Source organism: Gemmatimonas groenlandica (assembly GCF_013004105.1).
GTDB lineage: Bacteria > Gemmatimonadota > Gemmatimonadetes > Gemmatimonadales > Gemmatimonadaceae > Gemmatimonas > Gemmatimonas groenlandica.
Genome location: NZ_CP053085.1, coordinates 2,881,461 through 2,939,131, shown reverse-complemented (window position 1 = coordinate 2,939,131; position 57,671 = coordinate 2,881,461). Strand labels below are relative to the sequence as shown.

The window sequence follows — 57,671 nt, the reverse complement described above, 5'->3', positions numbered from 1 at the left end:
CGCAGCACTCCCAACGCGAACTCGACCGACAGCGGTATGCATCGGGCGGTGCCCGACGGCCGTTCGTCCCGCGCGGTGCTTCGGGCCCTGGCGCTGCTGATCGACCGGGTGGTCACGGTACAGGCCCTGCGCCCGCCCGAGAAGACGGGTGAAATCGACGCTGAGCTCGTCATGCAGCCGTTGGTGCGCGATGCCCTGCGCCAGCTGACGGCGCGCTCTCGTGACGGTGCACTGCTGTGCCGAATTGTCGACGGGCAGCTCGTGCTCGAGGGCGTGCCCATCGAGCGCCGCCTCGCCGCCGACGACCCATTACTTGGCGGACTGCTGCGGCGTTCGCTCACCCTCGGCATCGGGTCGATCACCGTACGGCAGGGTGCCGCGCCCGGTGAGCTACTCACGCTCGCCTCGCTGTTCGCGCAACCGTTTCGTACCGGCGAGGAGGCCCGTCCGCTCTCGGGAGACACGCCCACGACGATCACGCGCGCGGTCATGAGCGATGAACCACCGCGCGAATTGCTGCGCTCGTGGAGCGTGCTCGTCACACCGCTGCAGCAGGGCGCCGACCCGATGCCGCGCTTCACGCCTTCCAGCTCCGCCGTTATCGACGACAGCGGAATCGGAACGAGCACGGCCGGCGGCAGCGCGGTCGCCAACGCCCTCACCCGACTCGCCGCCGCACGCACCGACGAGGCCGCGCTGGCCGCCGGTGACCTGCTCGTCGAACTGATCGACGGCGCCGAATTCCGCGGTGACGCACTCACGATCGAATCGATCGCGCGCGCCACGATGCAACACGTGCACACCGTCGGCGGCAGCGGTGGACGCCTCGGTGGCGAACGCATCATGCGACGACTGCTGCATCGCGCGTCGCTCAAACTGCTCGCCACCCGCGTGCCCTACACCCCCGAGCGCACGATCACGCTCGAACTCATGGCCCGCGCCGGTGATGCCGCCGTCGAGGTGCTGGTGCAGGAGCTCATGAGTTCGCAGGAGAGCCAGGCCCGACGCGCCTACTTCGACAGCATCGTGGCACTCGATCTGAACGCCACACTGCTGTTCGATCTCGTGCGCGACAACCGTTGGTTCGTGGTGCGCAACGCCGTCGCGCTGCTGGGCGAAATGGGCGTCGAACAGGCCGACGTGGCCATGCTGCCGTTGCTCACGCACGACGACGATCGCATCCGCATCGCCGCCGCCCGCGCCCTCATGCGACTCGGCACCGCCAAGGCGATGCACGGGTTGCACGGCGTGATCGAAGACCAGCATCCCGAAGTTCGACGCATCGCCGCCGCTGCGTACGGCCTGCCCGGCCTCGGCGGCGGTGGTGTGCGTCCGCCCGCCGCCCGACTGGCCGCCGCGCTCGACAAGGAACGCGATGAAGACGTCGCGCTCGAAATGCTCGCCTCGCTCGGCAAGCTTGGCAGCGCTGACGCAATCCAGCGCCTGCTGCGTATCGCGCAGCCGGCCGCCGCGGCCGAGCCGGGCGAACGTCAGATCAATCGCGACGCGTGGATTCGCATTGCGGCTCTGGAAGCCCTCGTTCGCGCGCGCGGTTACGCCGTGATGGGCGCCATCGATTCGCTCGCCGGTGACGCTGATCCTGAAGTGGCGGCGGCTGTCGTACGGTTGCGGGCTACTATCGCTTGAGGTTGTAACAGCGCTTCGGTCGGCGCGGGCTTCGGGTCGGCCGAGGAGATCCCCGGCCGCCGAGCATTTTCTCTCGGCCGGCGCGTTGCGCCGACCTTCGAGAAAACGAGTCGTCGGCCGGGGACTCTCGGCCTCCCCTCGCAGCCGGCACCGCACCAAGCGCTGTTTGCGGTTGGCGATTACCGCCCCCAACGCGAACGACAGTCGCCCGGCGACCGTCTCCCGCGCCACCGGCGATCGCCCCGCGCGAGGCCCGCACGGCTCACACACCGCCTCACTCCATCTTTTCGCGAGCCACACGCTTGGGTCGCGCGGGTCTAGTTCGCGCCGCTGGCCCCGCAGCCGAGAGAGTCCGAAAGCCGACTCGTTTTTCGAGACTCGGCGCTTCAGCGCCGGGTCGAGAAAAATGCTCGGCGACTCGGATCTCTACTCGGCTAAGGGGCTAGCGACGCGGACGGCTCCGCCAGCACCCCAGCGCAGTTACTACCTCGCCGTAAAGTCCGTCTCGGACGTGACCGCACGACAAGCTTCCGCGATCAAATCCGCCGCACGATCCAGGTCGTCGAGCGACACGAGTTCGTTGGGCGAATGCATGTAGCGGTTGGGGATCGAGAGCAGCGCTGTCGCTACGCCATCGCGCGTGAGGTGAATGCCGTCGGCATCCGTGCTCGTGAAGCGACCGGCCGCGTGCACCGAGTACGGGATCTCGAGCTTCTTGGCCGTGTCGGCCAGCAGGCGGAACACCACCGGGTGCACGATCGACCCGCGGGTGAGTACCGGTCCACCACCGACATTGTGTTCACCGAGCTCCTTCTTCTCCACGCCCGGATGATCGGTGGCGAAGGTGACGTCGACTGCGATCGCCATCTTGGCGTCGAGCTGCTGCGCGGCCACGCGGGCACCACCGCCGGCGTAGCCGATTTCTTCCTGTGCCGTCGCGGCCGCGATGACGCGGGCGGCGCCGGGCTTGGCGGCGTAGCGACGCAGCGCTTCGAGCACCACGAAGGCACCGATACGGTCATCGATGGCGCGCGACACGATGCGATTGTTTGGCATCTCCATCACGCGCGCGTCGATCACGCCGGCGTCGCCGATTTCCAGATGCTCCATCGCTTCGGCCTTGTTCTTCACGCCGATGTCGACCCATAGGTCGGTGATCTTCGACGCCTTCTCGCGCTCTTCCGGCTTCATCAGGTGAATCGGCTTCTTGCCGATCACGCCGAACACGTCACCGTTGCGACCCAGGAAGCGCATGCGCTGACCGACGAGCACCTGCGGGTCCCAGCCACCGATCGGCTCGAAGTAGATGTAGCCGTTCTCGTCGATATAGGTCACGATCACGCCGATCTCGTCGATATGACCGGCCAGCAGGATCGTTGGGCCACCGCTGCCCTCGACCGTGGCGAGGCTATTGCCGACGACGTCGGCCTTCACGGTGGAGAACGTGGCGGCTTCGGCACGCCAGACGCGCGCCGGTGCGCCTTCGAAGCCCGACGGACCGGGCGTGTCGAGCAGGCGCTTCAGGAAGGCTACGGAGGATTCAGAAAGCATAGCCCAAATATAGGTGCTATTCTTGGTGCATGATCCTCCTTCTGATCGCCATCGGCGTCGGTGCCGGCATCCTCTCCGGCATCTTCGGGATCGGCGGCGGCATCGTGATTGTGCCCGCGCTGATCTACCTCGCCAAGATGCCGCCGCAGCAGGCCGCCGGCACATCACTCGCGGCCCTCGTGCTTCCCTTAGGCGCCGCCGTCGGCGCCATGGCGTACTACAAGGCCGGACACCTGCAGCCCAAGGACGCGCTGTTCATCGCCGTCGGCATGGCCGTCGGTGCCTACTTCGGCGCCCAGATCGCCACGCATGTGGACGCGTCCGTGCTGCGGAAGATGTTTGCGGCGTTGATGGTGGCGATGGCGGTGAAGATGTGGGTGGGGTAAAACTGCCAAAAGCTTAGGGAGCAGGGTGGAGGGTGTCAGGAAGGAGGAGGCAGGAGCACGACGCAGCTGTCCTGCGTTCTCCACCCTGATATCCTCCTTCCTGCCTCCTAAGCAGTTGGCAGTTAGCAGTCGTCAGCGCACCCTCTCCCCATGCCTCGCATCAATCGCCGTGAACAGCAACGGGTTGAAGATGCGCGCCATCGCCTCGATGCCGTCTACGATGCGCGGGCCTGGGCGGCTCACTAACCCGTTCGCGTCCAGCGCCCAGACCTGACGTCCGGCCAGCCACGACCACTGCGGGAGCGCGAGGCAACGCTTCGCTTCGGCCACAGACGCGGCGAGTGAGTAACCGCACGGCGCGAACAGCACGAACTGCGGGTCGGCTTGCGCTAACTGCTCCATGGGTACCGTGGTGGAGTGCATCCCGGCCGTGCCGAGCACGTCGAAGCCACCGGCGCGCTTGATCTGTTCCGGGCCCCAATGACCGGCGATGTACACCGGGTCGGTCCACTCGATCAGCGCGGCGCGCGGTCGCGGCGCCTTTTCGGCTTTGAGAATGTCGTGCACATGCTTCACGCGATCGTGCAGCCCCGCGAGCAGTTCCTCCGCTTCATCGCTGGCGTTCATCGCCTGCGCGACGGCCTGGATATCGGCGTACACGCCATCGAGCGTCGTGCCGCCCAGTGTGACGATGTTAGGCACTGGCGACAACTTCGCGGCGAGCGCGCGCACGTCGGTTTCGGTGATCGCGCACACGTCGCACAACGCCTGCGTGAGCAGCACATCGGGATGCAGCGCCCGAATGCGCGCTTCGTCCATCGAATACAACGCATGCCCTGCGCCGTGCAGCTCGCGCACCGCCGCGTCGATCTCCGCCGGGTCGGTGGTGTGCGGCAAGCTGCTCTTCGTCACCCGCGCGCGTGACACCACGATCTCGGGGTAATCACACTCGTGCGTCACGCCCACGAGATGATCCGTGGCGCCGAGAAACGCCATGATTTCGGTCGCGGCGGGGAGCAGGGAGACAGTGCGCATTCGGGAGATCGCCTGTGAGTTTCGAGTAGTGAGTAAAAGTTTCGCGTTCTGTGTTAAGCGCTGTTTGTCGGCAACCCACAACTCCACACTTCAACTCACAACCCCAAACTCACACGATCTACTTGGCCGCCTCGTACACCGCCTTCCCACCGACATACGTGGACACCACTCTCGCCTTCATGACCATCTCCGCGGGAACCCGCATGATGTCCGTATCGAGAATCACGAAGTCGGCGAACTTGCCCGCCGTGAGCGATCCCATCGACGCTTCCTGAAAGCCCGCGTACGCCGGCCAGATCGTCATGCTGCGCAGCGCGTCTTCGCGCGACATCTTCTGCTCGGGGAACCACCCGCCAGCCGGCCAGTCGCGCGCATCCTGACGCGCGATCGACGCGTGGAACGAGATCAGCGGATTCACCTGCTCCACCGGGAAGTCACTGCCGTTCGGAATCACCACGCCCGTCTGCAACAGCGACTGCCACGCATATGCACCGTACAAGCGTGTGGGGCCCAGTCGCTTGCCGATCCAGTACATGTCGCTGGTTTGATGACTCGCCTGCATGCTGGGGATCACGCCCAGCTGCGCGAAGCGCGGGATGTCGTCGTAGTGCAGAATCTGCGCGTGCTCCACGCGAAAGCGATGATCGGCCGTGGGCACCGTTTTCAGCGCCTGCTCGTAGGCGTCGAGCACCACGCGATTGCCGCGGTCGCCAATGGCGTGCGTGTTCACCTGGAAGCCCGCCTTCAAACCACGCTCGGCCACCTCGCGAATGTGCTCCTGCGTGCTTTTCAACAACCCCGAGTTGTTGGGGTCGTCGCTATAGGGCTCCAACAGCGCCGCCCCGCGCGATCCCATCGCGCCGTCGGCGTACAACTTCACCGCGCGCACCCAGAGTTGCCCGTCGTACATCGCCGACTGCGGTCCCTTCGCGAAGTAGTGATCGAGCGCCGCTTTGTCGTCGCCGATCATCACGTACAAGCGGAGATTCAGCTCCTTCGCCTTCGCCAGCTCCTCGTAGGTATCGATCGCCGCGCGCGTGGCGCCGGCGTCGTGCATGCCCGTGAGACCCCAGCTGTGCATCAGCGCAATCGCGTCCTTGAGCGCGCTCTTGTACTCGGCCGCCGTCGGCGCGGGCACCTGTTTCTCGAGCACGTCGCTGGCGTTATCCACGAATACACCCGTGGGATTGCCCTTCGCGTCCTTGATGATCTGCCCGCCCACCGGCGCCTTCGATGCCGCTGTCACGCCTGCCGCTTTCATGGCCGCCATGTTGGCGTACTGCGCGTGCCCATCCACGCGCTCCAGCAACACCGGATGATCCGGCAGCGCCGCCGTGAGCGCGTCGTGGGTGGGGAAGTCCGTCACGCCCCAGTCGTTTTGATCCCAGCCACGGCCGGTGATCCACGTGCCCTTGGGCACCGACTTCGACTTCGCCACCACCCGCGCGATCACCTCGGCCAGGCTGTTGGTGCCCGTGAGGTCTACCGAGCGCAGCGTCTGGGCCAACCCACTGAAGTGCGCATGGGCATCGACCATGCCCGGGATCACCGTGCGCCCACCGGCATCTACCACGCGGGTGTTCGGCCCGCGCAACACCGCTGCCTCGCGCTGCGAACCCACGAAAGCAATGCGCCCATCGCGCACCGCGAACGCTTCCACGAGCGGACGCGCATCGTCGGCGGTGTACACGCGTGCATAGGTGACGATGAGATCAGCCGGCGCCTTGGGGGCAGCGGCTTGGGCGAAGAGACCGAACGGCGCCGCGAGTACAGCAGCGCCGAGGAGAGTACGGAAGGCGATCATGAAGCCAGGGTAGGAGGGTCGGCTCAGTTTGCGCCTTACGGGAGCGTGGGGCAAGGTTTGGCCTAATCCGACACGAGGCGGTTAAATGGTATTGAAAAGATTGGTTGGGCGGTATTGGAAAAGCTGGTCAAATGGTATATAATATTGTGGTCAATCAGTCTTATTCGGCACCTGACCGGGGGTCGGTTGCACGATACCGATGCAGGGTACGTTCCAAGGATCGTCGACGCCGAGCTCGACGAACTTTTCGCCGAGCTTCCCGCGCTGGCCCTTGAGGGACCCAAGGGCGTCGGCAAAACGGCCACGGGCCGTCGCCGCGTGAGAACGGTGATCTCGCTCGACGATGCACAGCAGCGGGCGCTTGCTGAGGCATCGCCGGAGCAGGCACTTCGGGTGCCGACGCCGGTGCTGATTGACGAATGGCAGCGAGTGCCTGGCATTTGGGATGCGGTGCGACGTGCGGTCGATGCGTCCTATGTGCCAGCGCAGTTTCTGCTCGCGGGGTCCGCTGTTCCCCGGGAGTTACCTGTGCATTCCGGCGCCGGCCGTATCGTGCAGGTCCGTATGCGACCGCTTGCGTTAGCTGAGCGAGGCATTGCGACGCCGACGGTAAGTCTTCGAGCGCTGCTTAGCGGAACTCGACCGGATATCGGCGGGTCCACGTCGATTGCGCTCGCCGACTATGCTAGGGAGATCGTGTCGTCCGGATTTCCTGCCATACGGCGACTGTCTTCACGAACCGCGCGACGTCAGATCGCATCGTATCTCCGCCTCGCCGTCGACCGCGATGTTCGGGAGTACGGCGTCAACTTCCGCCGGCCTGAGCAAGTGCTCCACTGGATGACCGCCTACGCGGCGGCCACATCGACCACGACATCGTTGGAGAAGATCAGGACGGTGGTGTCGGTGCGTGGAGGCGACGAACCGTCGAAGTTGACGACGCTCGCCTACCGCGAGGTGCTCGAGCGTCTGTGGCTCCTGGATGCCGTACCTGGTTGGACGCCAACCAAGAACTCGTTGGCCCGACTGACGCAGGCGCCCAAGCATCATCTCGTCGATCCGGCGTTGGCGGCACATCTCCTTGGGGCCGATGCCGCGGCGCTGGTGCAGGGCACCGTCTCGGGAGCCTTCGTTCCGCGTCACGCCACGCTCCTCGGCCAACTGTTCGAGTCACTCGTCACACAGTCCGTTCGCGTTTACGCGCAGGCCGCTGAAGCAGACACGTATCATTTGCGGACTCGGGAAGGCAGGCAGGAGATCGATTTGATCATCCAACGGCACGATCAGCGAGTGCTCGCACTGGAGGTCAAGCTCAACCCCGTGGTGACCGACGACGATGTGCGCCATCTGCGATGGCTGCAGAAGGAACTCGGCGACGACGTCGTTGATGCCGCCGTGATCACCACCGGCCGACAGGCATACCGTCGCGAGGACGGCATCGCCGTGATGCCCGCCGCGCTGCTCGGGCCGTGACGAAAAGCGCGGGGCAACCGTGATGGTCACCCCGCGCTTCTCGTCGTGCTACTCCCTACTCCCTACTTCGCAGCTAGCGAATTACTTGGCCGGCGGCAGGATCACCGCGTCGATCACGTGGATCACGCCGTTCTTGGCGACGATGTCCGTCTTGACGATGTGCGCCTGGTTGATCATCGGCACGCCACCCATCACGGTGATCTTGGCTTCCTGGCCTTCCACCGTCTTGGCACCCTTGCCGGCGAGCTTGAGCGCGTCGGCGGCCATCACCTTACCGGCGACGACATGGTACAGCAGCACGTTCTTGAGCGCGGCCTTGTCCTTGCCAAGCGCGGCGAGCGTCGCGGCCGGGACCTTCGCGAAGGCCTCGTCGGTCGGGGCGAACACCGTGAACGGGCCCGGGCCCTTGAGCGTCTCGATCAGGCCAGCGTCCGTGAGGAGCTTGGCCAGGGTCTTGAACGAACCAGCGGCCACCGCCGTCTCGACGATGTCCTTATCCTGCGCCTGCGCGATCGACGGGGCAGCGACGGCGAGCATCGCACCAGCAACGAGCATGGACAGCTTACGCATCAGAAAAGCTCCGAGATGTCTATGTGGTTTTAGGACCAACCGGTCCTAACATCAGCTTGAACACGGGTCCGGCAGGCGCTGTTCCGGAGTCTTGAGACTGTGACAGTCCGATCGAGTGGGTCCGAATTGGGGGTCACGTGTAGGTGGTACACCATAGGGTCGGGAACAGCCGAACACCCTAGTAGCGGTGTTAAAGGTCAAGGGGTGGAAAGGGTCGGCACCGTCCAGTGCCGGCCCGTTTTCATCATGGTGTTCAAGATGACGAGCAGGCGACGCATGCAGGCCATCAGGGCAAGCTTGGGTGGTTTGCCGGCGGCGAGCAGCCTCTGGTAGCAGTCGCGCAGGACCGGGTTGTGGCGGGCCCCCGTGAGCGCCGCCATGTACAGCATGTGGCGGACCTCCGCGCGCCCGCCCCAGCAGCTCCGCTGGCCGCGGAAGCGCCCTGAATCGTTCGCCAGCGGGGCGATGCCGACGAGCTTGGCGATGGCGCGCCGCGAGAGCGTCCCGAGCTCCGGCAGATGCGCGAGCAGCAGATGCGCGGTCTGCGCGCCGACGCCGGGGACACTTTGCAAGAGCGCGTCCTGGGCCTGCCACACCGGACTCTGTTCGATCCACTGATCCAGATCCGTGTTCGCGTCGGCCAGCGCCTGTTCAAGAAAGCGGATGTGCTGCGTGAGACTGCCGCGCACACTCGCCCGCGCGTGCTCAAGGCGTTGGCGCTCCGCTTTCAGCATGTCGACGAGCTGGCGGCGACGATCCACCAGGGCGGCCAGTTCTCGCGTCGCCTCGTCCGGCAGCGCCCGCGGCACCGGCTGCACGCGCGCGGCATACCGCGCGCAGCAGCAGCGCGGCGTCGAGGCGATCTGTTTTCGCAAGCTGCCCCATGCTGCGCGCGAAGTCGCGCACCTGCCGCGGATTCACCACGGCGACGGGCAGCCCCGCTTGGATGCATGTCGTGGCCAGCAGCTGGTGATACCGCCCCGTGGGCTCGACGACGATGAGGTCCGGCGCGAGCGGCCCCAGCTGCGCGAGCAGCGTGGCCAGTCCGGCCGCATCATTCGTCACTTGCCACGTGGCGCCGCCCTCGACCGCCACGTCCAACGTCTTCGCGCTGACATCAATGCCGATGAAGCTCATGGTCTCCTCACGCGGTCGTGATCGCGCGCGCCCGGCCTTGTGAGATACGGGGTCGAACCCCAAGTAGCGGTTCGGGCTGGTGGCGATCAGTGACGCGGCGCTCACACTAGGCTTCGGGCTCAACGGGCCCTGGGGAGCAACGAGCTGCCGCGACCCTGAAGATGCACGAGAAATCGTGGACCGTGGAGACATACAAGGAAGCAGGGGGGAGGGTATCAGGGAGGAAGAGGCAGGTGAGCCGCGCGCAGTTGCTCCTCCCTCTTACCTGATACCCTCCCCCCTGCTTCCTAGGGCGTTGCTGTTCCGTAGCGCCCAAGCCACACCCTGTAGGCCCAACCCGTCCCATCTATATGCGTCAACTGTGATGAACTTCATCACCATATAGTAGCATTAGAGGCTTTTCACGTAGGCACGCTTATTGAAGAGGTCGCCATCGTTCGGATGTCCCGCGATACCCTCTTTGGAGTTCTCCGTGCTTCGTAACACCCTGCTCGCCGTCGTCGCCCTCGCCTTCAGCGCCAACACCGCGTCGGCCCAGTACAGCCTCCTCACCTCGCGCGCGCAGGTCGGCGGCACGGGGTTCATCAACTGGGCGGACCTTCCCACCGGAAGCGTCTCGAACCCGTTCAACATCAACGTCACCAATACCGGGCTCACCGCCACCGTAAGCCAAGCGGTGAATTCCGGCTTCACGCGCATCGACCAGGGTGCCGGCTGGGGCGGCAACTTCACCTCCGGTGACGCGCTGTTGTGGACGAATGGCAACGGCCCGATGACGATCATGTTCAGCAGCAACACTTCGTCGGCCGGCGCCAACTTCCAGACCGATTACTTCGGCAGCTTCGTGGGCCGCATCAGCGCGCTCGACGTCGGCGGCAACGTGCTCGCGTTCTTCAATTTCAACGGCACCTCGAACAGCAACGGCGACGGCTCGGCCGTGTTCGCCGGCATCACCAGCACGAACGGCGACATTCGCGGCGTGCGCTTCGAAGGTGTGTCCGCCAGCAACCAGCCGAACGACTTCTCCATCAACAACGTGTCGGTGAACGGCGCGACGACCACCGTGCCGGAGCCGGGCACGTACGCCCTGATGGCGAGCGGGCTTGTTGCGCTGGCGGTGGTGCGTCGGCGGAAGGCGCGCGCGTAATACAACGGCCAAAAGCCTAGGAGGCAGGAAGGAGGGAATCAGGAAGGAGGAAGCAGCCAACGCGCGTCGTGCGCCTGCCACCTCCTCCCTGACACCCTCCTCCCTGCCTCCTAAGCCGTTGGCAGTTAACGAACCTCAGAAGACGCGCACCGCCCTCATAACAGCCTCAATCTCCTGTATCTCGCGCGGGCTCTTCGTGAGCCACTCCAAACTCCCGTCGCGCGCAATCAGATAATCGTCCTCGATGCGCACGCCGATGTTGCGGTACTTGCGCACGGCAGCCGCGAGTTTCGCCGCCAGCGCACCATTCCGCTCGGTCTTCGGCAGCACGTCCACTACGTTCTCGCGCACATAAATCCCCGGTTCGATCGTAAACACCGATCCCGGTTGCAGGGTGCCGTCTACTTCGTAGCGGTCGGGGTCATGCACCTCGAGCCCGATGCCATGCCCGAGTCCGTGCATGTAGAACAGGCGGTATTGCTTGCATTGGCTCTTGCCGTCAGCCGAGCAGTCGTACGTGGCGTCCGCCGACTCGATCAGGCCGAGCCTCGCCAGTCCTGCTGCGAGCACCGCATTCGACGAATCGCTCATCGACCCGGCGCGACGACCGCCGCGGGCCTGACGTTCGGCGGCGGCCTGAGCATCGCGCACCACCTGATACACCGCGCGCTGTTCCGGCGTGAACTGTCCGCCCACCGGATACGAACGCGTCATGTCGGCCGCGTAGCCATCGAAGCTCGCGCCGATATCGACGACCACCATCTCGCCGCGCTTCATCTGCCGGTCGTTGGCGTTGTAGTGCAGGGTGGTGCCATTCGGGCCCGACCCCACGATACTCGAGAAGCTCGGTCGCTCGGCGCCCTGCCGGCGCAACGCGCGCTCCAGATCGGCCTGCACTTCGTACTCGAAGCCATCCGGCTTCACCGCCTTCGCCGCATCAGCGTGCGCACCCACCGTGATCGCGGTGGCGCGCTTGATCAGCGCCAACTCGGCGTCACTCTTGTACGCGCGCAGCTTACCCACCTCGCGCGAAATGTTGCGCACCGTGAGTGTGGGCATGCGCGACTTCACCGCCGCGATGTACTGGTCGTCGAGCGTGAGACGGTTCGCGAATCCCAGATCCGCCACCACACTCAACACCGGCGCTGGCGCCGACCGCATCAGCGAGTCCACCGCCGCATCCAACTCCGCCATCGAGCGCCCCCGCACGCCCCACGTGGCCTCGGCGTTCTCGGGCCCCACGCGATTTCCCGTCCACACCTCACGCGACGGTTCCTTCGGCTGCACGAACACCGTCCACTCCACAGTCGCGCCCTGCTTCACGCCGACGAGCGCCGCATCCGGCTCACGCATGCCAGTGAGGTAGTAGAAGTTCGTCGCCTGAAAAAAGCTGACGTAGTCTTCGCGCGGCTCCCGGCCGCCGAGTGCGAGAATGACGCCGTCACCGACCAGCGCCGACGCAAGCGCCTCACGCCGCGCCGCATATTCCGCGCGCGCAACGGCCGGCGGTGCACCCAAGGGCCGCTGCCCGGCCGCGGTGACAAACGGAGCAAGGGCCAGCACCAAGGACCACGGTAGCAATCGTGACATGCCGATGCGGAAGCTGATTGGTGGCGAACGTGTGAGCGACCAGCGGAAGCGGCGCTATGGCCTAATCGTAACGGTACTTCCGGCAGCCCGTCCACGTTCCCCACCAAACAGCTTCCGGTGTGAAATCACACGGTGGCACCCGTGGCCCAGTTGAGGACATCCACGCCCTTGAATCGCGCAAAGTTCTTCACGTTCGCGGTGACGAGCACCAGGGCATTCACGAAGGCGATGGCGGCAATCTGGCCGTCCACAAAGGGGGCCGGACGCCCCAGCTTCTCGAGACGTGCGCGCTCATGCCCGTGCCATCGCGCCGCAGACTCCTCATACGGGAGCACAGGAAACGACGCCAGCACGACCTCGTGCAGGTACGTCTCCAGGGCCGCGCGCCGCTTGCCGCGCGGCAACAGCTGACAGCCGTAGCTGAGTTCGTGCCACACCGGCGCCGCGATAGCGCACTCGTGCCCATAGGCCTCGAGACGCGTGACGATGTGTTCGTTCGGCAACTTGGACATTGGCGAGGACACGATGCTGGTATCGAGCAGATATCGCAGCGTCACAGCTCGACCTTCCGACCGGCGTCCTTCGTACGAGAAGCCGCGAGAGCACCGGGCTCCAATCCGATGTCGCCGAGTGCATGCGTCGAGAGGAAATGCTTGTAAGCATCCCCGAACGGCGTGCGTACTCCGCGAAGTCGGGCGTACTCCCGTAGCGAAATGACAACGGCCACGGCGGTGCCGCGCCGGGTCAGTTCGATCTCCTGACCCGCTTCTGCCTGATCGACAATGGTCGGGAGATTCGAGCGCGCTTCAGCAATGGAGTATCGTTTTGCCATATTCACAATGTACATAAGGGTGTACATAAAGCCCAATGCGACATTCCCTTCTCACTCCTCCCTGAAACCCTCCGCCCTGCTTCCTAAGCTTTGGGCAGTTCCCAGACCACGCAGATGTATCTACTGTTATTACATGGAGCCCATTGAACTCAAAGTTGCCCGGATCGGCAACTCTCGCGGCGTCCGCCTGCCGGCCAAGACGTTGGAACGCTTCGCCATCGGCGACCGGGTCATCATGGAAGAAACGGCCGACGGCATCTTGCTCCGGCCGGATCGCACCGCGACGCCCAAGCTGTCGTGGGAGGACACCGCGCGCGCCATGGCCGCAGCGAGTGACGAGAGCTGGAGTGAATGGGACGCCGTCGCATCCGACGGCCTCGCCGACATCACGTGGGATCGCCCGCCCGTGCGCCGCGTCGCAGAGTCAAAAGCCGACTATCTCGCGCGCGCCAAGAAGAAGCCGAAGTGAAACGCTACGACGTCTGCTGGGCGCAGCTCGACCCCACGATCGGATCAGAGATCGCGAAGACTCGGCCGGTGGTGATCGTCAGCCTCGACGTCCTCAATGAACTACTGGAGACCGTGACGGTCTGTCCGCTCACTTCGGTGCTGCATCCCACTTGGCGTACCCGACTCGCGGTGCGCGTGGCGAAAAAGCCCGCCGAGGTCGCCGTCGATCAGATTCGCACGATCAGCAAGTCACGCATTGGTGCAAAGCTCGGTGCGCTGTCAGCGGCAGACGCTGCGGCGCTACGTGTACTGATCACGGCAATGTACGGGACACGGGAATGAACGACGCCTGCTGACAGGGAAGCTATTTGGTGGCGAACGTTTGGGCGACCAGCGGAAGCGGCGCGGCGAGCGAGGCCGTGCCAGAACGCCACTATCGCTCGCTCATCGAAGCGGTACTTCCGCCAGCCCATACACGTTCGCCACCAAATAGCTTCCCTAAGGAAATCACGCGGTTGCTACCGTGTCAGGTCAGCGATCATCGGGCGGTGGTCCGAGCCCACATCATCGCCCACCCAGGCGCCGCGCACGCGGAACCACTTCGGCGCGCTCAGCACGTGGTCGATGCGCAGGCGCAGCAGCGTCCCCTCGTGCTTGCTGAAGCCGAAGCCCAGTCCCTTGCTGTCGAAGGCGTTGGTGAGGCCACTCCAGTAGCGCCGGTAAATCGAACTCTCCACGGGCATGTTGAAGTCGCCGGCGACAACGATCGGGATGTCGTCCATCTTGCGCGCCGACCACACCGACGCGCGCTCGGCTTCGCCCTCACGGATGCGCGCGTTCAGCGCCACGCGATCTTCACCGCCACGGGCATTGCGCTGCTCTTCTTCCGGTGACGGCACACCGGTGGCGTTGTCGGGAATCAAGCCGTCACTGCCCATGAGCGACTCGAGTCCTTTGCGCGCCGTCTCAAGATGCAAATTCACGAACTGAAACGGGCCTGCGGGATGCGCGATGCCGTAACGGATCACGATGCCCGTGCCGCCGTATCCCAGCTGCGACACGCGCTGAAACGCCGCACGCGGCATGGTGTCGGCAAACTCAATCGGCCACCGGCTCATCGTGCACAGGCTCTCATAGCGCGCCGTGTACCATCCGCGCTGCTGTGCGGCCACCGCCGCCAACTCGTCACCACATTCCTGCATCGCCACAATACTCGGCGCATAGCTCTCCAGAATCCCCGCTAGCCGCAGCTTCACAATCGCGCCGCTCTGCGCGTTCAGCGACAACACGCGAATCCTGTCAGCACCTGGCGCTGCGGGCGGCAACAACCCCTCCGTGGGCACCGCCACCCGAAAGCCCATGATCGGCATGATGGCGATAAGCGCACCCACCGCCAGCAGCTTCACCGACGTGCGCGCGAACAGCACCGCCATCGGCAGCAACACGACCAGCGGCAACAGCACTACCCACCGCGGCCCATACGCCAGCAACGTCGCCGGCAGCCAGAACTCGGATGATGTGAACAGCGCAATCCACGTGGCCACCATCGCCACCGCATACAGCGCCGCTGCACGAAACGTCCACCGCGTGATCGCGCGCCGGGACGTCCATTCGGCGACATCGACCACCGGCCACTGAAGACGGGGCATCCGCGGCATCCGCGCGAGCAACTCGCCAAGCGAGAACCCCGCCCGCTTCCGCGACCGCCGCTCCGACTTTCGCTCCGACCGCCCACCAACCACGGTCTCCTTCTCCACCGGCCGCGCAATCACCACCGACCGCCCGCAACGGCACCTGATCGTCCGCCCAAGATGCTCGTCGCTACTGTGGATCACGGCGCCGCAGGCGCACACCACATCCAAAGACCGCTGGGGCGAACGTGTCATGCCGAGAGGGAAGCTGTTAAGTGGTGAACGTGTGAGCGACCAGCGGAAGCGGCGCTACGGCCCCATCGAAGCGGTACTTCCCCCGCCCTGTCACGTTCGCCACCAAATTGCTTCCCGTGTGAAATCAGACGGTTGCAACCGTGGCCGGCTAGAGCAACGCGCTAGTAATCACCGACTCCAGTATCCCGAGGCCGAAGTACGCAATGATCACCGTGATGTCGATCATGCCGATCGTCGGGATCACCTGACGCAGCGGGCCTAAGAACCATTCGGTGAGCACGTACGACCAGCGCCACCACTTGGAGTACGGGCTGCCGCCCACCCAGCTCGAGATCACGCGGGCGAACAGCGCAACCTTCAGCACGCTGAACGTCCAGTGCACCAGCAGCGCGGCCAGCGATGAGCCAGAGCCGCTCATGTACGCCAGCATCATCAGCTGATCTCGCACGAAGCCCACGGCCGAGAGCAGGATGAGTCCACCCACGATCACGGCGGCCAGGGCCCACCAGGGGGCGGCGTACGGCGTGCCGCCGGCGCGCATGATGCGGCGTTCCATGGGGGCGATCAGCCACGGGTCCACCTTGTCGCGGGAAAAGCGCGCGAAGGGGGAGAAGGGCGAGATCTTGCGGGTGCGCACGCTGTACGACACCGCCGCCGCCACGGCGGTAAAGGCACCGGCCACGAAGACCGCGGGGCGCAGCACACCAAGGAGCAGATCGAGAACACCGACGATGGATCCGAGCATAGTCGAATGATACTCCCGAGCGGATCAGTCGGCTCACTCCGCATCATGATGACATTGAGACGGCACCACGGAGCGGGCGGCGTATTGACCTAGCTCGCAATACGGCGATGCGGCGTTTGTTCACCGCATCGATATCGTGGTCGGCGAAGCGCCGCGTTGGGGTTGCGCGCGGCACAAAATCAACCGATAGTAGGACTGAGTCCCATTGCGGCATTTTCGTAGGCCCAAGGTCGTGCCGGGTCCCGTCTTTCCGCTGGCCGCATTCCAATCGGCCGTCGCCTCGGGTGCGTTTCATTGTTTATGCGCGGTCGGCCCGAGAACCGGTCATTCATTGAGGCGTTCGATCCCTACGACGAGTAGCTGTATGAAACGAGAACAGCTCGCGTTGACCGACCGTCCATGTGGTGCGTGTGGCGTCGGACGCTTTCAGCCTACAGATGTGAAGGGTCGCGCGTTTGCTTATCGTGACGAGCGAGCACTCGTGCTCACGACTTCCTTGCTTGTTCCCGTCTGCAATGTCTGCGGGGAGCTGCGGGAGAGAGGAGCGCATGCAGAGTCGCTAGATACGCTGCTCGAAGCGGAGTACACGACGAAGCGCATCGCGGCAACGAAGGAACTCGTCGCTACACTGCTTGATGACGGATGGCGCCAAGTGGAAATCGAACAGGTCATGGCGCTTTCAGCGGGATATTTGAGCAAAGCGCTGCGAGGGGAGAAAACGCTCGCCACCTCGACACTGCGGCACCTGATCCACTTGGCACTGCACCCCAGGCAGACGCTTCAGGACCTCACGCCTCGCTTCCCTCAGGTCCGCGAAATTGAGCTGGCGCTGGAGCGTCGCGGCGTATTCGCCGCGTAGCGCCCCGCCGCCGCTCCCGCGGCCAGTAGCGCCATCATCAACAGCCAGTCGCGCATGCCCACCGGGGCCACTCCAAAGAACCGCGGCATCGCCGCCGCACCCACCCAGAGCCACAACATCGCGATCCCCAACACGCGCCAACTCCGCGCGCCGGCCTGAATCCCCCACCATCCGATCGGCACCATAAGCGCAGCAAGCCAGCATACATGCGCCAATAGCGCAAAACTCCCACCAATCGCAAAAACCGTCTGAATCAGCGCCCACCCGATCACCGGCGTCAGCGCCACCGCCCGTGATCCCGTGAACGCCGCCGACGTGGCCGACAACCGCAGCGTATCCGGCGCGCTCCACGCCTCGAGCACCACCGGCCGCGGGTCGCTCACCGACCGCCCCGCGAACACGCCGTCCAGCCAAAGCGTGGGCATGGCCAGCCCCCAGTCCCAGGCCCGGCGCGTGACCACCAGCCGCGCCGCGAGGTCGTCCTCGCCCACGAACGCCACCGCCGACGAGTCTCCTGCGACATGCAGATAGCCGATCGGCACCAGCGCGCCGCCCTCTTCGCGCCCGCGCAGCACGACGCGCATCGCCACCACAGCCGGCTCCCGCCATACCACAGCGATCAGCGGCCCCGTCCCCCGGTGCGTCGTCGTGAAGCCGTTCACCGCCAGCGTGTCGGCAAGTCCGCCAAACCATCCATGCCCCGGCGTAAACGGCAGCGGACTCACGCCATACCTGGTAGTCGAAGCACGGTCCACTTCAGACTTCTCGCACGGCGCATCGAGATCCCCCGACCGCGGCCCCAAAGCCGCACTGGTGAGCGCGAAGAGCAGCACCCCCCCCGCCGCCCACCCCCAAGCTAGCCGCACCGCCACGCAGCCACGACGCCGGGAACAACCACCCGCGCAGCGCCAGTAGCCACACGCCCGCCAATCCACCCATCCCATTCGCCACCACATCCGCCCAAGCCGCCGAGCGCGCTGGCGGCACCCCGATCGACTGCAGGTACTCCACCCCCAGCGAGAACCCCGCCGAAAGCACCAACACAACCCACCACCGCACCCCCAAGATCGCCAGCGCCAATCCGAAGGGAGCGAACAACACCACGTTGCTGATGCCATCAGTCAGCCACAAACCACCACACGACAGACACCAGCGAGGCGGTATCTGACCTGCTGGAATCGCACCCATCGGTGCCAGCGTAGCCACCGTCACTAGGACGATGCTGGCGACGAGAAGGGCGACAGCGCTAGCCGTCGGTCTCACTCCTGTGGCGCTTGCTCAATCTGCCGCACTACAATGGCTGGATTCCCAGCGATAAGTGAATTCGCCGGATACGAACCGTTACATACGGCGGCGAATCCAACCACGCTATTCTCGCCAATGCGAGTACCCGGCAGGATTCCGGCATCTGCCGCAACCCAAACATTCCTCTCGAGGATTACCGCGGCCGTCTTCACCGGTGCATCCGGATTCCAACGATCGGCCCGGGTCGAGTGAAAGTTGCTATCCATGATCCGCGCTTCCGCCAGAATGCAATCGGCCCCGACCTGGATGCGCGTCGCACAGCCGAACCGAACGCCGTTGAGAAAGCAGTGATCGCCGACGGAGATGACTGCGTTGACGTCGTGAGTAAACGGCGTCACATGCATCGACACGTTCACGTTGTCTCCGAATTCCACCTTGCCAGGGCCGCGCACTGTAAGGCGACCGAATACGAGAAAATTTCGGCCGGCGGAGAATCGAATACCGCGGAGTGGGAGATATCGCTTGTAGAAATATCCCTTACCGAGCGCCAGCAAGACGGATGCGGCGTATCCCGGATTACGAATCGCGCGGCGCAGCTTTGATCGTTCGGCGTCGGCCATCCACTACCTCGTGCGCGCGGCGCGCACTATCTGAGCACCGCTTTAGCGATCGTCTGCAACTGCATATTGCTCGTCCCCTCGTAAATCGTGCCGATCTTCGCGTCACGATAGAACTTCTCCACCGGATACTCGCGCGTATACCCGTACCCGCCGAACAGCTCCACGCACAGCGACGTCACGCGCTCGGCCATCTGCGAGGAGTACAACTTCGCCATCGCCCCTTCACGCGCGATGTCCTGCCCCGCGTCCTTCAATCGCGCTGCGTTGTACACCATCAGTCGCGCCGCTTCGAGTTCCGTGGCCGCCTGCGCCACCTGGAACTGAATGCCCTGGAACTCCGACAGCGACTTGCCGAACTGCTTGCGCTCCTTGAGGTGCGCCACGGCTGCGGTCATCGCGCCCTGCGCCACGCCGATCATCTGGGCGCCGATGCCGATGCGCCCTTCGTTCAGCGTTTCGATCGCGATCTTGTAGCCGATCCCCACGTCGCCCAGCACATTCGCGTCGCTCACGAACGTATTCTCAAAGTGCAGCGACGTTGTGCTCGACGCGCAGATGCCGAGCTTGTGCTCCTTCTTGCCCACCGAGAAGCCGGTCGCGCCACGCTCCACGATGAACGCGGTGATCCCCTTGTAGCCCATGTCGGGACGCGTGTTCGCGAACACCACGAACACATCGGCTTCACCGCCGTTCGTGATCCACGCCTTCGATCCGTTCAGCGTCCAGCCGCCGTCGACCTTTTCGGCCCGCGTGGCCAAACCGAACGCGTCCGACCCCGATCCCGGCTCCGAAAGTGCATAGGCCCCGATCGTGCCCGCCGTCATGCGCGGCAGAATGCGTGCGCGCTGCTCAGCGTTGCCGTAGCGGTACAGCGGGTAATTCACGAGCGTGTTCTGCACGTCCACCTGAATCGCCGCCGACGCGTCTACCTTGCTGAGCTCTTCCACCGCGATCGCCACCATCATGAGCGATCCGCCGGCACCACCCACCTCTTCCGGCAATTCGATGCCCATGAGCCCGAGTTCGACGAACTTCGCGGTCAGTGCGGGGTCGATCCTACCGGCGTCCTCCATCGCGCGAACACGCGGCCGCACTTCCTGCTCGGCCAGGTCGGCCACGGCAGCGCGGAACAGCTCCTCCTCCTCGGAAAACATCGTGAGGGGCGCGCGGGTGAGGTCGGCAGAAGACGGTGCGGTCATCGACATCGGGGTATGGGGGGAGTGTACCCTTGGGATTTAAGGAGCGTGACAGCGAATGAGAAGCGGTAAAGCCCGCACGGTGATCACGGTCGCTGTGGTCGGCTACGCGCTCGGCATGGCCCTCGTTGCCGCGGCCGTGGCGACCGCCGGCGACAGCAATGCGCTCGGCATGCTCCTGCTGTTCGGCCCCCGGTGGATTCTGGTGTTCCCATGGCTGCTCCTGATCCCGCTGTCACTCGTGGCGCGCCGATGGGTGACTGCCGCCGCGATCGTGGGCAGTCTGGTCACGCTGTTCCAGGTCAGTGGCTTCGAGATTCCGAGCCTAATTTCGCTACGAAGTGCGATGGGGAGTGGAGGAGGGGCGGGGAAGACGTTGCGGATCGTTACCTACAACACCGATCGCTCGGCCACTTTGGCGCAGCGCATCGACACCGACCTGCTGGCGTGGGACGCCGACGTGATCGTGATGCAGGACTGTGCGCCGGAGGTCGCGACCGCGATGCAGGCCGCCGACCGGCGATACCAGGTGTTCCGCGAATCCGAGTTCTGCGTCGCCACGCGCTTGGCGGTGCGTTCGCCGGTGCAGCTGCACGGCACACGCAAAGAGGGGCGGGCGGTGGGGTTCAGCGTGGAGTGGCAGGGCGCCACGGTCCGTATCGGCACGGTTCATCTCCCGAGTCCACGAACCGCGCTATTTGCCGCGCGGCAGGGGAGCGGCGATCTGCTTGAGGAGAGTGTGCAGCAGCGCGCCGAGGCCTCGGGGGCGATCGCGGCCTGGATGAGGGAGAGTCACCGAGGCCCCATTGTGGTGGCCGGAGACTTCAACCTCCCTGTGGAGTCGCGAGCGCTGCGCCACGACTGGATGTGGCTGCGCAACGCCATCAGCGAAGCCGGGTGGGGCTTCGGGCACACCATGTTCGCCGGCCGGCACCGCGTGCGGATCGACCACGTGCTGGTGTCGAGCGATTTCACGGTGCGCGGTGCCCGCGTGCTGAGTGGGTTCCCGTCGGAGCATCAGCCAGTAGTGGCTGATCTCGAGCTCACGGCTTCTGGAGGCGCCAGCAAGTAGAAAGAATCATGGCTTTATGGTCGAGTCCGGCACGCCAGTTGCTCCCTTCCTTGCAGAGTGAAGGATCGGGCCCACACGGTGACTGTCGAGCATATGACCATAACTGCATCCAATTCAACGACTTCCAAGATCGGCGCCGAATTTCGGCGTGCGACGCGTGCCGCGAGTGTGATGGCATGCGCTTTGGGGGTGTTGCAGGGATGCAGCGGCGCTGACGCAGTGGCTCCTCTGTCTGTGGCAAAGCCGCCCGCCGCTCCGCCGATTTCCGGGACGAACGCCGTGCCGCTCATCCCGCGCCTTTCCCAGTTTTCGCCCGATACGCTGGTTTCCGGCGCCTCAGTGGTGATCACCGGCGAGAACCTCGCCCACGCCGTCGATTCCATCAGCCTCACCGTCGGCGGTGTGGTGCTGCAGGTGCGCAGCGCTTCCGCCACCCGCATCGATGCCATCGTGCCCGTGGGCGCGCTGCCTTGCGCCGCCACCGCCACGCAGCCGGTCACGCTCACCGTCGCCGGCACCGTGCTTAGCGCCACCGTGCCGGTGCGCGCCGCCAACCGCCTCGCCCTCAAGGCCGGCGAGTCGGCCAACCTGCTCTCGGCCGATGACGTGCGCTGCACCGAGCTGGTGGCCCCCGCCACCGGCACCGCGCGCTACATGCTGGCCGTGGTGAACACCAGCGACGTGGCCTCGGCCAGCAGCGCCTTCGAACTGCGCGGCACCGGCACTGGCGCGATGGCCGGGCAGATGTCGGCCATGAAGAACCCGCAGGCGTTCGGCAGCATGGTTGCTACGTCCAGCCCAAGCACGTTGATCAACGCGTCGCTGTTGCCGGGCATGCGCACCGAATCGCTGGTGGCCCAGCAGGCTGCGGCCGCCGAGTCGCGTCATGACAACCAGCTGGACGCGCAGCGCACGATCGCCGCGCGGGCCGGCTCGGCCACCACGCAGTGGACCGCGGCGCGGGCCGAGAAGACGAATCGCCTCGGCGTCGCGATGGCCTCGAGCGCCGCGTCACTGAACGTGGGCGACGTGGTCACCATGAAGGCGCTGTACAACAGCTGCAGCGCCGGCCGTGATGTGCAGGCCCGCGTGGTGTACGCCGGCTCGCGCGCGGTGGTGCTGGAAGACGTGGCCGCCCCGCGCGCCCGCACGATGGACGCCGACTATCGCGCCATCGGCGACGAGTTCGACCGCGTGCAGTATCCGTTGCTGCGCGACAACATCGGCGACCCGTTGGCGATGAACGGCGCCATGAACGGCGACGGCCGAGTGACGATGCTGTTCACGCGCTTCGTGAACGATTCCGTGGCCGGCACGGCGGGCTATGTGAGCGCCTGCAACTTCTACCCGAAGAGCACCTTCGCCGCGAGCAACGAGAACGAAGTGTTCTACGCTCGTGTGGCCACCGCCACTGAGACGCCGGCCGATTGGCGCCGCGCCATGCGCAGCACGGTGATCCACGAAGGGAAGCACCTGGCCAGCTTCGCCGAGCGCCTGGCCAGCAACACGCCGTTCGAAGAGTCGTGGCTGGAAGAGAGCACGGCGCGCATCGCCGAGGAGCTGTACTCGCGCACCTTCACGAGCGGCGGCAGCTGGAAGGGCAACACCGGCTTCGCCACCACGGTGCGCTGCGAAGTGTACCAGTGCGACGACCGTCCGCTGATGATGTGGAAGCACTTCTCGATGCTGCACCAGTACCTGCGCGGCGTGGACACCCTGTCGCCGTTGGGCGCGTCGACGAACAACGACGTGACCTTCTACGCGAGCGGCTGGTCGCTAGTGCGTTGGGCGGCCGATCAGTACGCGACCAGCGAAGGCGCGTGGCTCAAGGCGCTGGTGAAGGGCGGCGCCCAGACCGGTCTGGCCAACCTCGCGCAGCGCACCGGCCGTCCGGCTGGCGAGCTGCTGGCCGATTGGGCGCTGGCCAACGCGGTGGACGACGTGGCTGGCTTCACGCCGGCCCGCAAGCAGCTCACCTTCCCGAGCTGGAACGTGGCCGACGTATGGAGCGGCCTGGCCGGCACGTACCCGGGCGCGTTCTCGGCCGCTCCTCTAAGAGCGCGGTCGATGAGCTTCGGGTCGTTCACGCTGCCCGTGCAGCAGCTGCGGGCGTTCAGCAGCAGCTACTTCAGCTTTGACGGCGCGCAGGCTGGCGGGCAGTTGATTGAGCTGCGCGGCGAGGGTGGCGCGACCGCGGCGCCGGCGGGATTGCGGGTGGCGGTGGTGCGGGTGGAGTAGGGGCGGGAAATGCAAGGTGAGCGGTGGCGCGCCGTGTGAAGCGCCTGCTAATCGAAGATTCGTGGGGCCCCAACCCATGGGCCGAGGTCCCTGGCGCTTTCGTCTGGCCTTGCCAGCCACGCGACCTGTCAGTCACTGCGACGATCTTCGCTAGCTCTATTAGGCCAGAGGCAGAGCAATAATGTCTGCCAGCGCCGATTGCCTAGACTCCGGGTACGTGGCCGCGGGGAGGGCCGCTTCGTACTCAAGTCGACTGCGTTAGCCCAAGCGGGAACGATCACATCCGCTCTCGTCTAATGAAGTCAAAGAGAGCGGCCTGCGGCGCCGAACTCGCGGCTCCGCGTCGCAAAGACGCTCGCGGCCTCGGTCTTATCCGCGCAGTTGGCTTCGCGTCTCAAGCTCGCCATCATGCCGTGCGCGACGAGGAAAGTCCACGCCAATACGCACGGCATGTACATGGCTACGGTCCGCTCTTGCAGCACCTGGACAGTGTCCTACGCCCTCACCCGTCTGCCCGTATCACGATGCGCTCGGTCGGGATCTGTCCCCTGTTCCCGCCTCGACGAACGGATGCTCAATCGAGAGACAAAGCACTCAAGCAATTGACTAACTCCGACTGCCGTCGCCCCAGCAATCCAAGCTGTAGAAACAGAAAAGGCCCCCGACTCGAGTCGGAGGCCTTCTCTACCTTCACTTTCAGAGACTGCGCATTACGCGTTGTTCTTGCGGCGACGGGCGACGGCCGCGAGGCCCACGAGGCCGCTCGCCATCAGGACGTAAGTTGACGGCTCCGGCACGACAGTAGAGGCAGACGCTCCAGTGATACGGAGGAATCCGTCGTTGTAATCGAAATCGGACGGGCTCACCTTGTCTTCGGCGCCGACCCAGCATCCCGACGCGCCACAGTCAGCCGACGTAGCGCCCTTCGCGCCATTTCCAAAAACCGCAAACTGGTTCGGAGACCCTGCGCTGTACGAGAAGAAGTTCGGAGTCGGGGACGACGGCGTGTAGGTCGCGATACCGATGTCGAAGAAGCCCGGGCCCGTAAACGTGTAGCTGGTGTTCACCGAGCTGAACGTGTACAGGATCGCGTAGGTCTGGAGATCGCGGATAACGAGAGGGCGAAGCGGGTTGGATCCGGCAATTCCACCAAAATACGTCAGCTGCGCATTGCCGCCCGTGTAGAAAGCGAAGCCGACAGACGCGTTGACGTTGCCGTTGGCATGCGCAAACCACGCGTTGGCGACGGTCGTGTTGTTGTACGGAGCCGTGTAGCCCGCGGCGACCTGCCAGTTCTTGCACGAGGCGGAAGTCGCCGCACCGGTGAGCACGTAACCAATGTTGCAGCCGCGACCGTCGTCGTCAGAAACCACGTCCCAGAAGGGAGTCGCGTCGGAGGTCGGAACGGATGCGTTGCTGAAGTACTGCGCCTGTGCCGTCATCGGCATTGCCACAACAGCGGCAGCGAGGACGAGCTTTGAGATACCCATGTCTATTCTCCGAAAGAGTACGATGATTGCCCACTCGGGTCTGGTAACAGCACGGCCTGTACCAGAGACGACGGTGAGGATAACTCGCACATGAACGTTTTCTAACCTGTTGCTGGAGTATCACTTAGCCTCATTTCCGGCAACAACGTGTCTTGGGGGCGCGGGGAAAGGTGTTGCGTGAATCCTACAGGAACTGATGCTTACGTGCGGGGGTATGGACGCCCGACGCTGAGACCTCCAGCATCTACAATTGGCAATTGGGGGATCTTGTACTGCTGCCCGGTTCCGGAAAGCGGGGCGTCGAGCTCCAATGCGGGACCGCAATCAGGGAGATCCGGGCCTCGGATCGTGCGCCTGGACCATAGGCTAAATCACGTCGGTCACCGCGAACCGCTCGCTCCAGAGCTGAATGAACAGGAGCGAGTACAATCGCTCCCCAATTGGAAGGCCAGCGTCGAGACGACCTCGGTACGTCTCGAAGGCCTTCGGAGAAATCAGGCCCTGCGCCTGCGCCTGCGCGCCATCGAGTTGGTCGCGCCACTCGTGCTTCATCCATGCGTCGATTGGAATCGAGAACCCTTGCTTGCGAGTGAGGTCGAGTCGCTTCGGTAGCAGCCGTTGGCCGAGTCTTCGCAGGATCAGCTTGCGATTCATGCGGTCGGCTTTCAGCGAGTCGGGGACTCTTGAAAAGGCAAATTCGATGACGTCGACATCAAGAAGTGGGGCCCGCACTTCAAGAGAGGACATCATGCTTGCTCGGTCGACCTTCACCAGCACGTCGTCAACCATGTAGCTGCTGAAGTCGAGTGCTGTCGCTCGCTGGAGTGCGGACTCTCGGTCTTCGAACGCGTGCGAGCGGAGTATCTCCGGTGCAAGTATGTCGTTGGGATCCAGAGAGCGCAGCGCATCGGTAAGCTGCAGGCGCTCGTCCGCGCGAAAGATCCGCCCTGCATTCGCGAGCCCATCACCCGACGTACCGGCGAGAGATTTCGCAAACCCCCGCCCAGGGGTGCCAACTGGCAGAATCATCTCTGCCGAATACGCCGCAATTTGCCTAATTCCACGAGGGACGCGTGCCCGTAGCTGTTCGGCCTGTATCTGCACCGGGTATCTGTGATAGCCCCCGAACAGTTCATCACCACCATCACCTCCTATCGCTACGGTCGCGTGCTTCCGAATCTCCTGTGACACCAGAAAGGTTGGAATCATCGACGAATCAGAAATCGGATCATCGAACTGTGCAACCAGCGATTGCAGTAGCGAAGCATCAGCGGCTTTGGCCTCTAGCTCGATGTGCTCAGTGCCGAGATGATCCGCGACCATGCGGGCATATGGCCCCTCGTCGAACCCGCCGTGCCCGGGAAAACGTGCCGTGAATGTACGGATGCGACTTCCGCTAACTTCGGCCGCGATAGCGGTGACGATGCTCGAGTCTACGCCGCCACTGAGCAACACGCCGATGGGGACGTCGGCCATTAGCTGGCGACGCACCGACGCCTTAAGCAGCTCGTGGAGTTCCTCAACGAGCGCCTCCGGATCCGCCGACGATGCTGACAGCGCCGTCTGAGGCAGAGTCCAGTAGCTGTCGTGTGCGATCGCGCCGGTCGCGAGGTTGATGACGACCCGCCCAGCCGGTGCCACGCGACGGATATCGGCGAACATCGTGTTCTCGCCCGTGACGTACCCGTAGGCGAGATACTCGTTGAGGGACTGCGCGCGTACTCGACGCGGGCACGTCGGATCAGCCAACAGCGCCTTGGCCTCACTGGCAAACGTGAACTGCTCGTCGTTCACGCGATAGAAAAGCGGCTTCTCGCCTGCGCGGTCACGCGCCAGCATCACGCGCTGTTTGGATTCGTCGTACAAGGCGAACGCGAACATTCCTCCGAGTTGCGCAACGCAGTCGGTACCCCATTCCCGGTACGCCGCGAGGATGACTTCTGTATCCGAGTGCGTACGGAACACATGGCCCTTCGCGCGCAGTCGATCGCGGAGCTCGACGTAGTTGTAGATCTCACCGTTGAAGGTGATGACCGTGCCCGTCTCGCCGTCGATCATGGGCTGGTGGCCGCCCGGCGACAGATCGATGATCGCCAGTCTCCGGTGTCCGAAGCCTACGCGCCCGTCGTTCGAGAACCAAATCCCACTCGAGTCAGGCCCACGGTGTTCCATCGTGTCACGCTGGCGCCCGAGAAGCTCGCGATCCACGGTGCCGCGAAAGCGGATCGTGCCGTTTATGCCACACATCGTTCGTAGGATTAAGAGAGTACGGCCGATCCGTTATCCGAACACTTCAAGCGCCAGCTCGATCCGCCCGAACGGCGCGCTAACCTGCACACCCTGCACCGATCCTCGCACACGTTCCAACGACTCCCGCGCGATCGCGATCCCCTCTGCCAGCGCGTGTTCCTTGCTCTTGTCGTTCGCTTTGCGCATACGGTCGAGCACCTCCTTAGGCACCGTCACGCCCGGCACTTCGTTCGCCAGAAACTCCGCGTTGCGAGCCGACACCAGCGGCCAGATGCCCGCTACAATTGGAATCCGCACGTCGTCTATGCTCGTCAGGAAATACTCCAACTGCGCCGGATCGAAAACGGGCTGCGTAATTGCATACTCGGCGCCAGCCTCCACCTTCCAGTGGAACCGCTTCAACTCGTGCGCCGGATCGATCGCCGCCGGATTCACACCCACGCCCACCACAAACCGAGTGGGCTCACCAATCGGGTTGTTTCCCGGGTCGAGACCGCGATTCAGCTTGCTCACGAGATTGGTCAAACCGATCGCGTCGATGTCGAATACGGCCGTGGCATCGGGATACGGACCCATTTTTGGCGGATCGCCTGTGATCAGCAGCATGTTACGAAGGCCCAGCGCCGACGCGCCCAGCAAGTCGCTAAGCATGCCTAAGAGATTGCGATCACGACAGCAGTAGTGAGTAACCGCCTCGATGCCGTGACGCTCGATGATCAGGCTCGTGGCGATCGCGCCCATGCGGCTCTGTGCGCGCGGACCATCGGGCACGTTGATGGCATCCACACCCGCCTTGTGCAGCGCAGCGGCGTCCAGCTCCAGCTTCACCGTGTCGACACCGCGGGGCGGTACGATCTCCACCGACGTCACGAACTGCCCATTCGCGATCTTCGCACCAAACCGAGAGCGCTGATCAAGCGGTACCTGCGCGCGCCCGACCGGTTCATCGCGCACCGCGCCGGTTCCGTCGTGCGCAACAATCACGCGCGTCCGCGGCGCCAACGGCCGTACACCTTCCACCATCGCCTTGATGTGATCGGGCGTGGTACCGCAGCAGCCACCCACGATCTTCGCGCCCGCCTGAATCAGGTGGCGGGCATAGGTCGCCATGTACTCCGGGCTCGCCATGTACATGGAGCGACCACCCACATCACGCGGCATTCCAGCATTGGGCTGCGCCGACAGCTTGCGCGTGGTCACGGCAGCCATCCGCTCGATCGCTTCGAGAATCGTCTGCGGCCCCACCGAGCAGTTCAGGCCGATCACGTCCACGCCCCACCGGTCGAGCACGCGGGCGATGTCTTCCGGGCTCGCACCGAACGAAGTGCGCAAATCCGGGCCAACCGTCGCCTGCGCGATCACGGGCATGCCGGCGTCGACCTCACGAGCGGCCAAAATCGCCTGCTCCAGCTCCTCGAGATCGGTGAACGTTTCCAGTAGGAAGCAGTCGGCGCCACCGGCTTTCAACGCGAGCATCTGCTCGCGGAACAGGCCGCGCGCCTCGTCTTTGCTGGTGGGGCCGTAGGGCTCCAATCGCACACCGAGAGGTCCTACCGCACCCGACACCAAGCGGTGGTCGCCCGCCGCTTCGCGCGCGAGCTGGGCCGCTTTGGTGTTGATAGCCGTGACCTGCCCCTCGAGCCCGTACTGGGTGAGTTTCGCACGGTTCGCGCCAAACGTGTTCGTTTCGAGCACCTCGGCGCCGGCTTTCACGTACGCCGCATGGATCTCGCGCACCAAATCAGGGCTGCGCAGCACAAGTTCGTCGTAGCACTGATTGATGAACACGCCGCGCGCGTACAGCATCGTTCCCATGGCCCCGTCGAACATGATGACCTGTTCGGGGTCCAGGAGGCGGGCAAGCAGTGCGGCGCGCGGGCGCGCATCCGTGGCACCATTCGCGGTGTCAGGCGTGTTTGTCGGGTGCTCTGTGGCGCTCATCATAGATAAATTCAAGATATGTCAAAGCCAGCTTCCGGCGTACTCAATCGCGCCTCCCGTCTCGCGCTGCTCCCTGAACTCCTCGCCCGCCGCATCCTGCTGCTGGACGGCGCCATGGGGACCATGCTCCAGACCTATCGGCTGACCGAAGCCGACTACCGGGGCACGCGATTCGCCGACTGGCCGAGCGATCTCAAGGGCAACAACGACCTGCTGGCCCTGACGCAACCGCAGATCGTCGGCGCTATCCAGCGGCAGTACCTCGAGTCCGGGGCCGACATCCTCGAGACGAACACCTTCAACGCCAACACGATATCCATGGCCGACTACGGCATGGAGTCGCTGGCGTATGAGATCAATGCGGCCGCGGCCCGCATGGCCCGCGGCCTGGCCGACGAGTTTGAGGTCGCCAACCCGGCCAAGCCCCGGTTCGTGGCTGGCGTGCTTGGCCCCACCAACCGCACCGCCTCACTCTCCCCCGAGGTCGAGAATCCGGGCGCCCGCAATGTCACCTTCGACCAGTTGGTGGCCTCCTACACAGAGGCCGCCAAGGGGCTGCTCGACGGTGGCGCCGATATCCTGATGGTCGAGACGATCTTCGATACGCTGAACGCCAAGGCGGCGCTGTTCGCGATCGAGTCGTACTTCGAGCAGTCGGGCATGCGCGTACCGGTCATGATTTCGGGCACCATTACCGACGCCAGCGGCCGCACTCTATCGGGACAGACCACGGAGGCCTTCTGGACCTCCATGTCCCACATCAAGCCCATCTCCATCGGCCTCAACTGCGCGCTCGGCGCCGCCCAGCTCCGCGCCTACGTGTCGGAGCTTTCGCGCATCGCCGACACGCACGTGAGCGCCCACCCCAATGCCGGTCTCCCCAACGCCTTCGGCGGTTACGACGAGTCGCCGGAGATCATGGCCGAGCAGATCGGCGAGTGGGCCCGCAGCGGTCTGCTGAACATCGTCGGCGGCTGCTGTGGTACCACGCCGGAGCATATCGCCGCCATCGCCAAGGCGGTGGAGGGGGTCGCCCCGCGCCGTATCCCCGAGGTGGCGCCGCTGCTGCGCCTCTCGGGGCTCGAGCCAATGAACGTTGGCCCCGACACGAACTTCGTGAACGTGGGCGAGCGCACCAACGTGACCGGCTCGGCCAAGTTCGCCAAGCTCATTCTCGAAGGGAATTACAGCGATGCGCTGGTCGTAGCGCGCCAGCAGGTGGACAGCGGCGCCCAGATCATCGACATCAACATGGACGAGGGACTACTCGACGCCGAAAAGGCGATGGTCACCTTCCTCAATCTGGTGGCGTCGGAGCCCGACATCTCGCGCGTGCCGGTCATGGTGGACTCCAGCAAGTGGAGCGTGATCGAGGCCGGCCTCAAGTGCCTGCAGGGTAAGGGCATCGTGAACTCCATCTCGCTGAAGGAAGGCGAAACGGAGTTTCTGCGGCAGGCGCGCCTCGTGCGCCGCTACGGTGCCGCCGTGATCGTGATGGCGTTCGACGAGCAGGGGCAGGCCGACACCGCCGCGCGCAAAGTCGAGATCTGTACGCGGGCCTACAAGATGCTCACCGAGCAGGTAGGCTTCCCGCCGCAGGACATCATCTTCGATCCGAACATCTTCGCCATCGGCACCGGCATCGAAGAGCACGCCCGCTACGCCATCGATTATTTCGAGGCCACCAGCGAAATCAAGCGTACGTTGCCGCTCGCCAAGATCTCCGGCGGCGTGAGCAACATGTCGTTCTCGTTCCGCGGCAACAATCCGCTGCGCGAAGCGATGCACGCGGTGTTCCTCTACCACGCCATTCGTGCGGGCATGGATATGGGCATCGTGAATGCCGGTCAGCTCATTCCGTACGAAGACATTCCGCTCGATCTGCGAGAGCGCGTGGAAGACGTGGTGCTCGCGCGTAGAGCGGATTCCACCGAGCGACTTCTCGAAGTGGCCGATCAGGCCAAGGGACGGGCCAAGCAAACGGAAGATCTGGCGTGGCGCGCACTCCCTATCGAGGAGCGCATCGCGCATGCGCTGGTGCGTGGCATCGACGCCTTCGTGGTGGAAGACACCGAAGAAGCGCGTCTCGCCTCGTCGCACCCCATCGAGGTGATCGAAGGCCCGCTCATGCGCGGCATGAACGTGGTGGGTGATCTCTTCGGCGCCGGCAAGCTGTTCCTGCCTCAGGTGGTGAAGAGTGCGCGCGTGATGAAGAAGGCCGTGGCGCACCTCATCCCGTTCATCGAAGCGCTCAAGACCGTCGACAGCAAGCCGGCCGGTCGTGTGCTGATGGCCACGGTGAAGGGCGATGTGCATGACATCGGCAAGAACATCGTGGGCGTCGTGCTGCAGTGTAACGGCTACGAAGTGGTCGACATGGGCGTGATGCAATCGTGTGCCGCCATTCTGGATAAGGCGCGCGAAGTGAACGCCGACGTCATCGGCTTGTCTGGACTCATCACGCCGTCGCTGGAAGAGATGACGTTCGTGGCCAGCGAGATGGAGCGTCAGGGTTTCACGCTGCCGCTGTTGATCGGTGGTGCTACTACCAGCAAGGCGCACACGGCGCTGAAAATCGAGCCGTCGTATTCGGGGCCCGTGGTGCACGTGCTCGATGCATCGCGCGCCGTGGGTGTAACGAGCGCGTTGCTGAGCGACGAGCGGAGGGCCGACTACGCGGCGGGTATTCGCAAGGAATACGAGGAGCTGCGCGTGGCCCGTGCCGCGCGTGGCGGGGCTGAACGGTTGGTGAGCATTGCGGCTGCGCGAGCGAACCGGGCGAAGATCGATCTCACGGTGCCGGTGCCGGTGCCCACGTTTACGGGTCCGCGCACGCTGCTGGAGTACCCGCTCGAAGACCTGGTCCCGTTCATCGACTGGACGCCGTTCTTCCAGACGTGGGAGCTGGCCGGGCACTATCCCGCGATTCTCACCGATCCCATCGTGGGCGAAACGGCGCGGTCGCTGTACGCCGATGCGCGGTCGATGCTGGACCGGATCGTTCGCGAGAAGCGGCTGGAGGCGCGGGCGAGCTTCGGATTCTGGCCGGCGAACGCGGTTGGTGACGACATCGAGCTCTACAGTGGCGAAGATCGGGCCAGTGTTGCGGTAACGCTACATATGCTTCGGCAACAGCTCGACAAGAAGGGCGACGGGCGGCCGAACTTCTGCCTCTCCGATTTCGTGGCGCCGAAGGAAAGTGGCGTGCCCGACTATATGGGAGCCTTCGCGGTGACCACCGGCCACGGGTTGGAGAGCCTGGTGGCGGAGTTCGAGGCCGATCACGACGACTACAGCTCGATCATGGCCAAGGCGTTGGCCGACCGTCTCGCCGAGGCCTTTGCGGAGCGGTTGCACGAGCGGGTGCGGCGGGAGTTTTGGGGCTACGCTCCCAATGAGGCGCTAGGCAACGCCGGTCTCATCCATGAGAAGTACCAGGGCATCCGCCCGGCGCCTGGCTATCCGGCCTGCCCGGATCACCGCGAGAAAGGCACGCTCTTCGCAGTAGCAGAGGCCGAAGAGCGGGCGGGAATCGTGCTAACCGAGAGCTACGCTATGATGCCTGGGGCGAGCGTGAGCGGGTGGTACTTCTGGCGGCCCGAATCGACATACTTCGGGGTAGGGAAACTGCTGCCGGATCAGCTCGACGAGTACGCCGAGCGGGCTGGGCGGGTGGCGGATGGCGCGCGGTGGACATCGACGTTGGTGGCAGGCTAGGCTCGCGGTCGGCATGAAATCCGGTCGTCGTGCCGCGCGTGTGACAGTCGGTGCCTCCCGCGCGTCCCTGAATTGCCTCTCATCTTGAATCGACCGTGACTATTCCTGCCCCGACATCCCCAGCCTTCATGCCTCGCGATGTTCTCGCGTCGTTGAAGGAACGCGCCCCCGTGGAGCTCGCATCGTATGCGCTCACGGCGGTGATGTTCGTGCTGCTCTTCGCGAAGCCGGCCACGCTCATGTTCGACGCGTGGTGGAACGACCCCAACTCGGGTCACGGCCTGCTGTTGGCGCCGTTGTCGCTGTACTTCGCCTGGAAGAGCGGCATCGTGGAAGGCTCGAAGCCGCAACGCGTGCTCGGCGCGGCGATTCTGATCTTCGCGGTGCTGTTCCGCTATGCCGCAGATCTCGCCGCCGAGTTGTTCGTGATGCGCGGCTCGATGTTGATGGCGCTTGCCGGGCTGACGGTGTGGTACGGCGGGTTTCGTCAGCTGCTGCATTGGTGGCTGCCGTTCACGCTGACGGCGCTGTCGATCCCGATTCCGGAAGTTATTCTGAACACGGTGGCGTTGCCGCTGCAGTTTATGGCGTCGAAGATCGGCGCGGGCTTGTTGAAGTGGCGCGATATCCCGGTGATGATGAACGGCAACGTGATTCGCATTCCGGGCCAGGAGCTCTTCGTGGCGGAGGCGTGCAGTGGGCTTCGCTCCCTGACGGCGCTGCTCAGTCTCGGCGTGTTGCTCGGTGCGATGTTCCTGCAGAAATGGCCAACCCGACTTCTGTTAATCTTGGTCGCAATTCCAATTGCCATCGCCATCAACGGATTTCGCATTTTCCTGACCGGATTCTTGGTGCTGTTTGTCAGCCCAGAAATGGGGGAGGGCTTTATGCACACGAGTGAGGGCATGGTGATGTTTGGCGCTGCCTTCGTTATCACTGCATTTGTCGCCTGGATGCTCGGTTCCGTCGAGAGTAAAGTCCTTCGCGGTTCAAGGAGTGAAGCCTGATGCGTTTCATCAATTTGATTCCCGTGGCAGTCCTCGGAGCCGGCGTACTGCTGATCTCTGGGATGCGTCAACAGCACGCGGTCGAGCCACGAACGCCAATGGCAGCCATCACGGCATCTTATCTGGGGCTCGGTTCCACTGATCTGGTCGTTCCAGACGAGGAGCGAAAGGTCGCGGGAATGACTGACTACGTGATGCGGTCCTTCGGACCGGATTCCGCGGCAGCCTTCAGCGTGTACGTCGGATACTACGATCGCCAGGTGCAGGGCAAATCAATTCACTCGCCCAAGAACTGTCTACCCGGTGCCGGATGGGAGATCATGGAAACGGCGCGACTTCCAATCGGAACATCCGCGCCTGGGGCCTCAGTCAACCGCGTTGTACTCGCGAACAAGGGCGTGCGAGCGCTCGTCTACTACTGGTATCAAGGCCGCGGTCGGGTCGAGTCGAGCGAGTACAAAGTAAAGTGGAACCTCATGCGCGACGCCGCGGTGTATGGTCGCACCGAAGAGGCGCTCGTACGCATTGTGCTGCCCATTGCCGGGCGGAGCGACGCGGAGCTGAAAGCAGCCATCGCGAAGGCAGACGCAATGAGCAAGTCGCTGGTGCCGGCGCTCGTCGCCGACGTTCGTAAAGCCATGCCCGCCAGCCCATTCGAGACGTCGCTGTGAGCGAAGGACAGATCGACCTTCTTAGTTCCACTCCTCTCGGATGTGTTCTTGTTACGGGTGGCTCAGGATTCATTGGAACGCACCTCTGCCGGCGCCTTCAAGAGTCCGGACGGCGCTACGTCATTCTAGATCTGCACACGCCTGCATCATTCTTGAAGCCAGAACGCTTCGTGCGAGGGGACGTACGCAACCCGCTCGCGATTGCTTCAGCAATCGACGGTTGCTCGGAAGTGTTGCATTTGGCAGCTGCGCATCACGATAGCGGCATAGCGCGAGATACGTACTTTGACGTAAACGAAGGTTCGACTTCGCTGCTCATCGAAGCTATGTCGGCTAGGACGATTCGACGGATCTGTTTCTTCTCATCGGCCGCGGTCTATGGAGAGGCGAATCATTCTCGAAATGAAACCCATGAGCCTAATCCAATCGGTCCTTATGGAGCGAGCAAGCTCGCCGCCGAAAGATTACTGCGCGGGGCGGCTGCGGCCGGGGGTCTGGATGCACTCATCATAAGGCCGACGGTCACGTTCGGACCAGAGAACTTTGCGAACATGTTTTCGCTCATACGACAGATCGACGCTGGTTTGTATCTTCAGGTCGGCGAGGGCGCTAACGTCAAGAGCTTATCTTACGTCGACAACCTGGTGTCCTTCGCTCTGTGGGCGTGGGCGCGACACGGGGCCGGTGTCGACGAGTTCAACTGGGTCGAGACCCCCGATATGACAAGCGGCGAGATTGCCAGAGAGCTCGCTTCTGCTCTCGGCCGCCGCATCCCAATCATACATTTGCCCCTCGGACTCGCTCTAGCCTTGGCATTACCAATTGAGGGGCTCGCTGCACTAACTGGACGCACGCTGTCGGTGAGCAGGGCGCGAATTCGAAAGATGGCAGTGGATAAAACGCAGTTCAGTGCCGCAAAAGCCATTTCTTCGGGATTCGTGCCAGGAGTCATTCTGCGCGACGCACTCAGGCAGACCGTCTCGTGGTATATGACGACTGGCAAGTCGGTGCCTTACAAGCGGCTCATTCCGCCAGAAAGTATCGAGCAGTCGGTGGAGATCTTTCCGTGAGTATTGCCGTTCACGCGAATGCCGCGCAATTGCGTTCTCGCGGCCGCAGCGCGCAGCGCGCTGCGCCAGCGCTTCGTGGATACTGGCGCGGCTCGTGGATCGCATCCGTGTTGGCACTCTCATTTATCATGATTCGAGCGGGCGAGGTGCTAGGCCCGATTAGGCAGCTGAAGCCGGTATTCACCGTCACTGTGCTCCTCCTGCTATTTCATTTGTTTGGAACAGGAGCGGTGGCTTGGAAGTCGATTCGGACTAACGTGACCTTTCAGTTGGCGGTTGCGATGGGCGTCTGCATCTGTCTCTCAGTGCCATTCTCGATCTGGAAAGGGCAGTCCGTCTCAACAATGATGACGTTGCCGTGGTCGCTAAGTTTGGTCGCGCTATTGTCTCTGAACGCGCCCAGCCTGAGGAACTTCGACCGAGTCCTCATGCTGGCGACATGGGTCGCAGCCTTAACCGCCATCGCTCTGGTTTCGCAGGGGGCAGTTGTCGAAGGCAGCCGTCTTACATCGCTCGGCACTTACGACCCGAACGACCTTGGCGCTCTTTTCGTAATCATGATTCCCTTTGCACTCGGTGCATCGACGAGAGGGCCAAAGCTATCCAGATTGATCTCTGCAGTATCGGCCGCGGTCTTGTTCGCTGTGCTAATGAAGACCGGCTCGCGTGGTGGACTGATTGGTTTGGTTGTAGGCCTGTCGGTCTTTTCTTTCTCGTACCGCCCAAGGAAGATATTGATGATTCTGGGCGCAATCATCATCCTTGCGCCTTTGACTTGGCCGCTCCTGCCAACGGTGACCAAGGAAAGAGCGGTAACGTTGTTTTCTTTGGATGAGGACTACAATACCACTAGCAATTCCGGACGGCTGTACTTGTGGAAACGAGGAGTAGTCTTTGCGCTCGCGAACCCGCTCGTTGGCTTAGGTGCCGGCACCTTTGAAGTGCAGATAGGTGAAGACTTCCGCGACCAAGGTACGCGCGGTGCGTGGCACACCGCCCACAATACATACGTGCAGATCTTCGCCGAGCTCGGAATGCCTGGCGGTATTCTGCTGCTGGCACTCATTGGCAGAAGTGCACGCAATGCCGCGGCGTTCTGGAGTTGGCGAACGACGGTGCATCGGCCAGAGCTCTTGGCGTCGCTCGCTGCGTACTTATCCGCCATCGTGTTTCTCTCTCATGGGTACAGCTATATACTGTGGGGAATGTTCGGCATAGCGGCGATGACGGAGCAGTTGCTTCGTACTCGCCCTACCCGGACGTCGGTCATCAGCGGCCCGACGGGAGCAACTCGCCTGGTGTAAGGCCGTTCGGCATATGCAGAGTCGCAGTTCGACCATTTGCGCTTACAATCGGTCCACTCAGGTTCGCGTCCGAGCACCAATGATGGATCGCAGTGCGACAGTGCGACAACGCGGACGGCGGATCCGATGCCTGAAGCGTTAACCGTAGCCCGCAGTCGAATTGCGTCGAGAGCGACGCGTATAGCGGCTTGCGGAGTTTCTTCAACTAGGAACAATTCGCCACAACACATCATTCCAGCGTCGCAATTTCAATCACGTTCGAGTGGCCAAAACGAGTAGAACAATGTTCGCCGATCACCGCCTGCAAGCGTCTTAATCGGCTCACTGCATCCGCTCAAGCAACCGAGCAAGTCGCACCGCTCCTTAGGATATCGAGCGGAGAGCCGCAAGCGAACTTTATCAAGTTCGTGCCCAACGACTCGGCATTCGTACTTAGTTGGGAAGTCGCATGGTCAAGATCTCGCGCCACAGCACATGTCACGCGAAGCGGCGACATAGCTGACTAAAACGCTAATGAGTAGTCCGGCCTCGCCGGATCGTTTGGCTGGTCAAGCTCAGTGAGCGGATACTTGACGGGCTGAGTAGCGAGCTCATCCGACTTCGTCAAAAGTGAGCTCCTCAGAAAAGAAATCTCTAGCACCTCTGGTACGTTAGTGCTCGGTATTAGCGGAATGTAGTTATTGCCATGAACATGTACGACGGTGAAACACCTACAGATTTCGGCAATGATGGCCTGAAAATCGGTCCACCTAGCTCCGCAATCATGAAACTCCACGATGAGTAAAGAAACTTCGTCGGATTCTTTGAGCAGCTCGGGAAGGATCGCGTACTCTCCACCCTCGATGTCCATTTTGACGAGAATTGACTTCGTGCTGTTCCCAACGGAATGCAGACGGGCTAACGCTTCTTTCCATGTTATCCCGTCGGGAGAAGCTTCTGCACGAACCATCTTCTGAATGAACTCACGATTTCCCCTCGCGAAGAACCGCAAGAACTTGATCGCCGTAATGGCTGACCACTTAGCCTCTAACAGCGCACGTTCGAACTGGCTGATCCTTCCCTGAAGCAAGCTCTTGAGCGCAAGGGTCAATTTGCTAAGAGCGCCAACGCCAAATCGACCGGCTGACACGGTTCCGTCAAGTCCGACCAACTGCACCAAAGGATTTTGGCTTAGCACGTCCTCCTCAAAGCTCCAATCGTCGCTTATTCCCATGCCTATCAGGTGCGTGCACCTGAGAACAGCACGTGCCGGTAGGACGTAGCCACCATCGAAAGCTCGGCCAACTCGCACAAGATCGGTCACCGGATGTGGACGAACGAATGCGAGATCTGGTATTGTCACTCAACCTGGGGCTGTGCGTTCGAAGTAACGTGCGGTACGAGAGAATCTGGCGTTCGATGCACGTTGTTGCAATGAACCCTGCCGCCTCGCGAGCTATTCATTCAACTAGGCAGACTGAATAAGCCAGCAGAAGGGACGCGGGCAGCGCGTTCGTGACGTTTCCGTATCGAATGCACGTCAAATTGGGCACTTGTGCGCAATTCTAATCGGGTCATCCGGGAATTCCGGGAAACGCCGCGCGAATCTTGAGGAAGAAGTAGGCATCGTCGCGATACCGTAGGCGACGCGCTTGAGGGCTTTGATCTTATTGTTGCAGCCCTCGAGGACACCGGAGTTGATTGGATAGCGGCAGTGACTGAGGATGCCGTCGAGATGGCGCTCCAGCATCGCGGTAAACTTTCGGAGCGCCGGAATCCTGCTGCGGAGCGCGCGACGTCGCCAGGCCTTCCAGAACCGGAGGGCGGCGACGGGCGATCGATACTGCCAGAGACGTTTGAGATCGTCCTTGAGCACGTACACGATAAAGAGCGCGCGATTGGCGCGGAGCAGGTCGCGCAGGCGTACGCGCTCGCCACGCGTCTTGAGATTCGCCTTGTTTCGCAGCAGTAGCCAGCGGGCGCCTTTGATGACACGCCGCGCCTCGCGCACCTTCCCCTGCCCAGCGGCGGCGGCGAGCCGATTCGTCTCATCGACGCGCACGCGATCGATCACGTCCAGCGCGTACTTGGCGACGATGTGAAAGAGATCGTACACCAGCGCGGCCTGCGGATAATGCACGCGCAGCTCCGCCGCATACGGCTTCCACATGTCGACGGCCACGGCGTCCACGGCGGCGCACCGCGTCGGCCCCAGCGCCGTCAGAAAGCCGCGCAGCGCTTCTTGATCGCGCCCGCGCGCGATCCACACTACGCGCTTGCGGTCCACATCCAACACGACGGTCGCGTACTGGTGCCCCCGGCAAATGGCGAATTCATCAATCGCGATCCGTCGCAGCCCATCGAGGTGGTCCTCGGCCGCGCCAAGGCGCTGCGCGAGCGCGCGCTGATCGATCTGCTTGACCGTGTCCCAGCCCACGCCGAACCACGCCGCAACCTGTTTGATCGGCAGCACCTGCGCGAGCCGCGCGATCTTCTCCGCGAGCCGGGTCGTCATGCGCTGATAGCGATCGAGCCAGGGCACCGCCTCGACGGTCGGCCCACAGCGCGGGCACTGCAGGCGCGCCCGCGGAAACACGAGCCACGTGTCCCACTCGCCGAGCGGCAGGTCGCGCACGCGGCGCTCACTCACGTCGTGAATCTTCTCGACGATCGCGCCACACTGGCTGCATCGCTTCGGGGCACCGGCCTTCGCGCGCAACATCAACACCAAGCGCGGCGCGGGCGCCCCGAACACGTCATCGCCCTCTGCCTCCGTCTCGACCCGCTCGACGTCAAACCCTTCCCACTCGCCCAGCAGCTTCAGCAGGGCATCCGATACCGGCTCGGTCATGGCTCACCTCCGTGCCGTTTACGATGCCGAGCGGCGCGCCCGATGTCACGCCGCCATCCCTAAATTCCCGGAAGACCCCTTTAATCGAACGCGGTACTTTGCCTCCTTCGCCACTTTCAAGAATCTGAGACGATTGGCGAAGGGCGCGCTGCCGGCGAAAGTTAGCTGGACTCTAGGTCCTGCCGACCGGGCTACATCGAGACAGGCGGATCAAGATCTTCGGCCGACCGACCCGACAATGGACTCATTCGGCTTGGGCCGTCCGTACGACATGTGTCCGAAGCTCATTCGAGTGGGCAAGTGTGCTCAAAAAAGGCGAACTGTCTATGGCCGGCTTCACCGTGGCGCCTCGACTTTTGGAGGCTTAGAGTCATTGGACCCTATGGATCCTCCGAAATGCATAGAACGGCGGACACACTGAGTCGGAGCCCGGGATGTTTAGGGGGACGGTTTACTAGTGCTGAAGCCTAGGTGAGTTGCTGCGGGCGACCGGCGAATCGGCAAATAGGGGCAACAGTTACAGCGATCGTAATCTCCGTCACACCATTGGATTGCCTCGTTGCCTTCCTCTGTGGTATCCGTCAATCCTGTGGTTCTGGTCGGTTCAGAATTCCGCTGGTGGAAATCTGCCCAACGAGCCTGCAAAGGCAAAACCGGCGAAAGCCGGTGACGCAAAGCTACGAGGCTAACGCGACCAAGGATTCTCGTCGCCATGCTAGTCGAGCCGCTCAGTCGCCCTGGAGGGCAAGTGGTACGTTTTTGGAGTTTCAACCGGATGATCCTAGAGCTAACGGCTGTCGTCCTGCTATGTGCATGTGCCGATGGAGCGACTGTCAACGAGCCAGCGAGTGCGCAAGCCGAAGCTGTCAACATCGACGCGTCGGCAATGGTTCGTCAGCAGGCTGCGATAGCAATTGGAGAACAAAGGACACTTTGGGTTTCCCCGTCGCTGAAGAGCAAGTCACGTAGCACCGTGCAGCCATCGTGGCGCTCGTCGAATCCAGCGATTGCATCGATCGTACCTCAGGCAAACGGCGGACAGTACGCGGTCGTGACTGGCCTGGCAAATGGTGCTGTTTACGTCATTGCGCGTACGCCAGCCGCCGTCGACTCCTTCCTCGTTATTGTAGGAACCGGACCTGCGGCACTTCGCTTTGCGGCCTCGACATTCGCGCTGACGAGGGGCGACACCGCGCGTATAATTCCACTGGACACGGGAAGCACTTTATCTTACAGCTCGCTGAGTTCATCGGTCGCTACTGTTACGACGAGTGGACTGATTACAGCGCTGGCCTCGGGCGAAGCAAAGATTCGCGTCTCGAGTGAGCTGGGCGCATCGGGCGAGATCAGCGTAACAGTGTCGGCAACGGTCGTGCCTCCTCCGCCAGTAGGCGGGAATCGGATTGTGGCGGCGCTGACGCGGATCTCCGTTGGTTCTGGAAGCGCACTCGTGTCGAGCGGAGTGCCATTGGTGGCCGGCGCTTTACGGGACACTGACGTTAGCGCTGTTCGCGTGTTTGTTGGTGGAGTCGAGCAGCGGATTTTTGTCGCGGCATTGCAGGGGCGCCATCCAGATGGATCGCTCACTTCTATTTTGCTGCAGTTTCCATACGCGCTGGCCTCGGGTATACCCGTTGCAGCAGAGATAGTTCTGGGATCGAGCCGCACTTTGGGCGACCTGCCTCCACAGGTAAATAATCCGGGGATGCCTGATGCAGTGATCCTGCCGACTGATCCGAACTATCTAGTTCAGACTGACTTGGTCGGCGCGACGCGATCCGTTGAAAGTACGAGCGCAATCTCATCGTTTGCGTCAAAGTATGACGCAGACTTTCGGACATTCGCTGATCTTCATTGGGCGACTTACTCCGACCAATGGGAACAGAACTACTATGATCGCGCGCAAGTGTACTACGCGCAGTGGGTTCGAACGGGTAACCCTGAATATTGGACTCGAGGGACGCGCCAAGTGCTCGCGTATCGGAAGGGGTATCTTGAGCCGAATGCGTACGGAACCTCTCCTCACTGGTCGCAGATCGATGGCGTCGCGCTGCACTATCAGTTGACGGGGGATGAAATGTCACGATTCGCCGTCGGACGTGTCGCCGAAGTGCTTCGCTACTTTCGTGATAACGCTCGTATCGTTGGCCATCCGGATATCGACTCTAGAATCTTAGCCCGAACGCTTGCCGCGCAACTTTGGAGTTGGCGTCTGCAGGCCCGCGGAAACGAAGCAATTGCGACGGCGGCGGAGATCTCCACGTTTGTCTCAACTGTTCTAGGCCTTCAGGCAGCCGACGGCGCGTGGAGATACCCAATCATCTGCGCACCTCTAAGTGCCGGTCTGACATACATGGATGGCATGCTCAACGAATCGCTAATTCAGGCCTATATCCACCATAGTCCAAATCCCGCGATTCTTGCGAAGGTAAGGAAGTCCGCTGACTACATGTGGAGCCGGTGGAAGGTAGCCAGCCAGGCGGTGGAGTACGCGCCAGGCTGCCCGCCTAACTCAACGGATCCTGATTCCTATCCAGAGCTCAATAATCTGGTTGTCAACAGCTACGCTTGGATCTACGCGCAAACAGGTGACGTCGTGTTTCGTCAACGCGCGGACTCGCTGTTCAATGGTGGAGTTCGCGGGCAGTTTCTCTACGGGCAGAAGCAGTTTAATCAGCAGTACACAACGTCCTACCGCTACTTCTTCTGGCGTTCCGCTCGGTAGAGCGAACGCGTGAGTGAGCTTGCCCGCATTCCGTACTCACTTTTCTCCGGGATGCGACGGAGTGGGAGGTAGCCATGGCCGCTAGTTCAGCGAAGGGTTTGAGCAAGCAGCCGGCCGGCTGGTAGCGTTGAAGGGCATCTCGATGGAGCAGGCGGAGCGCGATCGCTCGATTCGCGTCACCCTGCTCCAGACATCGATTCAGATGGCGACGAGCGATGCGGCTGCGTCGGCGACTAGTCGCCAGAGTGCCAAGTTGAATCAGGTCGAGCTGAGACGGCGCCGCTACAGGGTGGCGATGTCACGGATCGAGCGCATCAACCTAACGAAGGCCGCCGACTGCTGTACCAAGGCGTCGATGAGCGTTTGTCATTGAGCCGAAGCATCGATGGACCGGGCCTGTGGAGATGCTCTGTTGTGTGCGCTGTCTGTCATTGAGCGGATTCCCACCTATAGGGAAGGCAACCCCAGAGCGCCCGATGGACGGATGACGCCGTTCTGACTCTCGCGATGAGTTGTCGTTCTCTCCTGATCTATCGGATCTACGGCGCTTGCCTCCTCTGCCGCGACGTCAGCGCGGACGACTTCGAAGTCTCAATGTGCTACTTCGAGCGCGTGGAGCGAGCGCAGAGACTGTAAGCGTGTCCGCGTCGACGCGCGTGGTCCGCGGATCACGCGCGCGCGATCGCCTCACTCGATCGCCCCCAATCTGATGGATCGTGACGTTACGGTCATGGCGTCCGACCAAGAGTGGGTCGCAGAGTTTACGTATCTGTGGACGACCGAGGGGTGGATGTATGTCGCCGTTGTGCTCGAGAGCTATTCGCGGCGCGCGGTCGACATGTCGATGTTGGAGACTCTGACCGTGCAGCTGGTGGCCGACGCACTGCTGACGGCTATGTAGTGCCCTAGCGAAGCTCCCAGTGAGCTAGCGCATGACCCGGGTAGGGCGCTATGCGCCGAGCAGTTTCACCGGGTGCTCGACGCACTGGCACTATCTGCTCCAAGAGGCGGTCCGCCAACGTGTGGTTCAACGTGGCCATGGAGAGTTTCTCCCAGTCGCTTAGGCCGGAGCGGGTCGCGCGGCAGGCGTACGCCGCGCGCGCGGGCGAAGTTGACCCGATCGAGCGCAGCTACTCCCGAATCTGAGGGCATCCACGCTGGCGTAGTTCAACTCCATCGAGATTGAGCAGGCAGCTACTTGACAGCAGGTCCAGAGGACCTGAGACAGCTCGTTCTCAAGGGCGCGGGGCCGAAGCTCCGAAAGCAAAGCTTCGCCCGTCAGATGTTGACGGGGCGTGCCAGGGCTTGCGTCCTGGTCGGCACAGCTTCGCAGAGAAAGCTGCATGCACGACCGGTAGCGATCGCTTCCCGAGAAGTCTTACGAGATCCAATGTAGCCTGTCAAATTCATTGAGCTTGTACGACTCTTCTGCATCCGTGGTACACGACCTGCCACTATCTTCGCGCCGGATCATCCGAACGTGAATAGAGTTCGTGACTTCATCTAGGGAGACGCTAACATCGTGACATGGCGTGTCGAGCCAACGGCCTCAATTTGCTTTCGGTCTCTCCTTGAGCCACCGGCGGGCTGCATTTTGAACTGGGCCTTTCACTGCCGGGAGACAAGCTTCGCTGTTCGCACTGCTGGTGATGTCATGTTGACGGTGCTTCCATCGTGACAACCGTCATGCTTCTGCATTGGGGTGGGAGTACCCTGCGTGGCTCAGAGCGCTGCTTGATAGAGAGTGCTAAAGCGCTCCGGAAAGCAGGCTATTCCGTCGTACTACTGAGGAACGACGACTGCGTCGATGTCGAGATTTCTCCATGGGTCCAAGAGATCGTACCTTTCGAGTTTCCAGAGTTCATGTTGGACGGTCGGTATATCTCATTGCCTTTTGTCGCGTTCGCTCGAGCATGGCGCTCGCTGTCAAGAATGGTGAACTCGTTCCAGCCGGCAGCGATCTACTCGAATGGAGGAAGGCCGTGTCAGCTGGCCGTACCTTTGGCGCGGAAGCATCGAATACCATTGGTGTGCCACCTCCACCATCCCGCGAACCGCCGTTACCTCTATAGCTGGCTGTATCCTTGGGTTGACGCTGCTGTTTTTCCTTCAGACTACACACGTTCGATAAGCCAACAGCTCGCCGGAGTGGATGGAGTTGTGGTGTACAATGGTGTCGACACCGATCGCTTCCGGCCGTCGGTAGCCAAAGATGAAGCACTTCGGCAGGCGTACGGAATCGCTCGTCATGATGTTGTCATTGGGCAAGTCGGCGCTTTGGTCCCACATAAGCGACCGCTCGTGCTGCTCGACGCGTTTCAGCGGCTGGCGTCCCGGGATTCACGCGTTCACTTAGTGTTTGTCGGGAGCGGACCGATGACGGCTCCGCTCTGCTCGGCAGTGGCTGCTCGAGGTCTTGGACAGAGGGTCACTGTGACGGGATTCGTGGATGACACTCTCCCGTTCTTCCAAGACGTTATCGATATTCATGTACTCGCCTCGGTTGAAGAGGGCCTCGGCATCTCGGTTATCGAAGGTGCCGCGTGTGGCCTCCCCTCTGTTGTAACTGACAGCACTGGGTTGCGTGAGGTCGTCGAACGGGACGTAACTGCACTGCTATTTGCCCCCGATGATGCAGCAGGCCTCGAAGCACATCTCGATCGCCTCGTCAAGGATTCGGCATTGAGAGATAAGCTGGGTGACGCCGGTAGGCGTCGGGTAGAGCACCTCTTCTCGCTTGAGTCTTATCAGCAAGGTATTGTGACGGCAGTTGCTTCGTTAATCCGAAGGGTACGTCCTATGACGTCTTCGCCTAGCTTTCGGTAGCGGAAGAGATGACCTTTGCCCAGAGATTGGCGAGCGCGTGGGCAGACGAATGAGTTGACCGAGCAGAGGGGCGGTCTCTCGACGCGGAAAGTGCAGTGGCACATCACGCGTAGGCGTGCGGAGGAACAGCGGTCGCGATCCGCGTGAGCTGGGAACGAACCGACTGACTCAGATGTGTCGCGGCGGCGATTCGTCGGCGCGACCACCCGATTCACCTTATTTTGATAACCTGCAACCGTTTCATTTACCCGACTCGTCTCTTTCTTAAGGATGCTTTCCTGCGAGGACGCAGCGCCTCTAGCGCTCTAGCGAGTGCGGTGACAGCCTCGGCGATTGTGGCGTAAGCGTTCTCGGCCTCTCTGCCCTAGCACAGCGCAACGATGGGGTTAAAGGGATTGGCTAGTCTCAAGCGATCGGTGCGTGCTTTCAAAGATCCGTGCGCCCTCCGAACTTAGTCTTTCGGAATTAGACAGCTCGCCGACACAGCGAAGACATTCAGCCGAAGGCTAGTTCTGGCGATGGGCGAAGTTTCGGTAGCAATGACCTGCCGAGGGATCTGCGCCTTGGAGCGTTTAGGAGAGATTGTGGGAATCGTTCGTTCTGATGCTGCGTCGCTCAGGCAGATCTTGTAAAACTCGACTCTCCATCGATAGCAAAACATGAGTATGCACTCAGCTGGGCCCGCGCCGATCCTGTTCGCACACTACGGCGAGAACTGGATTCGAGGTAGCGAGCGCACTTTGCTTGATCTCCTCACCCACATCGACCGCAATCGCTTCCTTCCCGTATTGTGGTGCAACGGCGAGATGGTGGCAGACGAGGCTCGCAAGCTTGACGTCACGGTATATCAGAGTCGCTTCACCGTACTGTATGACTGGGAGCCACCCCGATACGAGTTTGCGCGATTCGCTTCTCTAGTTCGCGAAGGTCGCAAAATTGTGCGCGCGCACGGAATCCGAGTACTTCATGCGAACAGTGCTGCGCCAAACCAGTGGCTCGTGCCAGTGTCACGAAGCCTTCGCGTCCCGCTGCTCTGCCACCTGCTTGCTCCGTATAGCGCGCGGGAGCGATTCACCCTCGGTGTTCACCTGGCGACACTCGTTGCAGGTGTGACGCGCGGCTGCACCGACGATCTGCTAGCGGATGGACTACGAAAGTCCTCGATCTCGACGATACACTGCGGTATAGACCTTGGAGCATGGCAGGGGTGGGACCAGAGCGGACTGCGGTCCCAGCTCGGGATCCGCGCCGAGGACATAGTTATAACGCAGGTGGGTTCGCTGATCCGACGAAAAGGACACGACATTCTCCTGCGAGCCGTAGCCGACCTTCGGCAGGTTCGTCCAAACATTCGCGTGCTACTTATTGGTGACGGTCCTGACCGACGAGAGATCGAAAATGTTGTGCGCGAACTTGGCCTCGTCGACATTGTTCATACTCTAGGATTCGTGGACTCGCCAGCTGGCGTGATATTTCGCGATGCAACGGACATAGCTGTTTCTCCGTCTCGAGTGGAAGGATTCGGTCTAACCGTAATCGAGGCGGGCGCAGCGGGTCGGCCGGTTATCGCAACTGCCACTACTGGGATGTCTGAGATAATTACGAGCGAGAGAACGGGGTTGATAGTCCCAATCGAGGACCAAGCTCGGCTCTATGCTGCGCTTCTCAGACTCGTCGACAACGCAAGCTTGCGCATGCAGCTCGGTACGGCTCTGCAATCGGTCGTCAACGAAAAGTTCGTCATCGGAAAGTACGTGTCCGGCTTCGAAGCGGCGTACGAGCAGTTAATGCGAATTCCGTCACAGCAACTAGGCTGGATGCGTGATGTCAGTGGCGACACTCTTGCCATGTACGCTAGGTGGGTTGGCGGCACGCTTTCTCGACGTGTGCGCCGATTAGTCGGCTAGCGTATCTCGGGACGGAATGATCTCGTCATAAACTCGGCGCACACTTGCAGCGAGGCGAACCTGGTCGAAGCGGCTCCTCGTCAGTTCTTCCGCGCTTGCAGCCAATTGCTTCCGCAAGTGAGCGTCTGAGGCGAGCCGTTCGATTGCGTTTGCCAGCTCCGTCGCGGAGCCAGGCTCAAACATCAGTCCTGTGACGCCGGACTCCACAAGTTCGTTGGCCCCACCCCCGCGCGCTGCGATAACTGGCCTGCCAGCGAGCTGTGCCTCCACTATTACTCGCCCTAAAGGTTCAGCGTGCGTCGACGCATGCACGCTTATGTCAACGCTGCTGAGCCACTCATATATGTCGCGTACGAATCCATCAAAGTGCACGATCTGTTCGACATTAAGCTCTCGTGCCCTTGAGTGAAGAAATCGCCCATACTCGTCGTCGCCGCTAAGGGGCATGCCCGCGATACGAAAAAGAAACTCGCCAGGACGCCGCGCGTTTAGTAAAGCTGCTGCTGAGAGGAATGTATCGTGGCCTTTCCAGCGATTGAGTACTCCATGCATTGCGACCCTCCAAGGGCCGGGTGCTCTGGGCGAATCCTCGAACGGTTTCAACGGAGGAATGACAACGTCGTAGATCTGAGACACGCTTTCATGGGCGATTCCAAGAGTGGACAGATCATCTGCGATTGCCTCTGATATCGCGATCACGCGGGCTCTGCCGAGGAGCGTCCGTGCAAGCGAAAAGCGTTGAGTCCGCTCTTCCCATCCACGCTGGTGCACGACTAATGGGACGCCAAGACTCCGGCACGCGATAATGGCAGCCAAGTTTAAAGCTATGCCGTTGTTTGCGTGCACGATGTCGGCGCGATGCCGACGCGCTGAACGCTTGATGGCTCGAATCCATCGCGCCGTATAGCACAAGAGATCGACGTAGGAAATAAGCCGACCGGCCGATGCATCTCGCAACCGAACTAGTGCGGGATTCACCTCAACCTCGACAGAATCGGCCTCGGTGACAAAATCCGCGATCGGAAATCCCGCGAGAATGCGGGCGTCTATGTCGGGTATCGACCGGACCAATTCCACCAGACTCTTTCCAGAGCCGCCATATCCTAGTGCGGCCTCTACATAAAGCACGCGGAGTCTCTGTCGCTTAAGCGATCGAGTTTGGATCGTTCTCATACTCTCCGTCATCAACGGAACGCGAGGCTGCCGGGCCGGCCGACACGCTGCCCAGCGCACATAGTCCAGACAACCGGTCGGCGACTAAACAGTTCGACGCCTTGGCGCCATAAGCCCAATTCGCTTAAAGCAGCCCTCTCACGACCCTAGCTATTTCGGCATTGCGCTGCCGGAGCCACGGCGCACGGAGCCTACTCTGTGGCGCTGATAAAGTTACGCTTCTGCAAGCTTTTGAGTATACCACCTGCCGAAGCAGTCCACCAGCGCATAGCGCGCGGCGACGCCGATCGAATCGCCCCAAGCATTCGCAGGAGTCGAGACAACGAGGCGACTGGCAGAATCGCGCGGACAATGCGTGGTGTAATGCTGCACTCTGATCTGCGTCAAAGGCGAGGTTGATTCGCCCCGCGAGTACAAAGGGCTCAACTTGGTTAGTACTTGGAGCTATGAAAGCATCCCGAGCGAACCGATTCAAATCTGAGGTTCGTGAACAGGCTCTCCGACTAGAATCGGTGCCGATGCCACGGAATCCGTCCAAGTTAGCAGCCATTTCGGCTATCGCGCCGACATTTGGCTGCACGAGCGCCTCGCTGCGTCGGTTGCTGCCCAAGGCTCTACAAGACGCATCTGAGCAGCGCGGTGGTGCGGGTCGCCCGGCCGCGCCCGAGCACGAATAGCGCGCGCTAGAGAGGGCCAATGACGAGCGACTGCATCCGAGTGCTGTTGCCGCAGCGGCGGTACGCTCCACTCGGGAGCCGAACCGCCTCAGCCGTCGATCTGCAAGTTCATAGAAATGGGTGGGAGGCTGCGCTGGGTCGAGCCGACGTGCCGCGCGTTGGCCATAGCACCGTCCGGATGACGCACGAGTTGTAAACGCCGGTTGTACCGGCCGCGCCTCCCAGCGCGATAGCGGCGAGTCGATGTCCCACGCGTTCAAATTCAGCGCGCGGAGTCGCGCCACATCGACGCGTATATGGCGTTCGTAAAGTGAGGCAGCTACTGTGTCAACACCAACGAGAATTGCGCACTTTCACCAACAAGAATTGCGCACTGTGGGCGGGGGATGAGCCCGGTAGGGTCAGCCCTCCTGGCGTCGGGGGGCGCGACCACGAACCGGGGCGCCGGAGGGTTCCGGCGAGGCCGGCGTGGCCAAGCGTGAGGCGAGCGCGCGATGTTCGCGCATGCGGTAGCTGTTGCCGCGGATGTTGACGATGTGGCAGTGGTGGACTAGGCGATCAATGAGCGCGGCGGCCATGACCTCGTCCCCGAAGACGTCGCCCCACTCCTCGAAGGATTTGTTGCTGGTGAGCACGGTTGACGCGTGTTCGTAGCGTCGACTCATGAGCTGGAAGAACAACTGGGCGCCCGTGCGCGAGATCGGCAGGTAGCCGATTTCGTCGACGACCATGAGGCTCGGCGACACAAGGGTGCGCAGCCGTCGCGTGAGATGGCCGGCCTGCTGCGCGTCTTCGAGCCACGTGATTAAGTCCGCCAGCGTCGCATAGTAGACGCGTCGTCCGCGCTCCGCCGCGATCACCGCCAGACTGATCGCCAAGTGCGTCTTCCCGACACCGGGCGGCCCGAGAAACACGACATTTTCTTTGCGCTCGAGGAACTGCAGCGTGTGGAGACTCTCGAGCTGATCGCGTTTCACCGACGGCTGAAACGTGAAGTCGAAATCGTCGAGCGTCTTCACCGTCGGCAATCGCGCACAGCGCATCGCCGTCTGGAGGCGGCGCTGATTGCGGAGCGCAATGTGACTGCCGAGCAGCGCTTCCATCGCGGGACCGGCGCTCAACTCGCCGGCATCAATGCGGCGCAGGATGTCATCCACCGCTTCCAGGGCGCCGGGCATCTTGCAGTCGGCCAGCTGGGTGCGAAGTCGGTCGCGCAGCGTGCCGCCGCTCATGAGGCCTCCTCGGCGAGCAACGCGCCATAGTGGGCGAGGGCCCGTCGCTCGACGGCGACGTGCGGCACCCGACGGGTCGGCGCGGGCTCGACCTGCGGGGCGACCAAGACCATCGACCGATACGGTCGCGCGGCGAGCGGCTGGAGGGTGGCCTGCTCGTCGCGAAGGAAGCGGGCGGCCGGCGACTCACCGGTCGTCCCGTGGATCCGCACATTGGCGACCTCCGCGAGCCAGCGCGTGCACTGATCGGCGAGGTCCGCATCGCCGAGAAACTCCCGGCCGTAGAGAAAGCTGGTGCGGAGGTAGCCGACCGGTCGCTCGACTTTGCCTTTGGTCTGTGCGCGATACGGGCGGCATGCGCGAATGCGAAAACCCCAGTGCGCGGCGAAGCGCCCGAACTCTGCATTTTCGAGCAGCTTCCCGCCACCCGGACGCTGATCCTCGACGATGACGGCCTTGAGCTGATCGAACAGCATCTCCGACGGCACGCCACCGAAGTCCGCGAACGCGCGCTCCAAACTCTGCATCACCGTCAGCGCCGTCTGCCGCGGCACGAACTCCACGTACAACTTGCGCGAGTAGCCAAGGACGACGAGCACCGCGTAGCGCTTGCCCCACGGCAACTTCACTTCGGCGAAATCGAACTGCCCCTGCCATCCGGGCGCCGTCTCAAAGCGAATGATCGGCTCCGGCTCCGCACGCGGCCGGACGCGGGCTACATAATCGCGGAGGCGTGTCACGCCGCCGACGTACCCGGCGGCCCGACACTCGGCGAACAGTCGCTCTGCGGACAGGGCCGGATACGACCCCAGTCGCTCGTGAATGAGCGGCTTAAACGGATCCAGTCGCTGCGGACGCGGTGCGGTCGTCCGGATCACCGGCGTCTCGACCACCCGCGTCAGCTGCCCAGTCGCGATCCAGTGATGGACCGTCCGCGAGCTCACTCCTAACTGCGTGGCGATGGCCCGCTTCCCGAGCCCCTGATCCAACAAGTGCTGTAGCAACACGAGGGTATCCCTGCTGTACACCAGTCTCCTCCCCCAAGGGAAGAGACCAAGGTCGCGTCGACACGAGGCTGGCGGAGGGCCTCGCAGGAAAGCTCCCAAGTGCGCAATTCATCTTGGTGACTCTGCGCAATTTCATACTGGTGATGACATACTGCGAGGCAGGGAGACGATCCAGAGTGCAGCGTCGCTCGGATCATGAAAGCAGCGGGCCTGCGCGGCGAACTGCGGAGGTTCGCTGCACCGAGTGTAGACGTACACCCAAATTCCCGCACCGATTGGAGTGACCCCTCTTGGTTGGACAATCAGGGGGCTGAGATTTGACCGGATGAAAGGATGAGCGCGTGAACGGCCTCGAAGGCATTCGGTGACCGATAGTTCAAGGCAGAGTGCTGCCGCTTGTTGTTGTAGGTGCTCTCCAGGAAGTGCGGAAGGTGCGCAATGACGTCGGCCATGGTGCGGTAGCCGCGCGGATAGATCTATTCGTGCTTGAGCGTCTTCATGAAGCTCTCGACGTGCGCGTTGTCGTACGGATTACCCGCCCGTGACATCGAGCCCAAGAGCCCTGCCTCGGCGAGCCGCTCTCGGTAGCGCCCGGACGAATATTGCGAGCCGCGGTCAGAGTGGTGCACGCAGCCTGGCGGTGGCTGCCGACTTTCGATCGCGGCGTCCAGGGCGGCAAGGGGGAGGCGCGCGTCGAGTGTCGGGCCAATCGCATAGCCGATTACCTTGCGCGAGAACACATCCAGTACGACCGCGAGAAAGACGAAGGCCCGCTCGAGCCGCACGTAGGTGATGTCGGATACCCAGAGTTGATTTGGGCCCGTCGGGATGATCTCTGCCCGGAGATTGGGATACCACGAACCGGATACCGAGTCCGGCTCCGCGACGACCCATGGTCGACGGCGAGCCGACGGGGGCGGAGCATCGCTTGCGTGACGCGCTGCACGCGCTTGTGATTCGCGCGGTGTGGCCCGGCGCGCAGCTCGCGGGTGATGCGCCGGTACCCGTACCCTGGGAAGTCGCGCTGCACCTGCGCGATGGCGGCTCGGAGGTCGGCATCGGCCTTGCTCGCGGACTCGTCTCCTTCGCGTGGCCGCCGGTAGTAGGTGCTCCGCGGCAGCCCGATCATGCGACATCCTCGTCGGGCGCTGAGGCCGTCGGCCCGGAGATGATCAACGACCGCCCGCTGCTCGTCGCGGGGGCGGCGATGAGCCCCCTTTTTAGCAGGTCGATCTCCATGGTGAGCTGACCCACCTTCCGCTCGAGCGCGGCGATGTGCTGCGCCGTTTCGACCGACTCTTCCTCGCGCAGCAGATCGAGCGAGAGCTCGCCGGCGTGATACTTCTTCAGCCAGTAGTGCACCAGCGAGTGATCGACGCCGGCCTTGGTGGCGAGGCCTTTGAGGCTGCCCTCACCCGCGAGGTACGCCTCCACGACCCCGAGCTTGAACTCGGTACTGAACCGTCGGTACGTCTTGGCCATAGATCCTCCGAGGGGCTGCCTCGAAGGTCAAACCGCGCCCGCCATCTGTTGAGCCGCTGGGGGTCACTCCAATCCGTGTCGGCGCGCGACCGGCAGCGATAAGGGCAAGACGGAGCGGGCGGTGCGCACCGCCCGCGTCGATGTCGCCGATCTCTTTGTGCACGACTGGCCCGACCTGCCCACGCTGCAGGCCGCGCTGGACGAGCGCAGTGCCGAGTGGCATGCGACGCGGCGCTGTCCGATCACGGGTTCGCTGATCGCGGAGGCCTTCGCGCACGAGCAGCGCCTGCTGCAGCCCGTGCCGACGCTCCATGAGCTCTTTGATTGCGTGGTAGCGCGGCGCGTGAGTCGCGACTACCTCGTGAGCTTCGAGGGACGTCGCTACACGGTGCCGTTCACCTGGGTCGGTCGCACCGTCGACGTGCGCGGCACCGCGCAGCACGTGGTCGTGTGGGGCGACGGCCGCGAGGTCGCGCGCCATGCGCGCCGCACCGCGGCGCGCCTCGTGATCGACGAGGCGCATTACGGCGGCGCGAGCACGAGCGAGGTGCTCGCGCCGACGCCGCTCGGGCGTCGCGCGCAGCAGCAGCTGGCCGCGACCGTCCTAGAGCGCTTCCCGGCGCCGTCGACCGTCGCTCGCCCGATGGCGCAGTACGTGCACCTCCTCGACGCCCTCGCGGGAGAGCCATAATGAGCACGCTCGCCAAGCGCGCCACGCCGCGCCCGACGATGTCCGCCGCCAGCGGACAGACCACACTCGATCCCGTGGTGGCCAAGCTCACCACGCTGGGGCTTGAGCATCCCGCCCTGGTGCTGCCGGAGCTCGTCGAGCAGGCGGCGCGCGACGATTTGAGTCCACTCGCCTTCCTCGATCTCCTGCTGACGAGTCAGCTCGAGCGGAAAGACGAGCGTCGGATCACGACGATGCTCAAGCTCTCGGGCTTACCACCGGGCAAGACGCTGGAAGCGTTTGATTGGGGCTTTCAGCCGAAGGCGGATCGTCGCCAGATCGAGACGCTGGCGACGTGCTCCTATCTGCGCGAGAAGACCAATGTCCTGTTTCTCGGGCCGCCGGGTGTTGGGAAACGTCACTTGGCGACGGCCCTTGGCGTCACGGCGATCAAGAACGGATTCAGTGTCGCGCACTTCGTCCTCGATGATCTGATGCACGTCCTGAAAGCCGACGCCGCGACCCCGCCCGCCCGCTTGCGGGCGCGGCGCTACTTCAACTGCGGCTTACTGATCATCGACGAAATCGGCTTCCGTCCGCTCGACCGCATCGAGGCGAATCTCTTCTTCCGACTCGTCTCGACGCGCTACGAACGCGGCTCCATGCTGCTCACGTCGAACAAACATATGCGCGACTGGCCGGAGATCTTTGCCGGTGATGAGATCCTGACGACCGCGATCCTCGACTGCCTGCTGCACCACGTCGCGGTCGTCCACATCGACGGCCAGAGCTACCGGCTCCGCGAACTCGGCGCCCTGCTCAGCCCCACCAGGGAGGGCGCGCGAGCGGAGACCACCCGCTCAGTCTGATTCCCGGCGACTGCGGGAATTTGCCTGTTCATCAACTGCGGGACTTTGGGTGTACTTGCGCACCGAGCGACAAGCACCGATACCACCGCCAAACGCGCGCAGGAATTGGGCCAGCGGCAATGCCATTCCGAGTATCCGAATCGGCAGCCGGAGCGCTTTACCTTCGTCGCAACGCGACGCGGCCTTGCTCATGTCGCCTTGCGCCCCGTCGTCAGCAGGCGCGCATCACGATGCGGAGCGGCCCAGTGGCCGACGCGTTGGAGCCGGCCTCGCACGACCAGAAGCTCGAAGGACATATCGCCGTCCAGCCGGCCCTCGGACCACAACGTAGGATGTACGGGGGCTGCGCGGCGGCGGATTGTGCTAGGCCCTCAATTCGCCGTTTCGAAGAAGTCCCTCGTATGGGCGCACGGCGAAGCTGCCATGTGATAGTTCGAACGCGAAGCGATCCGTCTGTACGGACCGTGGCAAGGCCGAGGGGGAGCTTGAAGTCACGATCCTTGAATGGGTCCGCTGGCTCAGCTCTAGGTAGAGCTTTCTGAAACCGCCTAGCGATGCTCTGCCGGCGGCAGTTTGGGCGTGGTTCTGCTCACTTCACACCAGCGAGCCTTTGGGTGTGATCCGCGCAACCTGCCTGCTAAACGCGCGGCGCGATTCAGAACGCCTCGCATTCGGGTCATGCGCTTGACGGGAGAGTCTACGAGAACACTTATTCCAACTGTCTTGGCATGCGGCCCCCGATCTCGAATGGGTCGCCACTTCGACTGCATCGCGAACCGCGATAGCGAATCGGTAAGCACACTTGGTTTATCCCGAGTCTTTGACATCTCATTCGTTCAGCGCGGCGTTTCGGCGGAAGAACAGTGACCAATAGATCACTGTCGAGTCGGATCGCCGGCTTCGGTGCGCTTAGGCTCTTCGTGCAGGCCGTCTCTTGGATCTCGACGCTTCTGGTGCTGAGGCGTCTCGGGCCCGCTGACTATGGAGAAGCTGGCTTCGCCCTCATCGTGTCGGGGTGGAGTGCAGCAATTGCGACTCAAGGTATGCCGCAGCTCGTCGTCGCTGATTCGCTCGACGACGGCCTCGCTGCAGCCGCCCACCAGTTAGTGGTGCGGCGATCCATCCTCGTGTTCGTCTGCGTGCTTCTCTCATCGCCCGTTATAGCCTGGCTGCTAGGTGTACAGGGAAGCGCGGCAGTGCTGATGATCGCCAGCCTCGGTATTCCAATCGAAGCGTTCCGTGCTGTCCCATACGCGGTGCTCCAGCGTGATCTAAAGCTGCGCGAAGTAGGCATCATCGATGCCACGCGCGCGATAGCCGCGTCCGGCGCATCCGTGGCCATTGCGTACAGTTGGGATGGGCCATCGGCTCTTATCATCGGTCCACTTATAGGTGCACTTCTCGCTTCGGCGATGTCCGTGCGATTGACCGGCCGATTGCAGCGGGCCGGTTCAAGCCTCAGCACTGAGCAGCGTAAGACGGGAAAGCGGCTCTTTATCGAGTCTTCGATCTGGATGCTGAACAGCAATGCGGATCAGATGATCGCTACTCGCGTTCTGGGTACGAGTGCGGCCGGGCTTCTCGCGCTTGCAAAGACACTCGCCGCGCTTCCATCAGAGAAATTGGCCGCGATGATCATTCCTATCGGAACTTCAATTCTTGCGTCGAAGCGAGACGACCACACAGAGCTAAGGAGGGTGCTCGTCACGCTAGCGGAGGGAATTGCGATCGTCGTTGCAATTCCGTTAGCTGTGATTTGCGTCTCTGGCGATACGGTTATCATCCCGGCGTTGGGAGAAAAGTGGAGGCCGGCGATCGGGTTAGTGTGGATTTTGGCTCCCTTCTACTTCGCAAACTCTGTCACAGCAGTGCTCCCTCAAGCGCTATCCGTGACTGGCAATACCTTGAATTCGCTACGAATTCGCATCGCCCTTATCGCGTTCACGATTCCCTCACAGATTGTTCTCTCACACTTTTTCGGTATTAGCGGAATGGCATGGGGATCACTGGCTTCGATGCCAATCATCTTTCTGCCGGCGCTCCGCATACTGCACGTCTCGATTGGGCTCCGGTCACTTGACTTTGTGATTCCGATTCTGCGGGCGATTCTAGTGAGCACCATGGTGGCACTCGGATTCCACTACTCTATGTTGCACCTTCCGCACGCTCTCTCGTTGGCTCAGCGCACGGTTGCGAGTGCGGGTGTTGGAGCACTCCTCACCGTATTGGCCTTTTGGCAGTTGCGGTCGCCCGTGATTGCGCAGCTGATGCGCGCAATCGTCCCATCCTCCCTGCGCCCTCGTGGTGAGACATGAACGCCGAGTAGTTTTCCGAGAAGCCGATAGGGGCGTAGTTCGCGTTGGGACTGGTACTTCGAGTGCACTTTGGGGGCGCAGCCAAGCGATTTAGTTTAGTACCTCGTGGTGACGTCGCCGCGGTCACTCCTCCCTTATCGAGCGTCTCGCGCCCAGACGTCTTCAGGTATCGGAAATGGCGAATCTCGGTCCTAAGGTATCAGTCTACTGGTGAGCGTGACGCGCTCGTCTCGGCGTTCAATCAAAGGTTCCCCTGTAGAGCGTCAGTTTGCAGATGCGATTTGGGGTTCGGGCACTCGAATCTCAAATCACACTTCTTTGAGAACCACTTCTGGGCCAATCGACGACTTCGCCCGCCGCGCAGGTGTTGAATCCGACATGCTAAGGCGTTACCGGTTGCTTACACTCGGCGTCCAGCCAATCTCCTCAAGTACTGTTTTGATCGTGTTACGCTTCCATCGAGCCCTCTCGCCTTTGTCGTCAGACTGGCATCGCTGCGCGAGTCCTCCGCTCTCACGTGGTTTCTCTGCGGAGCGACTTCGGTGAGAGGTTCTCGAGAAGTGAATCAAGCGTTGGTGCCCGACGGCAAAGTCTTGAGAGGATCGGTACGCGCACAGGCTTCCTGCCATCACCGTTTCGCAGATGGAGCAACATGCGAGTAGCACTCTTGTCCGAGTCCAGCGCACTTGGCGGTGCGGAAAGAATGTTGATGCTTCTCGCTCGCGGCCTGCGTTCGCGAGGCGCGGAGGTCGCGGTAGTGGGCCCGCCCGGAGCATCGTGGCTCCAGAGTTCCGCGATGGCTTCGGATATCGAATTCATTCCGGTTCATTTTCGCCCGGGGCACGTTCTAGCCGGCTCACGACTGCTCCGCCGGTCTATGAAGAACTTTGCTCCCGACCTCGTTCATGCACACATGTTCGGCATGGGACTGCTGGCTGCTCTAGCAAACGTCCCCGCAGTATCTCCTCTAGTTATCACGCTGCACGGTGGTGGCGGCGAGCTAGTTGGGTGGAAGCGTCGACTCG

46 protein-coding genes, 1 pseudogene and 1 riboswitch (2 of these 48 cut by a window edge) are annotated in these 57,671 nt (G+C 62.6%); of the genes and pseudogenes, 22 read left to right on the top strand and 25 right to left on the bottom strand.

Annotation, left to right across the window (positions count from 1 at the left end; translation table 11 throughout):
* Window positions 1-1,647 carry the 3' portion of a HEAT repeat domain-containing protein gene (locus tag HKW67_RS12390; protein ID WP_171225682.1) on the top strand. The gene continues 21 nt to the left of window position 1, outside the view, so only the last 1,647 of its 1,668 coding nucleotides appear in the window; the start codon falls outside the window, past its left edge; the stop codon is at window positions 1,645-1,647.
* Window positions 1,648-2,130: 483 nt separating this feature from the next.
* Here the strand turns inward: HKW67_RS12390 and HKW67_RS12385 are convergent, their stop codons facing one another.
* Window positions 2,131-3,198 (bottom strand): M42 family metallopeptidase, encoded by a 1,068-nt coding sequence (locus HKW67_RS12385; protein ID WP_171225681.1) that lies wholly within the window; start codon window positions 3,196-3,198, stop codon window positions 2,131-2,133.
* 29 nt (window positions 3,199-3,227) lie between these two features.
* On the opposite strand from HKW67_RS12385, the gene HKW67_RS12380 reads away from it, so the two are divergent.
* On the top strand, window positions 3,228-3,584 hold the full coding sequence (locus HKW67_RS12380) for a TSUP family transporter (protein ID WP_171225680.1): 357 nt from the start codon (window positions 3,228-3,230) through the stop codon (window positions 3,582-3,584).
* Window positions 3,585-3,716: 132 nt separating this feature from the next.
* On the opposite strand, the gene HKW67_RS12375 is transcribed toward HKW67_RS12380, so the two are convergent.
* Window positions 3,717-4,619: an ABC transporter substrate-binding protein gene (locus HKW67_RS12375; RefSeq protein ID WP_171225679.1), complete on the bottom strand. Its 903-nt coding sequence runs from the start codon at window positions 4,617-4,619 to the stop codon at window positions 3,717-3,719.
* Between the two features lie 118 nt (window positions 4,620-4,737).
* Window positions 4,738-6,423: an amidohydrolase gene (locus tag HKW67_RS12370; protein ID WP_171225678.1), complete on the bottom strand. Its 1,686-nt coding sequence runs from the start codon at window positions 6,421-6,423 to the stop codon at window positions 4,738-4,740.
* Window positions 6,424-6,537: 114 nt separating this feature from the next.
* On the opposite strand from HKW67_RS12370, the gene HKW67_RS12365 reads away from it, so the two are divergent.
* A complete protein-coding gene (locus tag HKW67_RS12365) occupies window positions 6,538-7,896 on the top strand; it encodes an ATP-binding protein (RefSeq protein WP_206044405.1) in 1,359 nt (452 codons plus the stop codon).
* A gap of 81 nt (window positions 7,897-7,977) precedes the next feature.
* On the opposite strand, the gene HKW67_RS12360 is transcribed toward HKW67_RS12365, so the two are convergent.
* A complete protein-coding gene (locus HKW67_RS12360; RefSeq protein WP_171225677.1) occupies window positions 7,978-8,466 on the bottom strand; it encodes a fasciclin domain-containing protein in 489 nt (162 codons plus the stop codon).
* A 197-nt stretch (window positions 8,467-8,663) separates the two neighbouring features.
* Window positions 8,664-9,603 (bottom strand): annotated as a pseudogene (locus HKW67_RS12355) (IS110 family RNA-guided transposase).
* Window positions 9,604-10,075: 472 nt separating this feature from the next.
* On the opposite strand from HKW67_RS12355, the gene HKW67_RS12350 reads away from it, so the two are divergent.
* Window positions 10,076-10,750: a PEP-CTERM sorting domain-containing protein gene (locus HKW67_RS12350; protein WP_171225676.1), complete on the top strand. Its 675-nt coding sequence runs from the start codon at window positions 10,076-10,078 to the stop codon at window positions 10,748-10,750.
* Between the two features lie 135 nt (window positions 10,751-10,885).
* Here HKW67_RS12350 and HKW67_RS12345 read toward each other — a convergent pair whose 3' ends face one another.
* The 3 genes from HKW67_RS12345 to HKW67_RS12335 form a co-directional block, all read right to left on the bottom strand.
* Window positions 10,886-12,340, bottom strand: coding sequence for an aminopeptidase P family protein (locus tag HKW67_RS12345; RefSeq protein ID WP_171225675.1), 1,455 nt, complete (start codon window positions 12,338-12,340; stop codon window positions 10,886-10,888).
* Between the two features lie 125 nt (window positions 12,341-12,465).
* Window positions 12,466-12,897 carry a type II toxin-antitoxin system VapC family toxin gene (locus HKW67_RS12340; RefSeq protein WP_171225674.1) on the bottom strand — a complete coding sequence of 144 codons (432 nt, stop codon included), beginning with the start codon at window positions 12,895-12,897 and terminating at the stop codon, window positions 12,466-12,468.
* Window positions 12,894-13,172, bottom strand: a complete 279-nt coding sequence (locus HKW67_RS12335; RefSeq protein WP_171225673.1) for a type II toxin-antitoxin system Phd/YefM family antitoxin — start codon at window positions 13,170-13,172, stop codon at window positions 12,894-12,896. Before HKW67_RS12335 ends, HKW67_RS12340 begins: the two co-directional genes overlap by 4 nt.
* A 133-nt stretch (window positions 13,173-13,305) precedes the next feature.
* Here HKW67_RS12335 and HKW67_RS12330 point away from each other — a divergent pair, with 133 nt between their 5' ends.
* Together HKW67_RS12330 and HKW67_RS12325 are read left to right on the top strand one after the other, a co-directional pair.
* Window positions 13,306-13,641 carry an AbrB/MazE/SpoVT family DNA-binding domain-containing protein gene (locus tag HKW67_RS12330; protein ID WP_171225672.1) on the top strand — a complete coding sequence of 112 codons (336 nt, stop codon included), beginning with the start codon at window positions 13,306-13,308 and terminating at the stop codon, window positions 13,639-13,641.
* Window positions 13,638-13,964 (top strand): type II toxin-antitoxin system PemK/MazF family toxin, encoded by a 327-nt coding sequence (locus HKW67_RS12325; protein WP_206044404.1) that lies wholly within the window; start codon window positions 13,638-13,640, stop codon window positions 13,962-13,964. Before HKW67_RS12330 ends, HKW67_RS12325 begins: the two co-directional genes overlap by 4 nt.
* Window positions 13,965-14,140: 176 nt before the next feature.
* Here the strand turns inward: HKW67_RS12325 and HKW67_RS12320 are convergent, their stop codons facing one another.
* Both HKW67_RS12320 and HKW67_RS12315 read right to left on the bottom strand, forming a co-directional pair.
* Window positions 14,141-15,271, bottom strand: a complete 1,131-nt coding sequence (locus HKW67_RS12320; RefSeq protein ID WP_171225670.1) for an endonuclease/exonuclease/phosphatase family protein — start codon at window positions 15,269-15,271, stop codon at window positions 14,141-14,143.
* Window positions 15,272-15,656: 385 nt separating this feature from the next.
* The gene (locus tag HKW67_RS12315) at window positions 15,657-16,253 is read right to left on the bottom strand and encodes a YggT family protein (RefSeq protein ID WP_171225669.1); all 597 of its coding nucleotides are present in this window, start codon (window positions 16,251-16,253) and stop codon (window positions 15,657-15,659) included.
* A gap of 364 nt (window positions 16,254-16,617) precedes the next feature.
* On the opposite strand from HKW67_RS12315, the gene HKW67_RS12310 reads away from it, so the two are divergent.
* Window positions 16,618-17,112, top strand: a complete 495-nt coding sequence (locus HKW67_RS12310) for a hypothetical protein (protein WP_171225668.1) — start codon at window positions 16,618-16,620, stop codon at window positions 17,110-17,112.
* Here HKW67_RS12310 and HKW67_RS12305 read toward each other — a convergent pair.
* From HKW67_RS12305 to HKW67_RS12290, 4 genes are read right to left on the bottom strand one after another with little or no spacing between them, the layout of a single operon-like run.
* On the bottom strand, window positions 17,058-17,837 hold the full coding sequence (locus HKW67_RS12305; RefSeq protein WP_171225667.1) for a hypothetical protein: 780 nt from the start codon (window positions 17,835-17,837) through the stop codon (window positions 17,058-17,060). The genes HKW67_RS12310 and HKW67_RS12305 overlap by 55 nt on opposite strands.
* Window positions 17,838-17,868: 31 nt before the next feature.
* Window positions 17,869-18,318, bottom strand: a complete 450-nt coding sequence (locus tag HKW67_RS12300) for a VanZ family protein (protein ID WP_171225666.1) — start codon at window positions 18,316-18,318, stop codon at window positions 17,869-17,871.
* A 53-nt stretch (window positions 18,319-18,371) separates the two neighbouring features.
* The gene (locus HKW67_RS12295) at window positions 18,372-18,977 is read right to left on the bottom strand and encodes an acyltransferase (protein ID WP_171225665.1); all 606 of its coding nucleotides are present in this window, start codon (window positions 18,975-18,977) and stop codon (window positions 18,372-18,374) included.
* A 26-nt stretch (window positions 18,978-19,003) separates the two neighbouring features.
* Complete coding sequence (locus HKW67_RS12290) at window positions 19,004-20,182, bottom strand: acyl-CoA dehydrogenase family protein (protein ID WP_425486219.1); 1,179 nt, start codon at window positions 20,180-20,182, stop codon at window positions 19,004-19,006.
* A 73-nt stretch (window positions 20,183-20,255) separates the two neighbouring features.
* Here HKW67_RS12290 and HKW67_RS12285 point away from each other — a divergent pair, with 73 nt between their 5' ends.
* Both HKW67_RS12285 and HKW67_RS12280 read left to right on the top strand, forming a co-directional pair.
* Window positions 20,256-21,245 carry an endonuclease/exonuclease/phosphatase family protein gene (locus HKW67_RS12285; protein WP_171225664.1) on the top strand — a complete coding sequence of 330 codons (990 nt, stop codon included), beginning with the start codon at window positions 20,256-20,258 and terminating at the stop codon, window positions 21,243-21,245.
* Between the two features lie 279 nt (window positions 21,246-21,524).
* On the top strand, window positions 21,525-23,483 hold the full coding sequence (locus HKW67_RS12280) for an IPT/TIG domain-containing protein (protein ID WP_171225663.1): 1,959 nt from the start codon (window positions 21,525-21,527) through the stop codon (window positions 23,481-23,483).
* Window positions 23,484-24,193: 710 nt separating this feature from the next.
* Here HKW67_RS12280 and HKW67_RS12275 read toward each other — a convergent pair.
* The 3 genes from HKW67_RS12275 to HKW67_RS12265 all read right to left on the bottom strand — a co-directional run bounded on the left by HKW67_RS12275 (window position 24,194) and on the right by HKW67_RS12265 (window position 29,167).
* Window positions 24,194-24,973 (bottom strand): PEP-CTERM sorting domain-containing protein, encoded by a 780-nt coding sequence (locus tag HKW67_RS12275; RefSeq protein WP_171225662.1) that lies wholly within the window; start codon window positions 24,971-24,973, stop codon window positions 24,194-24,196.
* Window positions 24,974-25,339: 366 nt separating this feature from the next.
* A complete protein-coding gene (asnB, locus tag HKW67_RS12270) occupies window positions 25,340-27,220 on the bottom strand; it encodes an asparagine synthase (glutamine-hydrolyzing) (RefSeq protein WP_171225661.1) in 1,881 nt (626 codons plus the stop codon).
* A 33-nt stretch (window positions 27,221-27,253) separates the two neighbouring features.
* The gene (locus HKW67_RS12265) at window positions 27,254-29,167 is read right to left on the bottom strand and encodes a bifunctional homocysteine S-methyltransferase/methylenetetrahydrofolate reductase (protein WP_230981008.1); all 1,914 of its coding nucleotides are present in this window, start codon (window positions 29,165-29,167) and stop codon (window positions 27,254-27,256) included.
* Window positions 29,168-29,182: 15 nt separating this feature from the next.
* On the opposite strand from HKW67_RS12265, the gene metH reads away from it, so the two are divergent.
* The 5 genes from metH to HKW67_RS12240 all read left to right on the top strand — a co-directional run bounded on the left by metH (window position 29,183) and on the right by HKW67_RS12240 (window position 36,933).
* Window positions 29,183-32,881, top strand: coding sequence for a methionine synthase (metH, locus tag HKW67_RS12260; RefSeq protein ID WP_171225660.1), 3,699 nt, complete (start codon window positions 29,183-29,185; stop codon window positions 32,879-32,881).
* A 203-nt stretch (window positions 32,882-33,084) separates the two neighbouring features.
* On the top strand, window positions 33,085-33,888 hold the full coding sequence (locus HKW67_RS12255) for an exosortase/archaeosortase family protein (RefSeq protein WP_230981176.1): 804 nt from the start codon (window positions 33,085-33,087) through the stop codon (window positions 33,886-33,888).
* Window positions 33,888-34,559: an exosortase C-terminal domain/associated protein EpsI gene (locus tag HKW67_RS12250; RefSeq protein WP_171225658.1), complete on the top strand. Its 672-nt coding sequence runs from the start codon at window positions 33,888-33,890 to the stop codon at window positions 34,557-34,559. Before HKW67_RS12255 ends, HKW67_RS12250 begins: the two co-directional genes overlap by 1 nt.
* Window positions 34,556-35,629: an NAD-dependent epimerase/dehydratase family protein gene (locus HKW67_RS12245; RefSeq protein ID WP_171225657.1), complete on the top strand. Its 1,074-nt coding sequence runs from the start codon at window positions 34,556-34,558 to the stop codon at window positions 35,627-35,629. The genes HKW67_RS12250 and HKW67_RS12245 overlap by 4 nt, the downstream gene beginning before the upstream one ends.
* Window positions 35,626-36,933, top strand: a complete 1,308-nt coding sequence (locus HKW67_RS12240) for an O-antigen ligase family protein (RefSeq protein ID WP_171225656.1) — start codon at window positions 35,626-35,628, stop codon at window positions 36,931-36,933. The genes HKW67_RS12245 and HKW67_RS12240 overlap by 4 nt, the downstream gene beginning before the upstream one ends.
* Before the next feature lie 502 nt (window positions 36,934-37,435).
* On the opposite strand, the gene HKW67_RS12235 is transcribed toward HKW67_RS12240, so the two are convergent.
* Window positions 37,436-38,146, bottom strand: a complete 711-nt coding sequence (locus HKW67_RS12235; protein WP_206044403.1) for a class I SAM-dependent methyltransferase — start codon at window positions 38,144-38,146, stop codon at window positions 37,436-37,438.
* Window positions 38,147-38,452: 306 nt separating this feature from the next.
* The gene (locus HKW67_RS12230; RefSeq protein WP_171225654.1) at window positions 38,453-39,763 is read right to left on the bottom strand and encodes an ISL3 family transposase; all 1,311 of its coding nucleotides are present in this window, start codon (window positions 39,761-39,763) and stop codon (window positions 38,453-38,455) included.
* Between the two features lie 636 nt (window positions 39,764-40,399).
* Window positions 40,400-40,495: riboswitch (cyclic di-GMP riboswitch) on the top strand.
* On the opposite strand from HKW67_RS12230, the gene HKW67_RS12225 reads away from it, so the two are divergent.
* The 4 genes from HKW67_RS12225 to HKW67_RS12210 all read left to right on the top strand — a co-directional run bounded on the left by HKW67_RS12225 (window position 40,476) and on the right by HKW67_RS12210 (window position 47,221).
* Entirely contained in the window at window positions 40,476-42,488 is a 2,013-nt protein-coding gene (locus HKW67_RS12225; RefSeq protein ID WP_171225653.1) for an Ig-like domain-containing protein, read from the top strand. It overlaps the preceding riboswitch by 20 nt.
* A gap of 709 nt (window positions 42,489-43,197) precedes the next feature.
* Entirely contained in the window at window positions 43,198-43,389 is a 192-nt protein-coding gene (locus HKW67_RS12220; protein ID WP_171225652.1) for a hypothetical protein, read from the top strand.
* A 785-nt stretch (window positions 43,390-44,174) separates the two neighbouring features.
* Complete coding sequence (locus tag HKW67_RS22795) at window positions 44,175-45,314, top strand: glycosyltransferase family 4 protein (protein ID WP_425486257.1); 1,140 nt, start codon at window positions 44,175-44,177, stop codon at window positions 45,312-45,314.
* Window positions 45,315-45,973: 659 nt separating this feature from the next.
* Complete coding sequence (locus HKW67_RS12210; RefSeq protein ID WP_171225650.1) at window positions 45,974-47,221, top strand: glycosyltransferase; 1,248 nt, start codon at window positions 45,974-45,976, stop codon at window positions 47,219-47,221.
* Here the strand turns inward: HKW67_RS12210 and HKW67_RS22790 are convergent.
* From HKW67_RS22790 to HKW67_RS12180, 6 genes are all read right to left on the bottom strand, one after another.
* Window positions 47,210-48,394, bottom strand: coding sequence for a glycosyltransferase family 4 protein (locus HKW67_RS22790; protein WP_425486256.1), 1,185 nt, complete (start codon window positions 48,392-48,394; stop codon window positions 47,210-47,212). The genes HKW67_RS12210 and HKW67_RS22790 overlap by 12 nt on opposite strands.
* 1,078 nt (window positions 48,395-49,472) lie before the next feature.
* The gene (gene istB, locus HKW67_RS12200; protein WP_206044402.1) at window positions 49,473-50,303 is read right to left on the bottom strand and encodes an IS21-like element helper ATPase IstB; all 831 of its coding nucleotides are present in this window, start codon (window positions 50,301-50,303) and stop codon (window positions 49,473-49,475) included.
* Window positions 50,300-51,331, bottom strand: a complete 1,032-nt coding sequence (gene istA, locus HKW67_RS12195; protein WP_171225648.1) for an IS21 family transposase — start codon at window positions 51,329-51,331, stop codon at window positions 50,300-50,302. Before istA ends, istB (HKW67_RS12200) begins: the two co-directional genes overlap by 4 nt.
* Window positions 51,332-51,786: 455 nt before the next feature.
* Window positions 51,787-52,140: a DDE-type integrase/transposase/recombinase gene (locus tag HKW67_RS22785; protein ID WP_425486255.1), complete on the bottom strand. Its 354-nt coding sequence runs from the start codon at window positions 52,138-52,140 to the stop codon at window positions 51,787-51,789.
* Window positions 52,032-52,439 (bottom strand): IS3 family transposase, encoded by a 408-nt coding sequence (locus HKW67_RS22780; protein ID WP_171225646.1) that lies wholly within the window; start codon window positions 52,437-52,439, stop codon window positions 52,032-52,034. Before HKW67_RS22780 ends, HKW67_RS22785 begins: the two co-directional genes overlap by 109 nt.
* Complete coding sequence (locus HKW67_RS12180) at window positions 52,436-52,792, bottom strand: transposase (protein WP_171225645.1); 357 nt, start codon at window positions 52,790-52,792, stop codon at window positions 52,436-52,438. The genes HKW67_RS22780 and HKW67_RS12180 overlap by 4 nt, the downstream gene beginning before the upstream one ends.
* Window positions 52,793-52,913: 121 nt before the next feature.
* Here HKW67_RS12180 and HKW67_RS12175 point away from each other — a divergent pair, with 121 nt between their 5' ends.
* The 4 genes from HKW67_RS12175 to HKW67_RS12160 form a co-directional block, all read left to right on the top strand.
* Window positions 52,914-53,483 (top strand): Mu transposase domain-containing protein, encoded by a 570-nt coding sequence (locus HKW67_RS12175; protein ID WP_171225644.1) that lies wholly within the window; start codon window positions 52,914-52,916, stop codon window positions 53,481-53,483.
* On the top strand, window positions 53,483-54,331 hold the full coding sequence (istB, locus tag HKW67_RS12170) for an IS21-like element helper ATPase IstB (RefSeq protein WP_206044401.1): 849 nt from the start codon (window positions 53,483-53,485) through the stop codon (window positions 54,329-54,331). Before HKW67_RS12175 ends, istB (HKW67_RS12170) begins: the two co-directional genes overlap by 1 nt.
* A gap of 863 nt (window positions 54,332-55,194) precedes the next feature.
* The gene (locus HKW67_RS12165) at window positions 55,195-56,646 is read left to right on the top strand and encodes an oligosaccharide flippase family protein (protein ID WP_330998903.1); all 1,452 of its coding nucleotides are present in this window, start codon (window positions 55,195-55,197) and stop codon (window positions 56,644-56,646) included.
* A 652-nt stretch (window positions 56,647-57,298) separates the two neighbouring features.
* Window positions 57,299-57,671: the 5' portion of a glycosyltransferase gene (locus HKW67_RS12160; protein ID WP_269141190.1), read on the top strand. 722 nt of this gene lie beyond the right edge of the window; 373 of the gene's 1,095 nt are visible here — the first part of the coding sequence; the start codon lies at window positions 57,299-57,301; the stop codon falls past the right edge of the window.

What these genes read in the sequence shown, in the direction of transcription:
- HKW67_RS12255 (WP_230981176.1), top strand. Translation starts at nt 33,085, where the DNA reads ATGTTCGTGCTGCTCTTCGCGAAGCCGGCCACGCTCATGTTCGACGCG.
- HKW67_RS12235 (WP_206044403.1), bottom strand. Translation starts at nt 38,146, where the DNA reads ATGGGAATAAGCGACGATTGGAGCTTTGAGGAGGACGTGCTAAGCCAA.
- HKW67_RS12335 (WP_171225673.1), bottom strand. Translation starts at nt 13,172, where the DNA reads ATGGCAAAACGATACTCCATTGCTGAAGCGCGCTCGAATCTCCCGACC.
- HKW67_RS12290 (WP_425486219.1), bottom strand. Translation starts at nt 20,182, where the DNA reads ATGTCGATGACCGCACCGTCTTCTGCCGACCTCACCCGCGCGCCCCTC.
- HKW67_RS12250 (WP_171225658.1), top strand. Translation starts at nt 33,888, where the DNA reads ATGCGTTTCATCAATTTGATTCCCGTGGCAGTCCTCGGAGCCGGCGTA.
- HKW67_RS12230 (WP_171225654.1), bottom strand. Translation starts at nt 39,763, where the DNA reads ATGACCGAGCCGGTATCGGATGCCCTGCTGAAGCTGCTGGGCGAGTGG.
- HKW67_RS12370 (WP_171225678.1), bottom strand. Translation starts at nt 6,423, where the DNA reads ATGATCGCCTTCCGTACTCTCCTCGGCGCTGCTGTACTCGCGGCGCCG.
- istB (WP_206044401.1), top strand. Translation starts at nt 53,483, where the DNA reads ATGAGCACGCTCGCCAAGCGCGCCACGCCGCGCCCGACGATGTCCGCC.
- HKW67_RS12385 (WP_171225681.1), bottom strand. Translation starts at nt 3,198, where the DNA reads ATGCTTTCTGAATCCTCCGTAGCCTTCCTGAAGCGCCTGCTCGACACG.
- HKW67_RS12330 (WP_171225672.1), top strand. Translation starts at nt 13,306, where the DNA reads ATGGAGCCCATTGAACTCAAAGTTGCCCGGATCGGCAACTCTCGCGGC.
- HKW67_RS12345 (WP_171225675.1), bottom strand. Translation starts at nt 12,340, where the DNA reads ATGTCACGATTGCTACCGTGGTCCTTGGTGCTGGCCCTTGCTCCGTTT.
- HKW67_RS12275 (WP_171225662.1), bottom strand. Translation starts at nt 24,973, where the DNA reads ATGGGTATCTCAAAGCTCGTCCTCGCTGCCGCTGTTGTGGCAATGCCG.
- HKW67_RS12310 (WP_171225668.1), top strand. Translation starts at nt 16,618, where the DNA reads ATGAAACGAGAACAGCTCGCGTTGACCGACCGTCCATGTGGTGCGTGT.
- HKW67_RS12315 (WP_171225669.1), bottom strand. Translation starts at nt 16,253, where the DNA reads ATGCTCGGATCCATCGTCGGTGTTCTCGATCTGCTCCTTGGTGTGCTG.
- HKW67_RS12210 (WP_171225650.1), top strand. Translation starts at nt 45,974, where the DNA reads ATGAGTATGCACTCAGCTGGGCCCGCGCCGATCCTGTTCGCACACTAC.
- HKW67_RS22780 (WP_171225646.1), bottom strand. Translation starts at nt 52,439, where the DNA reads ATGATCGGGCTGCCGCGGAGCACCTACTACCGGCGGCCACGCGAAGGA.
- HKW67_RS12380 (WP_171225680.1), top strand. Translation starts at nt 3,228, where the DNA reads ATGATCCTCCTTCTGATCGCCATCGGCGTCGGTGCCGGCATCCTCTCC.
- istB (WP_206044402.1), bottom strand. Translation starts at nt 50,303, where the DNA reads ATGAGCGGCGGCACGCTGCGCGACCGACTTCGCACCCAGCTGGCCGAC.
- metH (WP_171225660.1), top strand. Translation starts at nt 29,183, where the DNA reads ATGTCAAAGCCAGCTTCCGGCGTACTCAATCGCGCCTCCCGTCTCGCG.
- HKW67_RS12180 (WP_171225645.1), bottom strand. Translation starts at nt 52,792, where the DNA reads ATGGCCAAGACGTACCGACGGTTCAGTACCGAGTTCAAGCTCGGGGTC.
- HKW67_RS22790 (WP_425486256.1), bottom strand. Translation starts at nt 48,394, where the DNA reads ATGAGAACGATCCAAACTCGATCGCTTAAGCGACAGAGACTCCGCGTG.
- asnB (WP_171225661.1), bottom strand. Translation starts at nt 27,220, where the DNA reads ATGTGTGGCATAAACGGCACGATCCGCTTTCGCGGCACCGTGGATCGC.
- HKW67_RS12265 (WP_230981008.1), bottom strand. Translation starts at nt 29,167, where the DNA reads ATGATGAGCGCCACAGAGCACCCGACAAACACGCCTGACACCGCGAAT.
- HKW67_RS12220 (WP_171225652.1), top strand. Translation starts at nt 43,198, where the DNA reads ATGGATCGTGACGTTACGGTCATGGCGTCCGACCAAGAGTGGGTCGCA.
- HKW67_RS12360 (WP_171225677.1), bottom strand. Translation starts at nt 8,466, where the DNA reads ATGCGTAAGCTGTCCATGCTCGTTGCTGGTGCGATGCTCGCCGTCGCT.
- HKW67_RS12320 (WP_171225670.1), bottom strand. Translation starts at nt 15,271, where the DNA reads ATGCCCCGTCTTCAGTGGCCGGTGGTCGATGTCGCCGAATGGACGTCC.
- HKW67_RS12375 (WP_171225679.1), bottom strand. Translation starts at nt 4,619, where the DNA reads ATGCGCACTGTCTCCCTGCTCCCCGCCGCGACCGAAATCATGGCGTTT.
- HKW67_RS12295 (WP_171225665.1), bottom strand. Translation starts at nt 18,977, where the DNA reads ATGGCCGACGCCGAACGATCAAAGCTGCGCCGCGCGATTCGTAATCCG.
- HKW67_RS22795 (WP_425486257.1), top strand. Translation starts at nt 44,175, where the DNA reads ATGCTTCTGCATTGGGGTGGGAGTACCCTGCGTGGCTCAGAGCGCTGC.
- HKW67_RS12225 (WP_171225653.1), top strand. Translation starts at nt 40,476, where the DNA reads ATGCTAGTCGAGCCGCTCAGTCGCCCTGGAGGGCAAGTGGTACGTTTT.